Source organism: Pseudomonas sp. P1_F7, assembly GCF_056405655.1.
Map to the genome: position 1 here is coordinate 57,320 of NZ_JBFUBR010000026.1, position 50,413 is coordinate 107,732.

Annotated in this window: 48 protein-coding genes and 2 pseudogenes (1 of these 50 only partly in view); 33 read left to right on the top strand and 17 right to left on the bottom strand. The window is 60.2% G+C overall.

Annotated elements, in window-relative coordinates; all coding sequences use genetic code 11:
- The 5 genes from AC1D1M_RS28845 to gap form a co-directional block, all read right to left on the bottom strand.
- On the bottom strand, positions 1-2,115 hold the 5' portion of the coding sequence (locus AC1D1M_RS28845; protein ID WP_477778312.1) for a TonB-dependent receptor. 450 nt of this gene lie to the left of the window's left edge; only the first 2,115 of its 2,565 coding nucleotides appear in the window; it begins with the start codon at positions 2,113-2,115; the stop codon falls past the left edge of the window.
- 122 nt (positions 2,116-2,237) lie between these two features.
- Positions 2,238-3,203 (bottom strand): FecR family protein, encoded by a 966-nt coding sequence (locus tag AC1D1M_RS28850; RefSeq protein ID WP_477778313.1) that lies wholly within the window; start codon positions 3,201-3,203, stop codon positions 2,238-2,240.
- An 86-nt stretch (positions 3,204-3,289) separates the two neighbouring features.
- Positions 3,290-3,817 (bottom strand): RNA polymerase sigma factor, encoded by a 528-nt coding sequence (locus AC1D1M_RS28855; RefSeq protein WP_477778314.1) that lies wholly within the window; start codon positions 3,815-3,817, stop codon positions 3,290-3,292.
- Between the two features lie 77 nt (positions 3,818-3,894).
- Entirely contained in the window at positions 3,895-4,359 is a 465-nt protein-coding gene (locus AC1D1M_RS28860; RefSeq protein ID WP_477778315.1) for a methylglyoxal synthase, read from the bottom strand.
- Positions 4,360-4,376: 17 nt separating this feature from the next.
- Positions 4,377-5,378, bottom strand: coding sequence for a type I glyceraldehyde-3-phosphate dehydrogenase (gene gap, locus AC1D1M_RS28865; RefSeq protein WP_150726688.1), 1,002 nt, complete (start codon positions 5,376-5,378; stop codon positions 4,377-4,379).
- A gap of 220 nt (positions 5,379-5,598) precedes the next feature.
- Between gap and edd the strand changes: the two genes are divergently transcribed.
- The 11 genes and pseudogenes from edd to AC1D1M_RS28920 all read left to right on the top strand — a co-directional run bounded on the left by edd (position 5,599) and on the right by AC1D1M_RS28920 (position 19,082).
- On the top strand, positions 5,599-7,425 hold the full coding sequence (gene edd / locus AC1D1M_RS28870; protein ID WP_477778316.1) for a phosphogluconate dehydratase: 1,827 nt from the start codon (positions 5,599-5,601) through the stop codon (positions 7,423-7,425).
- Positions 7,422-8,381, top strand: coding sequence for a glucokinase (locus AC1D1M_RS28875; protein ID WP_477778317.1), 960 nt, complete (start codon positions 7,422-7,424; stop codon positions 8,379-8,381). Before edd ends, AC1D1M_RS28875 begins: the two co-directional genes overlap by 4 nt.
- Positions 8,382-8,536: 155 nt before the next feature.
- Positions 8,537-9,205, top strand: a pseudogene (locus AC1D1M_RS28880) (response regulator); the annotation flags it as partial.
- Positions 9,206-9,236: 31 nt separating this feature from the next.
- Positions 9,237-10,664, top strand: coding sequence for an ATP-binding protein (locus tag AC1D1M_RS28885; RefSeq protein ID WP_477778382.1), 1,428 nt, complete (start codon positions 9,237-9,239; stop codon positions 10,662-10,664).
- 118 nt (positions 10,665-10,782) lie between these two features.
- Positions 10,783-12,042: a D-mannose isomerase gene (locus AC1D1M_RS28890; RefSeq protein ID WP_477778318.1), complete on the top strand. Its 1,260-nt coding sequence runs from the start codon at positions 10,783-10,785 to the stop codon at positions 12,040-12,042.
- A 117-nt stretch (positions 12,043-12,159) separates the two neighbouring features.
- On the top strand, positions 12,160-13,458 hold the full coding sequence (locus tag AC1D1M_RS28895) for an ABC transporter substrate-binding protein (RefSeq protein ID WP_477778319.1): 1,299 nt from the start codon (positions 12,160-12,162) through the stop codon (positions 13,456-13,458).
- A gap of 193 nt (positions 13,459-13,651) precedes the next feature.
- Positions 13,652-14,560 (top strand): carbohydrate ABC transporter permease, encoded by a 909-nt coding sequence (locus AC1D1M_RS28900; RefSeq protein ID WP_007974433.1) that lies wholly within the window; start codon positions 13,652-13,654, stop codon positions 14,558-14,560.
- Positions 14,553-15,398, top strand: a complete 846-nt coding sequence (locus AC1D1M_RS28905; protein WP_095942743.1) for a carbohydrate ABC transporter permease — start codon at positions 14,553-14,555, stop codon at positions 15,396-15,398. The genes AC1D1M_RS28900 and AC1D1M_RS28905 overlap by 8 nt, the downstream gene beginning before the upstream one ends.
- Before the next feature lie 3 nt (positions 15,399-15,401).
- On the top strand, positions 15,402-16,562 hold the full coding sequence (locus AC1D1M_RS28910) for an ABC transporter ATP-binding protein (RefSeq protein WP_477778320.1): 1,161 nt from the start codon (positions 15,402-15,404) through the stop codon (positions 16,560-16,562).
- Positions 16,563-16,755: 193 nt separating this feature from the next.
- Positions 16,756-18,102 carry a carbohydrate porin gene (locus AC1D1M_RS28915; RefSeq protein WP_477778321.1) on the top strand — a complete coding sequence of 449 codons (1,347 nt, stop codon included), beginning with the start codon at positions 16,756-16,758 and terminating at the stop codon, positions 18,100-18,102.
- Between the two features lie 113 nt (positions 18,103-18,215).
- Positions 18,216-19,082 carry a D-hexose-6-phosphate mutarotase gene (locus AC1D1M_RS28920; protein WP_477778322.1) on the top strand — a complete coding sequence of 289 codons (867 nt, stop codon included), beginning with the start codon at positions 18,216-18,218 and terminating at the stop codon, positions 19,080-19,082.
- A gap of 102 nt (positions 19,083-19,184) precedes the next feature.
- Here the strand turns inward: AC1D1M_RS28920 and AC1D1M_RS28925 are convergent, their stop codons facing one another.
- Complete coding sequence (locus AC1D1M_RS28925) at positions 19,185-20,045, bottom strand: MurR/RpiR family transcriptional regulator (RefSeq protein WP_170948639.1); 861 nt, start codon at positions 20,043-20,045, stop codon at positions 19,185-19,187.
- Positions 20,046-20,271: 226 nt separating this feature from the next.
- Between AC1D1M_RS28925 and zwf the strand changes: the two genes are divergently transcribed.
- From zwf to AC1D1M_RS28945, 4 genes are all read left to right on the top strand, one after another.
- Positions 20,272-21,741, top strand: a complete 1,470-nt coding sequence (zwf, locus tag AC1D1M_RS28930; protein WP_477778323.1) for a glucose-6-phosphate dehydrogenase — start codon at positions 20,272-20,274, stop codon at positions 21,739-21,741.
- The gene (pgl, locus tag AC1D1M_RS28935; protein ID WP_477778324.1) at positions 21,728-22,441 is read left to right on the top strand and encodes a 6-phosphogluconolactonase; all 714 of its coding nucleotides are present in this window, start codon (positions 21,728-21,730) and stop codon (positions 22,439-22,441) included. The genes zwf and pgl overlap by 14 nt, the downstream gene beginning before the upstream one ends.
- 17 nt (positions 22,442-22,458) lie before the next feature.
- Positions 22,459-23,124: a bifunctional 4-hydroxy-2-oxoglutarate aldolase/2-dehydro-3-deoxy-phosphogluconate aldolase gene (locus tag AC1D1M_RS28940; protein WP_477778325.1), complete on the top strand. Its 666-nt coding sequence runs from the start codon at positions 22,459-22,461 to the stop codon at positions 23,122-23,124.
- A gap of 226 nt (positions 23,125-23,350) precedes the next feature.
- Positions 23,351-24,076, top strand: a complete 726-nt coding sequence (locus AC1D1M_RS28945; RefSeq protein WP_477778326.1) for an intradiol ring-cleavage dioxygenase — start codon at positions 23,351-23,353, stop codon at positions 24,074-24,076.
- Positions 24,077-24,078: 2 nt separating this feature from the next.
- On the opposite strand, the gene AC1D1M_RS28950 is transcribed toward AC1D1M_RS28945, so the two are convergent.
- The 4 genes from AC1D1M_RS28950 to AC1D1M_RS28965 all read right to left on the bottom strand — a co-directional run bounded on the left by AC1D1M_RS28950 (position 24,079) and on the right by AC1D1M_RS28965 (position 27,164).
- Positions 24,079-25,260, bottom strand: a complete 1,182-nt coding sequence (locus AC1D1M_RS28950) for an aminotransferase class V-fold PLP-dependent enzyme (protein ID WP_477778327.1) — start codon at positions 25,258-25,260, stop codon at positions 24,079-24,081.
- An 18-nt stretch (positions 25,261-25,278) separates the two neighbouring features.
- Positions 25,279-25,515: a DUF3820 family protein gene (locus AC1D1M_RS28955; protein WP_003227425.1), complete on the bottom strand. Its 237-nt coding sequence runs from the start codon at positions 25,513-25,515 to the stop codon at positions 25,279-25,281.
- A gap of 191 nt (positions 25,516-25,706) precedes the next feature.
- Positions 25,707-26,177, bottom strand: a complete 471-nt coding sequence (locus AC1D1M_RS28960; protein ID WP_007995982.1) for a MaoC family dehydratase — start codon at positions 26,175-26,177, stop codon at positions 25,707-25,709.
- Positions 26,178-26,219: 42 nt separating this feature from the next.
- Positions 26,220-27,164 carry a lysophospholipase gene (locus AC1D1M_RS28965; protein ID WP_477778328.1) on the bottom strand — a complete coding sequence of 315 codons (945 nt, stop codon included), beginning with the start codon at positions 27,162-27,164 and terminating at the stop codon, positions 26,220-26,222.
- Between the two features lie 245 nt (positions 27,165-27,409).
- Between AC1D1M_RS28965 and fadD2 the strand changes: the two genes are divergently transcribed.
- Entirely contained in the window at positions 27,410-29,098 is a 1,689-nt protein-coding gene (gene fadD2 / locus AC1D1M_RS28970; RefSeq protein WP_477778329.1) for a long-chain-fatty-acid--CoA ligase FadD2, read from the top strand.
- Positions 29,099-29,454: 356 nt separating this feature from the next.
- Complete coding sequence (gene fadD1, locus AC1D1M_RS28975) at positions 29,455-31,155, top strand: long-chain-fatty-acid--CoA ligase FadD1 (protein ID WP_477778330.1); 1,701 nt, start codon at positions 29,455-29,457, stop codon at positions 31,153-31,155.
- Between the two features lie 137 nt (positions 31,156-31,292).
- Here the strand turns inward: fadD1 and AC1D1M_RS28980 are convergent, their stop codons facing one another.
- Positions 31,293-31,670: a hypothetical protein gene (locus AC1D1M_RS28980; protein ID WP_477778331.1), complete on the bottom strand. Its 378-nt coding sequence runs from the start codon at positions 31,668-31,670 to the stop codon at positions 31,293-31,295.
- A 356-nt stretch (positions 31,671-32,026) separates the two neighbouring features.
- Between AC1D1M_RS28980 and AC1D1M_RS28985 the strand changes: the two genes are divergently transcribed.
- Positions 32,027-32,983: a YihY/virulence factor BrkB family protein gene (locus tag AC1D1M_RS28985; protein WP_477778332.1), complete on the top strand. Its 957-nt coding sequence runs from the start codon at positions 32,027-32,029 to the stop codon at positions 32,981-32,983.
- Positions 32,984-32,985: 2 nt separating this feature from the next.
- The gene (gene def, locus AC1D1M_RS28990; protein WP_103397564.1) at positions 32,986-33,525 is read left to right on the top strand and encodes a peptide deformylase; all 540 of its coding nucleotides are present in this window, start codon (positions 32,986-32,988) and stop codon (positions 33,523-33,525) included.
- A gap of 131 nt (positions 33,526-33,656) precedes the next feature.
- Here the strand turns inward: def and AC1D1M_RS28995 are convergent, their stop codons facing one another.
- Positions 33,657-34,073, bottom strand: a complete 417-nt coding sequence (locus AC1D1M_RS28995) for a GNAT family N-acetyltransferase (protein WP_477778333.1) — start codon at positions 34,071-34,073, stop codon at positions 33,657-33,659.
- 329 nt (positions 34,074-34,402) lie between these two features.
- Between AC1D1M_RS28995 and AC1D1M_RS29000 the strand changes: the two genes are divergently transcribed.
- The 4 genes from AC1D1M_RS29000 (at position 34,403) to AC1D1M_RS29015 (ending at position 37,971) form a co-directional block, all read left to right on the top strand.
- The gene (locus tag AC1D1M_RS29000) at positions 34,403-35,344 is read left to right on the top strand and encodes a fatty acid desaturase (RefSeq protein WP_477778334.1); all 942 of its coding nucleotides are present in this window, start codon (positions 34,403-34,405) and stop codon (positions 35,342-35,344) included.
- A 143-nt stretch (positions 35,345-35,487) separates the two neighbouring features.
- Positions 35,488-36,279, top strand: coding sequence for a phosphate/phosphite/phosphonate ABC transporter substrate-binding protein (locus AC1D1M_RS29005; protein ID WP_477778335.1), 792 nt, complete (start codon positions 35,488-35,490; stop codon positions 36,277-36,279).
- A 133-nt stretch (positions 36,280-36,412) separates the two neighbouring features.
- Positions 36,413-36,961, top strand: a complete 549-nt coding sequence (locus tag AC1D1M_RS29010; protein WP_477778336.1) for a sigma-70 family RNA polymerase sigma factor — start codon at positions 36,413-36,415, stop codon at positions 36,959-36,961.
- The gene (locus AC1D1M_RS29015; RefSeq protein WP_477778337.1) at positions 36,958-37,971 is read left to right on the top strand and encodes an ABC transporter substrate-binding protein; all 1,014 of its coding nucleotides are present in this window, start codon (positions 36,958-36,960) and stop codon (positions 37,969-37,971) included. The genes AC1D1M_RS29010 and AC1D1M_RS29015 overlap by 4 nt, the downstream gene beginning before the upstream one ends.
- A gap of 267 nt (positions 37,972-38,238) precedes the next feature.
- Here the strand turns inward: AC1D1M_RS29015 and AC1D1M_RS29020 are convergent, their stop codons facing one another.
- Positions 38,239-38,877, bottom strand: coding sequence for a glutathione S-transferase family protein (locus AC1D1M_RS29020; protein WP_477778338.1), 639 nt, complete (start codon positions 38,875-38,877; stop codon positions 38,239-38,241).
- Positions 38,878-39,276: 399 nt separating this feature from the next.
- Here AC1D1M_RS29020 and AC1D1M_RS29025 point away from each other — a divergent pair, with 399 nt between their 5' ends.
- Complete coding sequence (locus AC1D1M_RS29025; RefSeq protein WP_007974480.1) at positions 39,277-39,525, top strand: DUF6124 family protein; 249 nt, start codon at positions 39,277-39,279, stop codon at positions 39,523-39,525.
- Positions 39,526-39,717: 192 nt separating this feature from the next.
- Here the strand turns inward: AC1D1M_RS29025 and gntR are convergent, their stop codons facing one another.
- Positions 39,718-40,749 (bottom strand): HTH-type transcriptional regulator GntR, encoded by a 1,032-nt coding sequence (gntR, locus tag AC1D1M_RS29030; protein ID WP_477778339.1) that lies wholly within the window; start codon positions 40,747-40,749, stop codon positions 39,718-39,720.
- 215 nt (positions 40,750-40,964) lie between these two features.
- On the opposite strand from gntR, the gene AC1D1M_RS29035 reads away from it, so the two are divergent.
- Together AC1D1M_RS29035 and AC1D1M_RS29040 are read left to right on the top strand one after the other, a co-directional pair.
- A complete protein-coding gene (locus AC1D1M_RS29035) occupies positions 40,965-41,498 on the top strand; it encodes a gluconokinase (RefSeq protein WP_477778340.1) in 534 nt (177 codons plus the stop codon).
- An 81-nt stretch (positions 41,499-41,579) separates the two neighbouring features.
- Positions 41,580-42,932, top strand: a complete 1,353-nt coding sequence (locus AC1D1M_RS29040) for a GntP family permease (RefSeq protein WP_095944529.1) — start codon at positions 41,580-41,582, stop codon at positions 42,930-42,932.
- A gap of 179 nt (positions 42,933-43,111) precedes the next feature.
- Here AC1D1M_RS29040 and alaC read toward each other — a convergent pair whose 3' ends face one another.
- The gene (alaC, locus tag AC1D1M_RS29045) at positions 43,112-44,329 is read right to left on the bottom strand and encodes an alanine transaminase (RefSeq protein ID WP_477778341.1); all 1,218 of its coding nucleotides are present in this window, start codon (positions 44,327-44,329) and stop codon (positions 43,112-43,114) included.
- Between the two features lie 139 nt (positions 44,330-44,468).
- Here alaC and AC1D1M_RS29050 point away from each other — a divergent pair, with 139 nt between their 5' ends.
- The 3 genes from AC1D1M_RS29050 (at position 44,469) to AC1D1M_RS29060 (ending at position 46,270) form a co-directional block, all read left to right on the top strand.
- On the top strand, positions 44,469-45,131 hold the full coding sequence (locus tag AC1D1M_RS29050; protein ID WP_477778342.1) for a LysE family translocator: 663 nt from the start codon (positions 44,469-44,471) through the stop codon (positions 45,129-45,131).
- A 66-nt stretch (positions 45,132-45,197) separates the two neighbouring features.
- Positions 45,198-45,683: a GyrI-like domain-containing protein gene (locus AC1D1M_RS29055; RefSeq protein WP_477778343.1), complete on the top strand. Its 486-nt coding sequence runs from the start codon at positions 45,198-45,200 to the stop codon at positions 45,681-45,683.
- A 98-nt stretch (positions 45,684-45,781) separates the two neighbouring features.
- A complete protein-coding gene (locus AC1D1M_RS29060; protein WP_477778344.1) occupies positions 45,782-46,270 on the top strand; it encodes a GNAT family N-acetyltransferase in 489 nt (162 codons plus the stop codon).
- A 48-nt stretch (positions 46,271-46,318) separates the two neighbouring features.
- Here the strand turns inward: AC1D1M_RS29060 and AC1D1M_RS29065 are convergent, their stop codons facing one another.
- Positions 46,319-46,804: a GNAT family N-acetyltransferase gene (locus tag AC1D1M_RS29065; protein WP_477778345.1), complete on the bottom strand. Its 486-nt coding sequence runs from the start codon at positions 46,802-46,804 to the stop codon at positions 46,319-46,321.
- 142 nt (positions 46,805-46,946) lie between these two features.
- Here AC1D1M_RS29065 and AC1D1M_RS29070 point away from each other — a divergent pair, with 142 nt between their 5' ends.
- The 3 genes from AC1D1M_RS29070 to AC1D1M_RS29080 all read left to right on the top strand — a co-directional run bounded on the left by AC1D1M_RS29070 (position 46,947) and on the right by AC1D1M_RS29080 (position 49,020).
- Positions 46,947-47,372, top strand: a complete 426-nt coding sequence (locus AC1D1M_RS29070; protein ID WP_477778346.1) for a YybH family protein — start codon at positions 46,947-46,949, stop codon at positions 47,370-47,372.
- A gap of 66 nt (positions 47,373-47,438) precedes the next feature.
- On the top strand, positions 47,439-47,783 hold the full coding sequence (locus AC1D1M_RS29075; protein WP_477778347.1) for a YciI family protein: 345 nt from the start codon (positions 47,439-47,441) through the stop codon (positions 47,781-47,783).
- A gap of 1 nt (position 47,784) precedes the next feature.
- Positions 47,785-49,020, top strand: a complete 1,236-nt coding sequence (locus AC1D1M_RS29080; protein ID WP_477778348.1) for an RNA polymerase sigma factor — start codon at positions 47,785-47,787, stop codon at positions 49,018-49,020.
- A gap of 57 nt (positions 49,021-49,077) precedes the next feature.
- Here the strand turns inward: AC1D1M_RS29080 and AC1D1M_RS29085 are convergent.
- Positions 49,078-49,863, bottom strand: a pseudogene (locus tag AC1D1M_RS29085) (LysR family transcriptional regulator); the annotation flags it as partial.
- Positions 49,864-49,953: 90 nt separating this feature from the next.
- Here AC1D1M_RS29085 and AC1D1M_RS29090 point away from each other — a divergent pair.
- Positions 49,954-50,388, top strand: a complete 435-nt coding sequence (locus AC1D1M_RS29090; protein ID WP_477778349.1) for a multidrug/biocide efflux PACE transporter — start codon at positions 49,954-49,956, stop codon at positions 50,386-50,388.
- Positions 50,389-50,413 lie beyond the last annotated feature (25 nt).

Sequence of the window (50,413 nt, forward strand, 5' to 3'; positions counted from 1 at the left end):
GCCGAAGGCGTCGAGGTTCAGGCGGCCCTTGACCTCGGCACCCTTGATGGTGGCGTGCTTGATGTTGTTGCTCTTGAAAATGGTCTCGCTATAGCCGGGCGTGATGGCGTTCTCGTTGATGAAGTCGCGGTACTTGTTGTAGAACACCGCCACGTCAAACGAGCCCTGCTCGAAGTTGCCGCGCAAACCCGTCTCGTAGCTTTTGCTTTTTTCCGGTTCCAGGTCCGGATTAGGCGCTACCCGATAGCCACCGGCGATGTTTTCGAAACGACCATACAACGCCTTGGCGGTCGGGGTGCGGAAGCCTTCGGCGTATTGGCCGAACCAGGTGTAGTGGTCGTTGAAGCTGTAGGTGGTGCCGAACTTCGGCGACAGGCGATGCCAGGTCTTGGTCTCGTCGCTCACCACGCCGTTGCCGCTCTGGTCGGCGGTGGCCAGGAACTCTTCGGTGATGTGCGGCTTGAGCTGGGTGTAGTCGTAGCGTGCACCGGGCAGGAAGGTCCAGTTGCCCCAACTGATCTGATCCTGGGCGAACAGGCTGTAGCTATTGATGGTCGGGTCCGGGAAGTCACTGGCGGGTTTCAGCGTGTCGAGGGCGCTCGGGGCGCCAATGACACGGCAGGCACCGGCCACGGTCAGGCAGGTGCCGGTACCGGTACGCAGGCCGGTAACTTTGTCCTGCTTGATGGTGGTGCCATAGGTGACGAAGTGATCGGTATCGGCGATGGCAAACGACTTGTCAGCCTGGGCGTCGAATACCCATTGGCGATCCTTGAAGTTGGTATCGCGGTTACGCAACACGGTCCGCGACGGCGCGTAGATTTCCGCGGTGCTCTGGTCGGTCTTGGCAATCTGGTAGTTCAGCGTCCACTTGATGTTGTCAGCCAGTGCGCTGTCCAGACCGAAGCTGTGTTCCAGGCCAAAGCGTTCGCGGGTGATCGTGTCGTTACCGGTACGGGACTTATAGAAGCCGAAACCGCGTCCGGCATTGAACGGGCCGCCCACTGCGCTCAATTGATTGGTGTCGCGGTCGTCTTTGTAATGCTCGTAGGTCAGGCCCAGGCGCGCGTCGTCAGCGTAATTCCAGCCCAGTTTGGCCAGCACGCTGGTGGTGCGCACGTCCTGGGGGTTGGCTTCAGTGCGGTTCAGGCCAGTGCCGCCGGTTTCGCCAAAGGACTCTGTTTCATGACCGTTGCGTTGACTGAGATGCAGCAGGCCATCGAACTCGCCGTTACGGCCGGCGACGGTGCCGGAAGTCAGCCAGCTGTCGTCGGCGGAGCTGTAGCCGGTTTTCAGACGTGCGCCGACATCCTTGCCCGGTTTGATGATGTCGTCCGGGTCCAGCGTGTAGTAGCTGACCGCACCGCCAATGGCGCTGCTGCCATACAGCACCGACGCCGGGCCCCGGAGGATTTCCACACGCTTGACGATTTCCGGGTCGACATAGTTGCGGTTGGTCTGGGCATACGGGCCGTTGAAGAAACCGTCGGGCACCTGCACGCCATCGACCTGGGTCAGCACACGGTCGCCATCGATGCCGCGAATGTTGTAGCCCGTGATGCCGGCGCGTTGACCTGCGCCGCCTACCGAAACACCGGGTTCGTAGCGCACCAGTTCCTTGATGGTGTTGACGTTGTTGCGGTCCAGATCCTCGCGCGTGTAGACGGAGACCGTGCTCGGCACGCTGTTCACAGCCTGCTCGTTACGGGTGGCGCTGATGGTGACCTGATCCAGATTGAGGGCACTGCTACCGCTGCGTTTTTCCAGAACGATGCTGTTGTTGCCCAGCTTGCGATAGCCCAGGTTGGTCCCCACCAACAGGCGATCCAGGGCTTTCTCAGGCGACAGCGAGCCGCGTACTCCCGGCGAGGCCACACCTTGTGCCAGCTCCGACGACACGCCGACCTGCCAGCCCGTCACGGCGGTAAAGGCATTGAGTGCCGACACCAGTGACTGCTGGGGAATGGCGAACGAGTAGTCGCCCATTTTGCGGGTCGACTCCTCGGTGGCGGTGGCGGCCATGAGCGGTGCGGTACCGGCCATCAGGATGGCAGCAGTCAGCAGCGACAGCACGCGGGAGGGTGAAGGGGCTTGGCGGGTAAGGCGAGAGGACATCGATAGCGCTCCGTGTCGCACGAATCTTTATAGGTGCTGATTGGCATGGTGAGATGCGAATCAATTGCATTGGCTATAACGAGACGTACGGGGTTTGGCTATCGAGTAAAAATAATTCTCATTCAGTTCAAGATGACCAGCGCCGGGAATTCCTGGAGCCGGGCCGAGGTGATATGAGCCAGGGCGCGAACCACGTCCAGCGGCTGATCGAGGCGGTAGTTGCCGGTCACGGTGACATCGGCCAACTGTTCGTTGTTGTTGATGATCCAGCCCGGGTAGTAGCGGCGAAGTTCTGCCAGCACCTGGTTCAACGGGCAGTTTTCAAACACCAGGCGTCCCTGGACCCACGCCAGGTCAGTGGCGGCATCCAGCTTGGCCGGGCGATCGAAGCCGTTGGGGCCGATGCGAATGCTTTCCCCGGCGGACAAGCGCACCCGCGCGTCATCCCGGGTGGCACGCAAGTCGACATCGCCGCGCTGTACCCGAACCTGCGCCACGCCGTCGAGGTAACGCACGGCAAACGCGGTATCGCGAACGCTGGCCGTGACCGGGCCGGCGTCGATTTCCAGAGGTTGGCCGCGATTGGCCTGCACTTCGAAAAACGCTTCGCCCTGATACAGGCGGGCAACACGTTGCTGGTCGTTGATGGTGCTTGAGAACGCCGAATTGGTATTGAGCAGGACCCTGGAACCGTCCTCCAGTTGCAGGCGCTGACGCTCGCCGACCACGGTCTGGTGATCGGCCTGCAGGCGCATCGGCAAACTGCTGAAACTGAACAGTCCGAGCAGCAGCACAGCGGCGGTGGCCAGTGGTTTCCAGTGCGGACGCAGACGGGCGAGGACAGTGACTTTCGCCGGACGGGCGGCCAGGCTTTGCGCGCATTGCGCCACTTGCGGGCCGTCCCAGATCGCCTGGGCCTTGGCGAACGCCTGGGCATTCAACGGATCGGCATCAAGCCATGCATGGAATTGGCGGGTCTGCTCCTGGTCGGGACTGCCGAGCACGATCAGCCAGTCCAGGGCCTGGTCCATCGCGCTAGCGGGGTCCTGCGCCGATGAAGGCTCAGGGGAGCGGTGGTTGTCCGTCACGGTGTTTCCTCGGCAGGGGCTTCTGAAGAGCAGTTTCAAGCGACAAGCGACAAGCTGCAAGCTCGGTTCGGAGTTTGCCTTACCGCTTATGGCTTGCCGCTGCTGTCATTTCTTTCGGCAACCCCGATGCAGATCGACATGATCAATTTGAGTTCTTTCTGCACGGTGCTGAGGGACACGTTCAGCTCGTCGGCGATTTCCTGGTAGCTATGCCCGTGCAGGCGGCTGAGGATGAAAATCCGCTGTTGGCGGGCGCTGAGTTCACTGAGGCTCACGTTCAGGCGCTCCAGCAATTGTTCGGCGTGGGCGGCGTCTTCGGCGCTGCTGGTGGGGGCGGCGACGCTGTGCATCACCTCCTGCGACACGTCGTCGACCATGGTGCGCGAATGGATGCGCCGCGCGCGCAGATGGTCCAGCGCCAGGTTGCGCGCCGTCTGGAAGACAAAGGGCTCAAGATGATCGATGGCCCGTTCGCTTAATGCACGGGTCACCCGCAGGTAGGTTTCCTGCAAGAGGTCTTCAGCAGTGCTGTGATTGTTGACCATCCGTTCCAGCGTGCGCAGCAGGGAGGTGCGCTGGGCAAGGAATACGTGGTTGAAGCGCGACTGACTCACGGGAGAACCTGATCCATTTCGAGCAAATGATAATGCTTATCATCCGCTCGAATGGTCAAGTACTGATTTGTGAAGCTTTATGCGCGACCCTGCAAATAGGTCGCGTAATCGGGAATCCGATGGGTATGCGCCTGATCCATCAGCGGGCTGCTGAGCAGGTAGTCGGCGCTGCATTCGTTGCACGCCACCGGGATGTTCCACACCGCCGCGACCCGCAGCAACGCCTTGATATCCGGGTCGTGGGGCTGGGGTTCGAACGGGTCCCAGAAAAACACCAGCATGTCGACCCGCTGCTCGGCGATTTGCGCACCGAGCTGTTGGTCGCCGCCCAGTGGCCCGCTGATCATGCTTTGCACCGGCAGGTCGAGGCGTTGTTGCAACAACAACCCCGTGGTGCCGGTGGCGACCAGATCATGCTGGGCCAGTCTGTCTTTTTGCCGTTCGGCCCAGTCCAGCAAGAACACCTTGCAGTGGTCATGGGCGACCAGGGCGATACGCTTGCGCGCCGCCATGGTCTTTTGCGTAAAGCTGATGCCGATCATCGAGGGTTGCTCCGGGCTTATTCAGCGTTGCACAGCGCCAGGCAGTTATCGAGCATGCGGTTGGAGAAGCCCCATTCGTTGTCATACCACGCCAGCACCTTGAGCAGCTTGCCGGTGGATTTGGTGTGGTTGGCGTCGAAGATCGACGACAGCGGGTTGTGGTTGAAGTCGCTGGAGACCAGCGGCAGGGTGTTGTAGCCAAGGATCTTCGAGTGCTGGCTGGCTTCTTTCATCAGCGCATTGACTTCCTCTGCGCTGGCTTCTTTTTTCAGATGCACCGTCAGGTCCACCAGCGACACATTGATCACCGGTACGCGCACCGACATGCCGGTCAATTTGCCCGCCAGTTCCGGCAGCACCAGGCCCACCGCTTCAGCAGCACCGGTCTTGCTCGGGATCATGTTCTGGGTGGCCGAACGGGCGCGGTACGGATCGACGTGATAGACGTCGGTCAGGTGCTGATCGTTGGTGTAGGCGTGGATGGTGGTCATCAGACCGCTTTCGATGCCCAGCTCGCGATGCAGTACCTGGGCCACCGGGGCCAGGCAGTTGGTGGTGCACGACGCATTGGAAATAATCTGGTGCGACTGGCGCAGAATGTCGTGGTTCACCCCGTAAACCACGGTGGCGTCGGCGCCTTTGGCCGGGGCTGAGATGATCACTTTGCGCGCACCCGCCGTAATATGCGCGGCGGCTTTGGCCCGGTCGGTGAACAGACCGGTGCATTCGAACACCACATCAATCTTTTCCGCGGCCCAGGGCAGGTCGGCCGGGTTGCGGATGGCGCTGACCGAAATGCGGTCGCCGTTGACCGTCAGGCTCTCCTGGTCGTGCTGAACATCGGCATCGAACGTGCCGTGAACGGTGTCGTACTTGAGCAGATGAGCATTGATCGCGCTGTCGCCCAGGTCGTTGATGGCGACGATCTGCAGATCCTGACGGTAGCCCTGGGTATAGAGTGCGCGCAGGACATTACGGCCGATGCGGCCAAAACCATTGATTGCGATTCGAAGAGTCATAGTGCGGCGCTACCGTCGTTTTGTTGTTGGAATTACAAGATTATTCGTAAAAAAATAGAAAACAAGCCTTTTTGATGGCAATATTTTGTTCGATCTACAACGAGTGACCTGAATCAACTGGTCCAACCGATCAAAAAAACCGTCCGTCATCCCATCGACACCGGCCTTTGATCAGCATAGACAATCAGGTCGCCACATCCGTTAGCCTGGAGTTCTACACATGCATCCCCGCGTCCTTGAGGTCACTGAACGGCTTATCGCCCGCAGCCGCGCCACGCGTGAGGCTTACCTTGCATTGATCCGCGGCGCGGCCAGCGACGGTCCGATGCGCGGCAAGCTGCAATGCGCCAACTTCGCCCATGGCGTGGCCGGTTGCGGCAGCGACGACAAGCACAGCCTGCGGATGATGAACTCCGCGAACATCGCGATAGTTTCGTCTTATAACGACATGCTCTCCGCGCACCAGCCCTACGAAGTCTTCCCCGAACTGATCAAGAAGGCCCTGCGCGAGATCGGCTCCGTCGGCCAGTTCGCCGGTGGCACGCCAGCCATGTGCGATGGCGTGACCCAGGGCGAGCCGGGCATGGAACTGAGCTTGCCGAGCCGCGAAGTGATCGCGTTGTCCACCGCCGTGGCGCTGTCCCACAATATGTTCGACGGCGCGCTGCTGCTCGGCATCTGCGACAAGATCGTGCCGGGCCTGATGATGGGCGCCCTGCGCTTCGGCCATCTGCCGATGATCTTCGTGCCGGGTGGGCCGATGGTCTCGGGCATTTCCAACAAGCAGAAAGCCGATGTGCGCCAGAAGTACGCCGAAGGCAAGGCGACCCGCGAAGAGCTGCTGGAATCGGAAATGAAGTCCTACCACAGCCCTGGCACCTGCACTTTCTACGGCACTGCCAACACCAACCAGTTGCTGATGGAAGTCATGGGGCTGCACCTGCCGGGCTCGTCCTTCGTCAACCCGAACACGCCGTTGCGCGATGCCTTGACCCGTGAGGCGGCGCACCAGGTCACGCGCCTGACCAAGCAGAACGGCGACTTCATGCCGATCGGCGAAATCGTCGACGAGCGTTCGCTGGTCAACTCGATTGTCGCGCTGCACGCCACCGGCGGCTCGACCAACCACACCCTGCACATGCCGGCCATCGCCATGGCGGCGGGCATTCAGCTGACCTGGCAGGACATGGCCGACCTCTCCGAAGTCGTGCCGACCCTGAGCCACGTCTACCCGAACGGCAAAGCCGACATCAACCACTTCCAGGCCGCGGGCGGCATGTCATTCCTGATTCGCGAACTGCTGGAAGCCGGGTTGCTCCACGAAAACGTCAACACCGTGATGGGCCACGGCCTGAGCCGCTACACCCAGGAGCCGTTCCTCGACAATGGCCAGCTGGTATGGCGTGAAGGCGTGACCGACAGCCTCGATGAAAGCATCCTGCGCCCGGTCGCCCGCGCGTTCTCGGCAGAGGGTGGCCTGCGGGTGATGGAAGGCAATCTCGGTCGTGGCGTGATGAAAGTCTCCGCCGTGGCCGTGGAAAACCAGATCGTCGAAGCACCAGCCATGGTGTTCCAGGATCAGCAGGACCTGGCCGATGCGTTCAAGGCCGGTTTGCTGGAGAAGGATTTTGTCGCGGTGATGCGCTTCCAGGGCCCGCGCTCGAACGGCATGCCAGAGCTGCACAAGATGACGCCGTTCCTCGGCGTGTTGCAGGACCGCGGCTTCAAGGTGGCGCTGGTGACTGACGGACGCATGTCCGGCGCGTCGGGGAAAATTCCGGCGGCCATTCATGTCAGCCCCGAAGCTTACGTAGGCGGCGCTTTGGCGCGGGTGCAAGAGGGCGATATCATCCGCGTCGATGGCGTCAAAGGCACCCTGGAGCTTAAGGTGGACGCCGAAGAATTTGCAGCGCGCACACCGGCCAAAGGTCTGTTGGGTAACAACATCGGCACCGGTCGCGAACTGTTCGGTTTCATGCGCATGGCCTTCAGCTCGGCGGAGCAGGGCGCCAGCGCCTTCACTTCTGCCCTGGAGACGCTTAATTGAAACTGGCTTTGGTCGGTGACATCGGAGGGACCAACGCACGTTTCGCGTTGTGGAAGAACCAGCAACTGGAATCGGTCCAGGTGCTGGCAACGGCAGATTTCCCCAGCCCCGAAGAGGCTATCAGCCTCTACCTGAATGGCCTGGGGCTGGCGCCGGGTGCTATCGGCTCGGTGTGCCTGTCGGTGGCCGGCCCCGTGAGCGGCGACGAATTCAAGTTCACCAACAATCACTGGCGCCTGAGCCGCAAGGGCTTTTGCCAGACCTTGCAGGTGGAGCAACTGTTGCTGGTCAACGACTTCTCGGCCATGGCCCTGGGTATGACCCGTTTGCAGCCCGGCGAATTCCGCGTGGTCTGCGAAGGCACGCCGGAGCCATTGCGCCCGGCGGTGGTGATTGGCCCGGGCACAGGCCTGGGCGTCGGCACCTTGCTCGATCTGGGCGAGGGCCGGTTCGCCGCGTTGCCGGGGGAGGGCGGCCATGTCGACCTGCCATTGAGCAGTCCGCGTGAAACCCAACTCTGGCAGCACATTTCCAACGAGATCGGCCACGTCAGCGCTGAAACCGCATTGAGCGGCGGCGGCTTGCCGCGCGTCTACCGGGCGATCTGTGCGGTGGATGGGCACACGCCTGTGCTCGACACACCGGAAGCCATCACCGCTGCCGGGCTGGCGGGCGACCCGATTGCCGTGGAAGTGCTTGAGCAGTTCTGCTGCTGGCTCGGTCGCGTGGCCGGCAACAACGTGCTGACCACCGGCGGGCGTGGTGGCGTGTACATCGTTGGCGGGGTGATTCCGCGGTTTGCCGATTTCTTCCTTGAAAGCGGTTTCGCCCGGTGCTTCGCCGACAAGGGATGCATGAGCGATTACTTCAAGGGGATTCCGGTGTGGCTGGTGACGGCGCCGTATTCAGGATTGATGGGGGCCGGGGTAGCCTTGGAGCAATCCACCCTAGCTTGAAATGAGTACCAATGTGGGAGCGAGCTTGCTCGCGATGGGGCCATCACATTCAACATCATCGTTGACTGACACACCGCCATCGCGAGCAAGCTCGCTCCCACATTGGTACGAATTTCAAGCTAGGGTGGATTTCTCCACGGCAACCCCGGCCCCCGGACACCTACCTGACCCGCGCCGGTTTCCAGGTGCGTGCCACCGCCGATGGCGCCGGTTTTCGCCAGGCGCTGAACGACGCGCCGGCCGATCTGGTGATCCTTGATGTGATGCTGCCCGACGAAGACGGCTTCAGCCTGTGCCGCTGGATTCGCCAGCATCCACGCCAGGCACAGGTGCCGATCATCATGCTCACCGCCAGTTCCGACGAAGCCGACCGCGTCATCGGCCTGGAACTGGGGGCCGACGATTACCTCGGCAAGCCGTTCAGCCCACGGGAATTGCAGGCACGGATCAAGGCGTTGCTGCGCCGCGCGCAATTCGGCCAGGAACGTAATGGCGGCGAGGTGCTGGCCTTCGATGACTGGCGTCTGGACATGGTCAGCCATCGGCTGTTCCACATCGATGGCGAAGAGGTGATTCTCTCGGGTGCCGACTTCGCGCTGCTGAAACTGTTCCTCGATCACCCGCAGGAAATTCTCGACCGCGACACCATCGGCAACGCCACCCGTGGCCGCGATTTGATGCCCCTCGATCGCATCGTCGACATGGCGGTCAGCCGATTGCGCCAGCGCCTGCGCGACACTGAAAAACCACCACGGCTGATCCGCACCGTGCGTGGCAGCGGCTACCAACTGGCGGCCAATGTGGTTGCCAGCAATGGCCATTAAGCTATTGCGCAAGCTCGCCGCCAAGGTGCCGATGCCGCGTTCGCTGCTCGGGCGGATGTTGCTGTTGACCTTGCTGGCCGTGTTGTTCGCCCAGACGCTGTCGAGCGTGATCTGGGTGTCGCAACTGCGCGCCACGCAGCTCGAAGGCCTGGTCACCAGCGCCCGCAGCCTGGCCCATTCGATGACGGCCAGTGTCAGTTATTTCCGTTCGTTGCCGGTGGCGTTTCGGCCCTTGGTGCTTGATCAGTTGCGCAGCATGGGCGGCACCCGGTTCGTGGTGACGCTCAACGACAAACCCCTGGGCATGGAAGTACTGCCCATCACCCCGCGCAAAGAGGCGGTGCTCAAAGCGGTGGACGAGGTGCTGCGCCAGTCCCTCGGTCAGGACGCCGACATCTCGGTGACCTTCGTCAGCCCGGAAGACCTGCGCATCTTCAACGGCGGCCTGAAGCTCGATGAGTTGCCGCGCTCCTGGGCGCACTACGCGCTGACCCTGGAACCGGTGAACCCGCCGGTGCTGGTCACGCAGATCCAGATGGCGCCGGGCGAATGGCTGTACATCGCCTCGCTGTTGCCCGAGCCCTACACCAGTCTTGAAGAGCAGGGCCTGCCGGCGCAGCAGGTGTGGTTCATCGTCCTGACCAGCGGCTTTCTGCTGTTGTTCATCGGCCTGCTGGTGCACTGGCAGAGTCGTCCGCTCAAGCGCCTGGCACGGGCGGCGCGAGATCTGTCGCTGGGTGCCGATGTGGAGCCAGTGGCGGAGGGCGGTGGCAGTGAAGTGGTCGAGGTCGGGCGCGCCTTCAACACGATGCGCGAGCGTATCAGCCGTTACCTGACTGAGCGCAGCCAGTTGTTCAGTGCCATTTCCCACGACCTGCGCACGCCGATCACCCGGCTGCGGCTACGGGTTGAATTGCTCGAAGACGAAAAGCTGCAAGCCAAGTTCGGCCGCGATCTGGATGAGCTTGAGCTGCTGGTCAAGGGCGCGCTGCAATGCGTGAAAGACACCGACATCCACGAGAACATCGAGCCGGTGGATCTCAATCACGTGCTCGACTGTCTGGTCGAGCCGTACCTGGCCCCCAACGGCAACGGCCGCGTGACCCAGCAGGGGCGGGCGCTGGCAGCGTATCCAGGCAAGCCGCTGGCGCTCAAGCGCTGCATCGGCAACCTGATCGACAATGCGTTGAAGTACGGGCAGAACGCGCACCTGCACATCGATGACGACGAAAGCGCGTTCATCCTGCATGTCGATGATGAAGGGCCGGGCGTGCCGGAGCAGCGGCTGGAGCAGGTGTTCGAACCGCACTTCCGCCTGGCCGGGCAGCAGCAGGGTTATGGATTGGGGCTGGGGATTGCCCGCAACATTGCCCATAGCCATGGTGGTGAGGTCAGCTTGCAGAATTTGCGTGAGGGCGGGTTGCGGGTGACGTTGCAGTTGCCCCGCTCGATAGATTGAAAGGATCTTGCTATGCAATTGTCACAGCCTGGTGACATAACCCACCCCCTTCGTTACAAGCCCGCCTTCGTCCGTTGTTTATGCTGCCCCACAGTCATAACAACAAAAAAGGTACGCCATGGACACCTTCCAACCGGCCTTCAGCAGTTGGCTGAACGCACCTGCCCATCAGCAATGGCTTGCCGCCGAAGGCTTGCGCCTGCTGGCGTTTGCCAAGGCGTCGAAACTGCCTGAAGGCTTCGGCAACCTCGATGAAAAGGGTCGCCTCGCGGCTGATGCGCAAGCCCAGACCATGAACACCGCGCGCATGACCCACAGCTTCGCCATGGCCCATATTCAGGGCCTGCCGGGTTTTGCCGAGCTGGTGGATCACGGTGTTGCGGCGCTGCGCGGGCCGTTGCGTGATGCGGTGCACGGTGGCTGGTTCGCGGTTGCCGAACATCGCGATGGCAATACCGGCAAGAACGCCTATCTGCATGCCTTCGTAGCACTGGCAGCCAGTTCTGCGGTGGTCGCGCAACGCCCCGGTGCGCAAGCCTTGCTCGATGATGCCATCGACATCATCGACACCTGTTTCTGGAGCGAAGAAGAAGGCGCCATGCGCGAGTCCTTCAATCGCGACTGGAGCGAAGAGGAGGCGTACCGGGGTGCCAACAGCAACATGCACGCCACTGAAGTCTTCCTCGCCCTGGCCGATGTCACCGATGACAACCGCTGGCTGAGCCGTGCCCAACGGATTGTCGAGCGAGTGATCCATGGCCACGCCGCCGCCAACGATTACCTGGTGATCGAGCATTTCGATCGAGCCTGGCAGCCACTGCGGGACTACAACCGCGACAATCCGGCCGACGGCTTCCGCCCCTACGGCACCACCCCGGGCCATGGTTTCGAGTGGGCGCGGCTGTTGCTGCACCTCGAAGCTTCGCGGGTGAGAGCGGGGATGCTCACGCCGGGCTGGCTGGTCACCGACGCGCAAAAACTCTTCGAGCACAATTGCCTCCATAGCTGGGACGTCGATGGCGCGCCGGGGATTGTCTATACCCTGGACTGGGACAACAAAGCGGTGGTCCGCCATCGCCTGCACTGGACCCATTGCGAGGCCAGCGCCGCCGCCAGTGCGTTACTCAAACGCACCGGTGAAGAGCAATACGAACGCTGGTACCGACTATTCTGGGAATTCTGTGACAGTCATTTCATCGACCGCGAAGGCGGTAGCTGGCATCACGAACTCGACCCGCAGAACCGCCCGAGTGCCGATATCTGGCCCGGCAAGCCTGACCTTTACCACGCCTGGCAAGCCGTACTGATTCCGCGCCTTGCGCTGGCGCCGAGCATGGCCACGGCGCTGGCGCAGTTGTCCCAGAGCGGTTCTATGTAACCATGCGGTGACATTCGCGCATCCCTTCGTTACCTGCGAGGGGATATCCCCTGTTTAGAATCCCATGCAGCGCAAGCAACAGACTTGCATGCATAACAACAAGAAAGGTGCTCCTAGATGAATGCGATTTCTCGCCTCGCTACTGTCATTTCTCTCGCTTCCCTGTCTGCGCTCCCCCTCAGTGTCCTGGCCGCCGAATCCAAAGGTTCCGTTGAAGTCGTTCACTGGTGGACTTCCGGTGGTGAAAAAGCAGCGGTCGATGTCCTGAAGGCTCAAGTCGAAAAAGACGGCTTTACCTGGAAGGACGGCGCAGTCGCCGGTGGCGGCGGTTCCACGGCCATGACCGTACTCAAAAGTCGCGCCGTAGCCGGCAACCCGCCGGGCGTTGCACAAATCAAGGGGCCGGACATCCAGGAGTGGGGCAGCACTGGCCTGCTCAGCACCGACGCGTTGAAAGACGTTTCCAAAGCGGAAAACTGGGATGGCCTGCTGTCGAAGAAAGTCTCCGACACCGTGAAGTACGAAGGTGACTACGTCGCCGTGCCGGTGAACATCCACCGTGTGAACTGGCTGTGGATCAACCCGCAAGTGTTCAAGAAAGCCGGGATCGAAAAAGCCCCGACCACCCTCGAAGAATTCTATGCCGCCGGCGACAAGCTCAAAGCCGCAGGCTTCATCGCGCTCGCCCACGGCGGTCAGCCTTGGCAGGACAGCACCGTGTTCGAAGACGTGGTGCTCTCGGTCATGGGCGCTGACGGTTACAAGAAAGCCCTGGTCGACCTGGACCAGAAAACCCTGTCCGGCCCGGAGATGACCAAGTCGTTTGCCGAGCTGAAAAAGATCACCGGCTACATGGACCCGAACCGCGCGGGTCGTGACTGGAACATCGCCGCCGCCGACGTCATCAACGGCAAGGCCGGCATGCAGATGATGGGCGACTGGGCGAAAAGCGAGTGGACTGCGGCGAAGAAAGTCGCGGGCAAGGACTACCAGTGCGTAGCGTTCCCGGGCACTGAAAAAGCCTTCACCTACAACATCGACTCCCTGGCGGTGTTCAAGCTCAAAGCCGATCGCAAGGGCGACATCGCTGCCCAGCAAGACCTGGCCAAAGTGGCGTTGGGTACCGACTTCCAGAAAGTCTTCAGCATGAACAAGGGTTCGATCCCGGTGCGTAACGACATGCTGAACGAAATGGACAAGCTCGGCTTCGACGAGTGCGCCCAGAAGTCGGCGAAGGATTTTGTCGCGGACGACAAGACCGGCGGCCTGCAACCGAGCATGGCGCACAACATGGCCACCTCCCTGGCCGTGCAGGGCGCGATCTTCGACGTGGTCACCAACTTCATGAACGACAAGGATGCTGACCCGGCCAAGGCCAGCGCCCAACTGGCTTCGGCTGTCAAAGCTGCCCAGTAATTCGTAATCGGCCGCAGGCAGGTCCTGCGGCAAACCCCAGAGAGAGCTCCGTCCCATTGTGGGAGCGAGCTTGCTCGCGATAGCGGTGTAACAGGCGACATCTGTGTTGAATGTCAGTCAGCTATCGCGAGCAAGCTCGCTCCCACAGGGTGGAACTCTGTCCGGATTTCACTTCTTCACCTGGATTATCCCGATGAGCTCTGTGGCGGTTTTCAGCAAAGCCTCACCGTTCGATGCGCTGCAACGCTGGCTACCCAAGTTGGTACTCGCGCCGAGCATGCTGATCGTGTTGGTTGGCTTCTACGGTTACATCATCTGGACGTTCATTCTGTCCTTCACCAACTCCAGCTTCATGCCGAGCTACAAGTGGGTCGGCCTGCAGCAATACATGCGCCTGATGGACAACGACCGCTGGTGGGTCGCGAGCAAGAACCTGGCAGTGTTCGGTGGCATGTTCATCGGCATCAGCCTGGTGCTGGGTGTGTTCCTCGCCGTGCTGCTGGACCAGCGCATTCGTAAGGAAGGCTTCATCCGCACCGTTTACCTGTACCCGATGGCGCTGTCGATGATCGTCACCGGTACCGCGTGGAAATGGCTGCTCAACCCAGGCCTGGGCCTGGACAAGATGCTGCGTGACTGGGGCTGGGAAGGCTTCCGTCTCGACTGGCTGGTGGATCAGGATCGCGTGGTTTACTGCCTGGTGATCGCCGCCGTGTGGCAAGCCTCCGGGTTTGTCATGGCGATGTTCCTGGCCGGTCTGCGCGGTGTCGATCAATCGATCATCCGTGCCGCGCAAGTCGATGGTGCGAGCCTGCCAACCATCTACCTGAAGATCGTCCTGCCGAGCCTGCGCCCGGTGTTCTTCAGTGCCTTCATGATCCTGGCGCACATCGCGATCAAGAGCTTCGACCTGGTCGCGGCGATGACCGCGGGCGGTCCGGGTTACTCCTCCGACCTGCCGGCGATGTTCATGTATTCCTTCACCTTCAGCCGTGGCCAGATGGGCATCGGTTCGGCCAGCGCCATGCTGATGCTCGGCGCCGTGCTGACCATCCTCGTGCCGTACCTGTACTCCGAGCTGCGAGGCAAACGCCATGACTAATCAACTCGGAAAACCGGGCATCAGTTTCAGTCGCATCGCGATCTACGCCACCCTGCTACTGGCAGCGGCGGTGTACCTGATCCCGTTGGTGGTGATGCTGCTGACCAGTTTCAAATCCCCGGAAGACATCCGTACCGGCAACCTGTTGAGCTGGCCGACCGTGATCGACGGCATCGGCTGGATCAAGGCCTGGGACGTAGTCGGTGGCTACTTCTGGAACTCGGTGAAAATCACTGTGCCGGCAGTGCTGATCTCGACCTTCATCGGGGCCATGAACGGCTACGTGCTGTCGATGTGGCGCTTCCGTGGTTCGCAACTGTTCTTCGGCCTGTTGCTGTTCGGCTGCTTCCTGCCGTTCCAGACCGTGCTGTTGCCGGCCTCGTTCACCCTCGGCAAGTTCGGCCTGGCCAACACCACCACTGGCCTGGTGCTGGTGCACGTGGTCTACGGCCTGGCATTCACCACGCTGTTCTTCCGCAACTACTACGTGAGCATTCCGGATGCGCTGGTCAAGGCCGCAAGGCTCGATGGTGCGGGCTTCTTCACGATCTTCCTGAAGATCCTGCTACCGATGTCGATCCCGATCGTGATGGTCTGCCTGATCTGGCAGTTCACCCAGATCTGGAATGATTTCCTGTTCGGCGTGGTCTTCGCCAGTGGCGATGCCCAGCCAATTACCGTGGCCCTGAACAACCTGGTCAACACCAGCACCGGGGCCAAGGAATACAACGTTGATATGGCCGCCGCGATGATCGCCGGGCTGCCGACACTGCTGGTCTACATATTCGCTGGCAAGTATTTCCTGCGTGGGCTGACGTCCGGCGCGGTCAAGGGGTAGAACATGGCAACTCTCGAATTACGCAACGTCAACAAGACCTACGGGCCCGGCCTGCCGGACACCCTGAAAAACATCGAACTGAAAATCGATGACGGTGAGTTCCTGATCCTGGTCGGCCCGTCGGGCTGTGGTAAATCCACGCTGATGAACTGCATCGCCGGCCTGGAAACCATCAGCGGCGGCGCGATCCTGGTGGACGATGCCGACATCAGCGGCATGAGCCCCAAGGATCGCGACATCGCCATGGTGTTCCAGTCCTACGCGCTGTACCCGACCATGAGCGTGCGCGACAACATCGCCTTCGGCCTGAAGATCCGCAAAATGCCGACCGCCGAAATCGACGAAGAAGTCGCTCGGGTTTCCAAGCTGTTGCAGATCGAACACCTGCTCAGCCGCAAACCCGGACAGCTTTCCGGTGGCCAGCAACAGCGTGTGGCGATGGGCCGTGCACTGGCGCGGCGGCCGAAGATTTATCTGTTCGACGAGCCGCTGTCCAACCTCGACGCCAAGCTGCGGGTCGAGATGCGTACCGAAATGAAACTGATGCACCAGCGCCTGAAAACCACCACGGTCTACGTGACCCACGACCAGATCGAAGCCATGACCCTGGGCGACAAAGTGGCGGTGATGAAGGACGGGATCATCCAGCAGTTCGGTACGCCGAAGGACATCTACAACAACCCGGCCAACCTGTTCGTGGCGAGCTTCATCGGTTCGCCGCCGATGAACTTCATCCCGCTGCGCTTGCAGCGCAAGGACGGTCGACTGCAGGCGCTGCTCGACAGCGGCCAGGCCCGTTGCGAGTTGCCGCTGGGTATGCAGGACGCCGGTCTCGAAGACCGCGAAGTGATCCTCGGCATGCGCCCAGAGCAGATCATCCTGGCCAACGGCGAAGCGAACGGTTTGCCGACCATTCGTGCCGAAGTCCAGGTCACCGAACCGACCGGGCCCGACACCCTGGTCTTCGTCAATCTCAACGACACCAAGGTCTGCTGCCGCCTGGCGCCGGACGTGGCGCCAGCGGTGGGCGAGACGCTGACCCTGCAATTCGATCCGGCGAAAGTGCTGTTGTTCGATGCGAAAACGGGTGAGCGACTGGGGGTCGCTGGCGTAGCGAAAACCGAATCACACGCTGCCAACGTCGCACAGTTCAAAGGTAGATAGAGATCAATGTGGGAGCGAGCTTGCTCGCGATAGCGGACGGACATTCAACATCAATGTCGACTGAACGACCGCCATCGCGAGCAAGCTCGCTCCCACAGGGGGGATTCGCAATGCGCGGCCTGTCGCGCATTGCACCGGATGTAACCGCGTTAAAAAGAAGAAAAGTTAATAACAATAAAACGAGGATGTAGGGATGAAGATGAAGAACAAGGCCCGGTTGATCTGCCAAGTGTCAGCAGCGGCAGCACTGGTTCTGGCCGGCAATGCGATGGCCGATGAAGCGTTCAGCTCCGACTCCAAATGGATGACGGGCGATTGGGGTGGTGAGCGAACCAAGCTGATCGAGCAAGGCATCGACATCAAGATGGATTACGTCGGTGAAGTCGGCGGCAACCTGCATGGCGGTTTCAACGATGACAAGACTGCGCGCTACGCCGACCAGTTCGGCCTGGGCGCGGCGCTGGACCTGGAAAAACTGTTCGGCTGGGATAACACCCAGGCCAAGATCCAGCTCACCAACCGTAACGGTGAGAACATCTCCAACGACCGTATCGGCGACCCGCGTGCCGGCACCCTGAGTTCCTCTCAGGAAGTCTTCGGTCGTGGCCATATGGTGCGTCTGACCCAGTTGTGGATTCAGCACCAGTTCTTCGACAACAAACTGGACGTCAAAGCCGGTTACTTCGGTGAAGGTGAAGACTTCAACACCTTCCCGTGCGAATTCCAGAACCTGGCGTTCTGCGGCTCCCAGGTGGGTAACTGGGCCACCAACGTCTGGTTCAACTGGCCGGTCAGCCAGGCGGCGATCCGCGTGAAGTACAACATCAATGACGAGCTCTACGCTCAGATTGGCGCGTACAACCAGAACCCGTCGCAACTGGAGCACGGCAACGGCTTCAAGCTCAGCGGCAGCGGTACTGCGGGCACCGTGTTGCCGGTCGAACTGGTCTGGTCACCGAAGGTCAACAGCCTGCCGGGCGAATACCGTGTCGGTTACTACAAGAGTACTGCGCCTGCCGACGACGTTCTCAAGGACGACAACGGCCAGGACGCAGCGACCACTGGCAAGCCTTTTCGCGTCCACGATAGCAAGCACGGCTACTGGTTCGTCGCTCAGCAGCAACTGACCAGTCACAACGGTGACGCTTCTCGCGGTCTGAACATTGCGGCCAACGCCACCTTCCACGACAAGGACACTAACGTCGTCGATAACTACCAGTCGCTGATGTTCGTGTACAAAGGCCCGTTCGACGCGCGTCCGAAGGATGACGTGGGCATCGGTTTCGCCCGTATCCATGTCAACGATGACGTGAAGAAAAACGCCGAGCTGACCAACGCGGCCAACGGTGTTTCGGAATACGACAATCCGCTGTTCTCGCCCATTCGTGAAACCGAATACAACTACGAGATCAACTACGGCTTCCACGTGACCAACTGGCTGACCGTACGTCCCAACCTGCAATACGTCACGCACCCCGGTGGCGTGGATGAAGTCGACAACGCGCTGGTGGCTGGCCTGAAAATTCAGTCGGTGTTCTAACGCGTCTGCGATAAGCTTCTCTCCATGTGCGCATATTTGCGGACAGCCATGGCTGTCCGCTTTTTTTTGCGGGTCGCGCACCCCGGTGACAGTTGATTTCAGGACCGTGGCACATGCTTGAGCATCCGCTACAACGCTTCTTCAAATCCTTGCGCGAGCGTCCGGTGTTCGCGTGGGAGCGCTATCAGACGCGCGACGTGCTGGTGATCGATCATCCGCTGTGTCAGGCGGTGTTCAGTCGTCAGGGCGCGCAGTTGCTGCACTTCCAGCCCAAGGGCCAGAAACCCTGGCTGTGGTGCGCGGCGAAGTGGCCGCAAGTCGGTGCCATTCGCGGTGGCGTGCCGGTGTGTTGGCCGTGGTATGGCCGGCATCCGAGCGAAAACGCCTGGCCGTCCCATGGTTGGGCGCGGTTGCTCGACTGGAAGCTTCTCGACAGCAACAGTGACGACGATGGCGTGCGATTGCACTGGCAACTGAAGTTGTGCGACTGGCAGGTGGACCTGCACGCGCACCTGGGTGATCGCATGGAACTGCGCCTGAGCACCGAGCATCAGGACGACATGCCGTGCCAGCTGAGCCAGGCTTTGCATGCTTACTGGCGTATTGGCGATGTCAGTGAGATAGCGCTGTCTGGGCTCGAAGGAGCGCAGGGTTACGACCAGTTGAGCCGGCAGGTTTGTCAGCAGGAAGGCGAGTTACGCGTGGACGGCGGATGCCAGCGGGTGTTCCAGCACGACGGCGAATTGCAGCTCAACGACCATGCCTGGGACCGGGCCTTGTGTATCGACACGGGTGAAACGGCCGACACGGTGGTGTGGCATCCCGGTTCACGTCCGTTGCTCGGCGTGACCTGGAACGAGATATCCGAATTTGTCTGTGTAGAAGCGGCGAGCGGCGGTACCGACAGCCTGTGCCTGAAGCCTGGGGAACGGGCGCATTTGAGTTTGCAGGCGCGGGTGGGGGTGGGGGTGGGGGTGTAAAGAAGATCAAAAGATCGCAGCCTTCGGCAGCTCCTACACAAGCGTGTACACCTGTAGGAGCTGTCGAGTGAAACGAGGCTGCGATCTTTTGCGCGAAGCGTCCTAATTAAACTCATCACCCACCGGATACCGGCTGGCATTCAAGCTCTCCTTGATCTTGCGCAAGTGCGGCTGGAAATCCACGCCCCGGCGCAAGGTCATGCCGGTGGCAAGCACGTCCAGCACGGTCAGCTGGATGATCCGCGACGTCATCGGCATGTAGATGTCGGTGTCTTCCGGCAGCGGAATGTTCAGGCTCAGGGTGCTGGCCTTGGCCAGTGGCGAGTTCTCGGCGGTCAGGCCAAGCACCGAAGCGCCGTTTTCCCGGGCGATGCGCGCCACTTCCACCAGTTCGCGGGTGCGGCCGGTGTAGGAAATGATCACGAACAACTCGCCGGTATGGGCCACCGAGGCAATCATGCGCTGCATCAGCACATCCGCGTGGGCTGTGACGGCGAGGTTGAAACGGAAGAACTTGTGCTGTGCATCCAGTGCCACCGGGGCCGAGGCGCCGAGGCCGAAGAAGTGAATCTGCCGGGCCTGGATCAACAGGTCGACGGCGCGGCTGATCAGGTTCGGGTCGAGTGCCTGGCAAGCACTGTCCAGGGAGGCGATGGCGCTGCCGAAGATCTTCTGCGTGTAGGCTTCCGGATTGTCGTCGGCTTCCACCGCACGGCTGACGTACGCAGCGCCACTGGCCAGGCTCTGGGCCAGTTGCAGTTTGAGTTCGGGGTAGCCGCTGACGCCGAACGAACGGCAGAAACGGTTGACCGTCGGTTCGCTGACCGAAGCGGCCTGGGCGAGGGCGGCGATGCTGAAGCGGGTGGCCTGCTGTGGGTTGAGCAGGATCACCTCGGCGACTTTGCGTTCGGCCTTGTTCAGCTCTTCAAGGCGATTCTGGATTTGCTCCAGTAAATTTCGCACGCGGTCCATATAAGTATCCTTTACACCTGCGCCAACAAGCGCGCGGCTAATGCAAAAAGGGCCTTTGGTGAGGCCCGTAACGGTGGCCTATCCTACTGATGGCTCTGACCGACCACCACTCGGAATCTGTATTTTGCGAAAATGTTGTGGTTATTACTACATTTTCCCTTGAGTGATGCCTTAAAAAAAGGTATTTGTAGCTTAACTTGATAAAAGAACAAACATCATGCTCTCGATTACGGTTGAACCGTGCACCTTTGCCTTGTTCGGCGCCCTTGGCGATCTGGCCTTGCGCAAGCTGTTTCCTGCCATTTATCAACTCGACGGCGCCGGCCTGTTGCACGAGGACACGCGGATCATCGCGCTGGCTCGTGAGCCGGGCAGCGAGCAGGAACACCTGGCGTTCATCACCTCCGAGCTGCGCCGCTATGTCGGTGCCAAAGAGCTGGACGAAGCCGTGGTCGAGCGCTTTCTGGCGCGCCTGAGCTACCTGCACGTCGATTTCCTCAACGCCGAAGATTATGTGGCCCTGGCCGAATCCGCTGGCAGTTCGCAGCGGGTCATCGCCTACTTTGCGACCCCGGCCGCCGTGTATGGCGCGATTTGCGAGAACCTGGCCAAGGTCGGCCTGGCGGAAAACACCCGTGTGGTGCTGGAAAAGCCCATCGGTTCGGACCTGGAATCCTCGCGCAAGGTCAACGACGCCGTGGCGCAATTCTTCCCGGAGAACCGCACCTACCGGATCGACCATTATCTGGGCAAGGAAACCGTCCAGAACCTGATCGCCCTGCGTTTCGCCAACAGCCTGTTCGAAACCCAGTGGAACCAGAATTACATTTCCCACGTGGAAATCACCGTGGCCGAGAAGGTCGGCATCGAGGGCCGCTGGGGTTACTTCGACAAGGCCGGCCAGCTGCGGGACATGATCCAGAACCACCTGCTGCAACTGCTCTGCCTGATCGCCATGGACCCGCCGGCCGACCTGTCCGCCGACAGCATCCGTGACGAGAAGGTCAAAGTGCTCAAGGCCCTGGCGCCGATCAGCCCGGAAGGCCTGACCACTCAAGTGGTGCGCGGCCAGTACATCGCCGGCTACAGCGAAGGCAAAGCGGTACCGGGGTACCTGGAAGAACCCAATTCCAACACCCAGAGCGACACCGAAACCTTCGTCGCCCTGCGTGCCGACATCCGCAACTGGCGCTGGGCCGGCGTGCCGTTTTACCTGCGTACCGGCAAGCGCATGCCGCAGAAGCTGTCGCAGATCGTCATCCACTTCAAGGAACCGTCGCACTACATCTTCGCTCCCGAGCAGCGCCTGCAAATCAGCAACAAGCTGATTATCCGCCTGCAGCCAGACGAAGGCATTTCCTTGCGTGTAATGACCAAAGACCAAGGCCTGGACAAGGGCATGCAACTGCGCAGCGGTCCGTTGCAGCTGAATTTTTCCGACACCTGGAGCAGCGCACGGATTCCCGATGCCTACGAGCGGTTGTTGCTGGAAGTGATGCGCGGCAATCAGAACCTGTTTGTCCGTAAAGATGAAATCGAAGCCGCGTGGAAGTGGTGTGACCAGTTGATCGCCGGGTGGAAAAAATCCGGTGATGCGCCCAAGCCGTACGCGGCCGGGTCCTGGGGGCCGATGAGCTCCATTGCTCTGATCACGCGGGACGGGAGGTCGTGGTATGGCGATATCTAATTTGAAACTGCCGCAGGGTGTCAGCGCCCATGCGTTCAAGAGCCCGGTGCTGCTGGCTGAAAGCCTGGCACTGAACGTGGCGAAACAACTGAGCGACGCGATCGAAGCCCAGGGCACTGCGACCCTGGTGGTTTCCGGTGGCCGCAGCCCGGTGGCGTTTTTCCAGCATCTGGCCAGGCAGACGCTGGACTGGTCGAACGTGGTCGTCAGCCTGGCCGACGAGCGTTGGGTGCCGGTGGAGCATGCCGACAGCAACGCGGGTCTGATCAAGCGTTATCTGTTGCAAGGCCCGGCGGCCAAGGCGCAGTTCCTGAGCCTGTACAGCGCCAGCGCCAACCTGGAACAGGCGGCCGAGCAGGCCGACCGTTTGCTGTCCGAGTTGCCGGTGATCGACGTGCTGATCCTCGGCATGGGCGATGACGGCCACACCGCGTCGCTGTTCCCCAACAGCCCGAACCTTGCCGAGGCATTGCAGGCCGATGGCGTCCGTCGTTGCTGGCCGATGCTGGCGCCGACCGTGCCGCATCAGCGCCTGACCATGAGTCGCGCGCTGCTGGCCTCGGCCAAGCATAAAGTTCTGTCGATTTCCGGTCAGTCCAAGCTGACCACCCTGAGTTTCGCGCTGGCCGGTGACGATGTCGCCGAAATGCCGGTGCGCGCATTTCTGCAACCCACGTTAGAGATTTACTGGTGCCCATGAGCCAAGGAACAGCCGCTATGACAAGCCCATCCCCGACCGTTTCCATGGCGGATAAAGTTGCCCTGATCGACAGCATTTGCGCGAAAGCGCGGATTCTGCCGGTGATCACCATCGCCCGCGAGCAGGACGTTCTGCCGCTGGCCGACGCCCTCGCGGCCGGTGGCCTGACGGCTCTGGAAGTGACCCTGCGTTCGCAATTCGGCCTCAAGGCCATCCAGATTCTGCGCGAGCAGCGTCCGGAGCTGGTGACCGGTGCCGGCACCGTGCTTGATCGCCACATGCTGGCGGCGGCGGAAGCGGCAGGCTCGCAATTCATCGTCACGCCGGGTATCACCCGTGACCTGCTGGAAGCCAGTGTCGCCAGCCCGATTCCACTGTTGCCGGGCATCAGCAATGCCTCGGGCATCATGGAAGGCTACGGTCTGGGTTACCGCCGCTTCAAGCTGTTCCCGGCGGAAGTCAGCGGCGGCGTCGCGGCCATCAAGGCTTTGGGCGGTCCGTTCGGCGAAGTGAAATTCTGCCCGACCGGCGGCGTCGGCCCGGCCAATATCAAGAGCTACATGGCGTTGAAAAACGTCATGTGTGTGGGCGGTAGCTGGATGCTTGATCCGGAGTGGATCAAGAACGGCGACTGGGCCCGCATTCAGGAATGCACCGCCGAGGCTTTGGCGCTGCTGGACTGATCGCTTCACCCTACACCTCGTTGTGTGTTCTACGGCTTTACGGTGCACTTGGTCGGTGCACCGTTTTTTTTTGCCTGAAGAAAGTTGCCTGGATCGACTCGTATCCCCTGTGGGAGCGAGCAAGCTCGCTCCCACAGGGGACAGATGCATCATGCGATACATAGTTACCGCATATCGAAAACTGCCTGTCGTTAACCTGCGTCCATCTTATGGAAGAGAGAACGTCATGGACGCTACCACCTCAGTTGCACCCGCAGCACCGGTTTGCCTGTTGTCACCTGAACAGATTGCCGGCCCTTATTTCCGCAACCCGAAATTGATCCGCAGAAACATCAGCGAAGGCGCCGAAGGCGTTCCGTTGGTGTTGCGGCTGACCATTGTCGATGCCATGACCGGTGAGCCGGTCCCCGATGCGCTGGTGGACATCTGGCACTGCAATGCGCGAGGTGCGTATTCGGGTTGGAGCAAGATCAATCCTGATGTCGAGGTCGATACCGGTGACATCGGCGCGGTCCCGCGAACCGATGACGATACCTATCTGCGCGGTGGGCAGTTCACCGACAAGTCCGGCATCGTGCGCTTCACCACGATCTATCCGGGTTTTTACGCCGGCCGCGCCTTGCACATTCACGTCGCCGTGCGCATCACGGCCGGCAACAACTATTTGCAAGAGCGGCATGTCGCCTGGGTCGGGCAGCTTTACCTGCCTGAGGTGGCCTCGCGCTCGGTACTCGGCAGCCGACCGTATAGCGGCCGAGCCGTGCCGGTACTGACCAACGTTCAGGACTTTTTTTATACAACCATGGGCGGTGAAGAATCGACCTTGAGTGTGCACACCTTGGGGCGGGATTCGGCTGAAGACGGATACTTCGGGCAGATGACCATCGGCATCGACACGTTCGCCGTGTCGACACAGATCAAGCCCGAGGACTTTGACAAGTACACCGTCTGACGTCAGCCCAGTTCAGTCAGTGCCCTGGCCAGCACATCCATGTCGGCCGCCGTGGTGGTAAACCCAGGTGTAATGCGGATGCACGGACCGCATGCCGCGCCACTGCGGGTCACGGTGAACAGGTTGTGTTCATTGAGCAGGCGCTGGACCATGAGTTGCTGGTCGGTATGCCGGGTAAAGCGCATCGAGGTGATGCCGCAATACAGGCGCGGGTCATCGGGGGTCAGGACTTCGACGCCCGGCAACTGTCGCACCGCACCGACCCAGCGGTTGCGCAGATAATTGAGCCGCGCACCCTTGGCCGCGGCACCCCCCATCGCCCAATGTTCTTCGAGCACCAGCGGCAGGGTGAGCAGCGCCGGGATGTTGGGGGTGCTGTACGAGGTACGGGCGCGAATGTCAGAGTGCGGAAAATGCATCTCGCCCATGTCCGGGTCGATGTCGGCCAGGTGTTCGGGTGCGATGTAGATAAAGCCGAGCGTCAGCGGTGCGCCGATCCACTTGTGCAGGTTGTAGCCGGCGAAGGCGATACCGAGCCCGGCCAGGTCAAATTCAAGTTGGCCTAGGGCATGGGCCCCGTCGAGGATGACATCAATGCCATGTTCCTTCGCAGCGGCTGCAATCGCCTGCACCGGCATCACCAGGCCCGTGCGATGGGTGACGTGGGTCAGGGCCATCAGCTTGAGCCGCGGATGCCGCGCGAAGGCTTCTCGATAGGTATTGAGCAGGCTGTCGAAAGTTGCCGGGTGTGCGTGTTCGATCTCGATCACTTCGACACCGCGATTGCGTGCCAGCCAACGCATGGCACCTTTGACCGTGTCGTATTCCAGATCGCAAACCAGTACCTGATCGCCGGGCTGCAGCCGGTTGTAGTTGCGGATCAGCGATTGCAAACCTTCCGATGCGTTGCGAGTCAGGGCGATGCTGTCGGCGGGTACGCCTATCAACCTGGCCAGTTGCGCGCGGATCTTCAGGCTGTCGCCCTGCTCGAAACGCTGACGCACGTACACGGAGTTGCTGCGGTTGATGAGCTCGATGTTGCGCTGGTATTCCTCGACCACCGTGCGCGACATGCGTCCGAAGTAACCGTTCTCCAGATTGAGCGGGCCGGGTTCGACATCGTAGCGGTCGGCAAAGGTTTGCCAGAAGGCTTCATCACGGGCGCGGCGGGTGTTGTCGGGCATGGGGTACTCGGTAGGTGTTCAGTGGCGGGGGGCCGGTTTGCCGTGTTTGGCGCGCAGCGGTTCGAGCAAGTCCGACAAACCGTTGTGGTCGATTTCCTGCATCAGGGCCAGCAGGCCACCCAACTCGCCATGGGGGAAACCCTCCCGGGCGAACCAGTTCAGGTAAGGGCCGGGCAGGTCGGCAATGATTCGACCCTTGTACTTGCCGAAGGGCATTTCGCGGGTGATCAGCAGTTCGAGCTTTTCAGGATTCATCGATCGGTCGTCTTGATTCAGTCAGTCTGGAAAATACAGGCCTTCTGCATGCAGGCCAAATGACCGACATGAATAATGCCAGCTAGCCTGGCGTTTTTTATGCGAACAGGAATTGCAAGAGACTGCAGTAGTTGAGGTGCTACGGGGACTGTGGCGAGGGGGTTGTCGGAATGCCGCCTCGCCACAGAGGGTTAGCCGATGCTGATCGCTGGCAGCGTGGTCAATGTCACGCTCTGTTGCTTGCGTGGCGCGAGGATTTCCGCCTCGCCATCGACCACCAGTTCATCGCGCTGGTTGAACACGCGGGTGGCAATGCGCACGCGAAACTTAGGCAGTTTTTCCAGGATTTCCAGGCGCACGGTCAGGGTGTCGCCGATCTTCACCGGTTTCTGAAAGCTCATTTGCTGGCCGATGTAGATGGTCCCCGGTCCAGGCAATTCGCAGGCGACCGCCGCGCTGATCAACGCGCCGCTGAACATGCCATGGGCGATGCGCTCCTTGAACATGGTGCTGGCGGCGTATTCGGCATCCAGGTGCACCGGGTTGTGATCGCCGGACATCGCGGCGAACAACTGGATGTCGCGCTCTTCGACTGTCTTGCTGAAACTGGCGGTCTGGCCGACTTCGAGGGCTTCGTAAGGGGTGTTGGTAACCTGGGTCATCTGTCTCAATTCCTGTGACGAATTAAAAAATTCACAAAAAAACTATTCGGACCGGTGTGGCCGAGGAGTGCTCAAGGCCTGTGCGATCCAGTTCAGCACATCGGCGATGATTTCATCGCGGTTGCTCTCGTTGAACAGTTCGTGCCGCGCCTGCGGGTAAACGGTCAGTTGCAGGTGCTGGCTGCCGGCCGCCCGCAGCGCGTCGGCCAGATCCTTGAGACGTTTGCCTTCGCTCACCGGATCACATTCACCGCCAATCACCAGCAGCGGCAGGCCCGGATCGATCTGGGCGAGATTGGACGCTTTGCTGATTTGCTGCAAGCCGCCGAGCAAATCGATCCACAGTTGATTGGTGCAACGGAAACCGCAGAGCGGGTCGTTGACGTACAGATCGACCTGCGCCGGATCACGGCTGAGCCAGTCGAACGGCGTGCGTGCCGGTTTGAATTTGTTGTTGAACGAGCCGAACGACAGCCATTCGATCAATGCGCTGCGGCCTTTGCGGCCCTGGCGCAGGCGTTCGATACGGGCGATTTGCCGTGCCGCGCGATAAAGCGCCACAGGCTGGAAGTTCGAGCCGCTGAGGATTGCCCCGTGCAGGCTGGCACTGTGGTGCAGCAAATAGGCCTGGGCAACGTAACTGCCCATGCTGTGGCCCAGCAGCACGATCGGAACGCCAGGGTGTTGCTGGCCGATGTGCTGGTTGAGGCAGGCCAGGTCGCTGACGACCTTGCACCAGCCATCGTCATCGGCGAAATGCCCGAGCGTCCCGTTTTCGGCAGTTTTGCCATGTCCACGCAGGTCCGGCGCGCACACGCCATAGCCCTGATCACAGAGTTTTTCCGCCAGGGGTCCATAGCGACCGCTGTGTTCGGCCATGCCGTGGGCCAGCAGAATCATTGCCTTGAGGCTGCCGTCGGGAAGCCACTGGTTGACGAAGAGGCGGCTGTGGTCGCTCGTGGTCAGCCAGAAAGTGTCATGGATCATGGCGGTTCCTTTGCATGAGGCTGCCTGGTTGGAAACAGCTCGTTGCAGTTTATAGCGCATCCTTGGCTGGGCGTCTGATCAGCCTACGCCACGGCAGAAAGATTCATACGATCAATGACGACTGTGGGCATATTTGCCTGCTACGTCATAACTGCTAGTGTCCGTGAAGCTCCGCTTTTTGCATTTTTTTTGAAAAATGACAGAAAAGTGGCCCCGGATAGATTCAGGTAAAGAGGACAAGAACAATGCAACCTGATTTCTGGAATGACAAACGCCCGGCCGGTGTACCCCTGGATATCGATCTGGGGGCCTACAAGTCGGTGATCGAGGTGTTCGAGCGTTCCTGCAAGAAGTTTGCTGACCGCCCCGCGTTCAGCAACATGGGCGTGACCCTGACCTACGCCGAACTGGAACGCCACAGCGCCGCCTTCGCCGGTTACCTGCAAGCCCACACCGACCTGGTGCCAGGGGACCGCATTGCGGTGCAGATGCCCAACGTCCTGCATTACCCGATTGCCGTGTTCGGTGCCTTGCGCGCCGGGTTGATCGTGGTCAACACCAACCCGTTGTACACCGCGCGGGAGATGCGCCACCAGTTCAAGGATTCCGGTGCCCGGGCGCTGGTGTACCTGAACATGTTCGGTCAGAAAGTCCAGGAAGTGCTGCCCGACACCGATATCCAGTACCTGATCGAAGCGAAGATGGGCGACCTGATGCCCGCCGCCAAGGGGTGGCTGGTCAACACGATGGTGAGCAAGGTCAAGAAGATGGTCCCGGACTTTTCCTTGCCCCAGGCCGTTTCGTTCAAGAGCGCGTTGCACATGGGCCGTGGTCTGGGTATCAAGCCGCTGAGCGTCGGCCTCGACGACATCGCCGTGCTGCAATACACCGGCGGCACCACGGGCCTGGCCAAGGGCGCGATGCTGACCCACGGCAACCTGGTGGCGAACATGCAACAGGCACGGGCCTGCCTCAGCCAGTCGGCCAGCGACGGTCAGCCGCTGCTGCGCGAAGGCCAGGAGGTGATGATCGCGCCGCTGCCGCTGTACCACATCTATGCCTTCACGGCGAACTGCATGTGCATGATGGTGACGGGCAACCACAACGTGCTGATCACCAACCCGCGTGACATCGGCGGCTTCATCAAGGAGCTGAAGAACTGGCGGTTCTCGGCGTTGCTGGGGCTCAACACGCTGTTCGTTGCGCTGATGGATCACCCGGACTTCAAGACCCTGGACTTCACCAGCCTCAAGCTCACCAATTCCGGCGGTACTGCGCTGGTCAAGGCTACCGCCGAGCGTTGGGAACAACTGACCGGTTGCCGCATCACCGAAGGTTATGGCCTGACCGAAACTTCGCCGGTGGCCTGCACCAACCCCTACGGCGATCAATCGCGGATCGGCACGGTCGGCATGCCGGTGCCGGGCACCACGCTGAAAGTCATCAGCGATGACGGCGTTGAACAACCGCTGGGTGAGCGCGGAGAGTTGTGCATCAAAGGCCCGCAGATCATGAAGGGCTACTGGCAGAAACCTGATGCCACGGCCGAAGTGCTGGATGCCGAGGGCTGGTTCAAGTCCGGTGACATCGCGGTGATCGACCCGGACGGTTTCGTGCGCATCGTTGACCGCAAGAAGGACATGATTATTGTCTCGGGCTTCAACGTGTACCCGAACGAGATCGAAGACGTGGTGATGGCTCACCCGAAAGTCGCCAACTGCGCGGTCATCGGTGTGCCCGACGAGCGGTCGGGAGAGGCGGTGAAGTTGTTCGTGGTGGCCCGTGAAGCGGGGGTCAGCCTTGAAGAGTTGAAGGCTTACTGCAAGGAGAACTTCACGGCGTACAAAGTACCGAAGCACATCGTGCTGCGTGAGTCGTTGCCGATGACGCCAGTGGGCAAGATTTTGCGGCGGGAGTTGCGGGATATTGCATAGCAGGCCGTAGAGACCGGTGCGACTCCAAAAGATCGCAGCCTTCGGCAGCTCCTACAGGGATCGCATTTCTTTGTAGGAGCTGCCGAAGGCTGCGATTTTTTGCTTTGAGCCCCGGTTTTCGTGGGTTACAGGGCTTTATAGGTTTTTTGCTCTAAAATGACTGCTTGCAAGTCTTTAGTCACTATTGTGACCGTAGAGGCCGCTTTTGGCTCTAGTCGACCCTTGGCAAAGCTGCTACTCTCGGCGCGCTTTGTGACTTCTCGGCCTTCTATCAGCCAGATTCACCAATGACCAAACACCAATAATAATCGCATCAAATGCGGTGCTGAATTCGCGTTGCTGAGGAGTGGGCTTCCATGATCGAAGACTTTTGGAAGGATAAGTACCCAGCTGGGATTGCTGCTGATATCAATCCAGACGAGTATCCGAATATTCAGGCAGTGTTGAAGCAATCCTGCCAACGCTTCGCCAACAAGCCGGCATTCAGCAACCTGGGCAAGACACTCACCTACGGTGAACTGTACGAATTGTCCGGTGCGTTTGCCGCTTATCTGCAACAGCATACCGATTTGCAGCCTGGCGATCGAATCGCCGTACAACTGCCCAACGTGTTGCAGTACCCGGTAGCCGTCTTCGGTGCAATCCGCGCCGGGCTGATCGTGGTCAACACCAACCCGCTCTACACCGCGCGGGAGATGGAACACCAATTCAACGACTCCGGTGCCAAGGCCTTGGTCTGCCTGGCCAACATGGCGCACCTGGCCCAGACCGTGGTACCGAAAACCGGCGTCAAGCACGTGATCGTCACCGAAGTCGCCGACCTGCTGCCGCCACTCAAGCGTTTGCTGATCAACAGCGTCATCAAGTACGTGAAGAAGATGGTGCCGGCCTATCACTTGCCAAAAGCCGTCAAGTTCAACGACGTGCTGAGCAAAGGCCTGGGCCAGCCAGTGGCGGAAGCCAACCCGGCCAGCGGTGATGTCGCGGTGTTGCAATACACCGGCGGCACCACTGGCGTGGCCAAGGGCGCGATGTTGACTCATCGCAACCTGGTGGCGAACATGCTGCAGTGCAAGGCGCTGATGGGTTCCAACCTCAATGAAGGTTGCGAGATCCTGATCACGCCGCTGCCGCTGTACCACATCTATGCGTTCACCTTTCATTGCATGGCGATGATGCTGATCGGCAACCACAACATCCTGATCAGCAACCCGCGCGACCTGCCGGCGATGGTCAAGGAACTGTCGAAGTGGAAGTTCAGCGGCTTCGTCGGTTTGAACACACTGTTCGTGGCCCTGTGCAATAACGAAGGCTTCCGCAAGCTGGACTTCTCCGCGCTGAAAGTCACCCTGTCGGGCGGCATGGCCCTGCAACTGGCCGCGGCCGAGCGCTGGAAAGCAGTGACCGGTTGTTCCATTTGCGAAGGCTACGGCATGACCGAAACCAGCCCGGTGGCGACGGTGAACCCGATCCAGCACATCCAGGTCGGCACCATCGGCATTCCGGTGCCGTCGACCCTGTGCAAAGTCATCAACGATGCCGGTGTCGAGCAGCCGCTGGGCGAAATCGGCGAACTGTGCGTGAAGGGACCGCAAGTCATGAAGGGTTACTGGCAGCGCCAGGAAGCCACGGATGAAATCCTCGACAGCGAAGGCTGGTTGAAGACCGGTGACATCGCGCTGATCCAGCCTGATGGCTACATGCGCATTGTCGATCGCAAGAAAGACATGATCCTGGTGTCCGGTTTCAACGTGTACCCGAACGAACTCGAAGATGTGCTGGCCACCCTGCCGGGCGTGCTGCAATGCGCGGCCATCGGTGTACCGGACGAGAAGTCGGGCGAGGCGATCAAGATTTTCATCGTCGCCAAGCCGGGCGTGACCCTGACCAAGGAACAGGTGATGGAGCACATGCGCGCCAACGTCACCGGCTACAAGGTCCCGCGCTCCGTGGAGTTCCGCGATGCACTGCCGACCACCAACGTCGGCAAGATCCTGCGTCGTGAATTGCGCGATGAAGAACTGAAGAAGATCAACGCGAAGAAAGCCACCGTGTAATCAACAAAAAGCCCCGCAGATGCGGGGCTTTTTGTAAGTATCTGTAGGAGCGAGCTTGCTCGCGATGATCGTTAACGATAACGCGTGTTTATTGATTAAACGCAGCGCTCTTGAGTCCATCGCGAGCAGGCTCGCTCCTACAAGCGAAACGGCGCGAAGTTGACGTTGGTGCCCGCCGGGCGCATGTCCTGCAGGAAGGAGTCCTTGTCGGCGCTCAGTTCCAGGCTCAATGCCGCCTTACGCTTGCCTTCATTGCGCACCACCAGGCCTTCGAGCTTCTCGCGCAGGAACACGGTCGGCACTTTCAGGTGCAGCAGCTCGTCGGTGTCCGGGGTGTGCATCAGCAGGTGAATCCACTCGTACTGACCCACGGCCAGGCGCGCTACCGGGATGTCGAACCACCAGATATTGCGGTTGCGGTTCAATTCGGTGAAGTGGCAGTTGTTGACGCCAAGCACAGCACCGCCGAGTTCCTGGTTTCTGCGGGCAATGGCCTGCTTTTTATCGAGTTTCATAACATTCCTACGGGATTGGATCTTCAGCGCCATGGCCTGAACGTGTTGCGCATTCTCAGGGGTTGGCCCGCAAACATAAAGCGCAACCTGCACTGAACGATGAAATGTCGTGGTGAAAATAAATGAAACTCCCTGCAAAAGCCCCCGGTCAACCTTGTGTAACGACTATTCCTCCATTGAAATGCCGTTAATTAAAAGAAGAAGCGGCCATCTTCAGATGGCCGTTTTTGTGTCAGCCTGAACTTGCGCATTGAAATTGTTTCAAAGTCGCCAACTGGGCTACCTTGATGAAAGAAAACGGCCCCTGAGTCGCCACGACTTCAACCCAAATCCGTATGCGGCGAATGGAGACGCGAATGATTTTTCCGGACATGAGAGGCTTGCCCCTGCACCGTGTGATGATGCGCACGGTCACCGAGTTCATAGCCGACGAGATGTCGACCTATGCCTCGGCGCTGGCCTATCAAATGCTCTTTTCGCTGTTTCCGTTCATTCTGTTTCTGATCGCCCTGATCGGCTTCCTGCATCTGCCCGACTTTTTCTCCTGGCTGCGCCTGCAATCGGAACTCGTATTACCGCCCCAGGCGCTGGAGCAGGTCAATCCGGTGATCGACCAGCTTCAGCAGTCCAAGGGGGGGCTGCTGTCAGTGGGTATCGTGATTGCGCTGTATACCGCCTCCGCCGGCGTGCGGCTGATGATGAGTGCGATGAACGCTGCCTACGACGTGGTTGAAGGGCGCCCGCTGTGGAAACGCTTTCCGTTGTCGATCATCTACACCGTCGGCATTGCCGGCATGCTGCTGATCGCCGCGGCACTGATGGTGCTCGGGCCGCAGGTGATGAGCTGGATCGCTGCGCAGGTCGGCCTTGAGTACTTCATCGTCACCCTCTGGACCATCGCGCGCTGGCCGGTGATCGTGATTCTGATGATGGTCGCGGTGGCGTTGATCTACTACGTCATGCCCGACGTCAAACAGGAATTCCGCTTCATCACCCCAGGCTCAGTGCTGGCGGTGGTGGTATGGATCATCGCGTCCCTGGGCTTCGGTTTGTACGTCAAGGAGTTCGCCAACTACAACGCCATGTATGGCAGTATCGGCGCGATCATCGTGCTGTTGCTGTACTTCTACATTTCCGCCGCGGTGCTGCTGCTGGGCGCGGAGATGAACGCGGTGATCGAGCACATGTCGCGAGAGGGCAAGGACCCTGGCGAAAAAGTGGCTGGCGAGCATGGTCCCGTCCATGAGGAAAAACACCACGTGTCGGGACTGGGCCGCGATCACTCACACAAACCGACCATTGATGAAACCTGATCATGATTCGTGAAATTCTGAAAATGGGTGATGAACGCCTGCTGCGCATTGCTCCGCCAGTGCCGGCCGAGATGTTCGACAGCCCCGAGCTGTGGCAACTGATCGATGACATGTTCCAGACCATGGAAAGTGTGGGGGGCGTTGGCCTGGCTGCTCCGCAGATCGGCGTCGACCTGCAACTGGTGATCTTCGGTTTCGAGCACAGCGAGCGTTATCCGGATGCCGAAGCCGTGCCGCAGACGATCCTGATCAACCCGCTGATCACACCGCTGAGCCCGACCCTGGAAGAGGGCTTCGAAGGCTGTTTGTCCGTGCCGGGCCTGCGCGGCGCGGTGCAACGTTACCAGCAGATTCGCTACGAAGGCGTCGACCCCAAGGGTGAACCCATCGTGCGCATTGCTTCGGGGTTTCATGCGCGGGTGGTGCAGCATGAGTGCGACCACCTGATCGGCCGCCTGTACCCGTCGCGCATTACCGACTTCAGCAAGTTTGGCTTCACCGAAGTGATGTTCCCGGACCTGGACCCCAACGCGGACGATTAAATCGCCGCAAAGCCCTGTGGGAGCGAGCTTGCTCGCGATGAGGCCAGGTCAGTCAACATTGTTGGCGACTGATACGCCGCCATCGCGAGCAAGCTCGCTCCCACATTGGATCTCCATCAGGTTTTAGTGTGTCACTGGCCTGGCGCCAACCCCATCGCAATCATCGGCTTGCTGCGCGCATATCGGCTCAACCGTTCAACCATCGCGTAAGGCATCGGCGGATCGAAAGTAAACCCGCGTCGCTCATAAAACCCCCGCAAATCCGGATGACAGAACAACCACACCGGCTGTTCGCAATCCTTCACAGCGGCCGCAATCAACCCGGCGGCAAGCCCTTGTTCGCGGCAGGCCGGATCGACCAGCAATCCGGTCAGCCAATGCCCGCCGGACACCGGACGCAAACACAGCACGGCAACAATCTGCTCACGCCGGGCCACCCACAGCTGCGCGTCGCGCACGGCTTTCATCGACGACTGGTGAGCGCGGTAGAACTTGTTCATCAATGGCCATAACGGCTCGTCGAGCAGGGTGAATTGGGTATCGGGCATGGTCTTGGACTGTCGGTGTGCAAAGCGGGCGATTATAAAAGAACACGCGCGCCGGGATAGGTGTATACCTGATCTCACATCCCCATGAGTGGAGTACGCATCATGTCCAAAGGTCTGGATTCAAAGAAATCGGCGAAAAAGAAACCGGTAAAAACCGCCATTGAAAAGCGTGCGGACAAGAAGGCCAAGAAGGTCGGCGTGTTCGGTCACTGATCCCGCGTTGCTTGATCGCTCCCATGCAATATGGGAGCGATCTTCCTGAAAATAATCTGCAAGATTTCCCAAGGCCAATGCACAGAAGGGGACTGGTCCCCGATCTGAGCAACGCCATGCCCCATTACTTTGATAGCACCCATCAAGAAGAAATCGAAACCCTGCGTCGCCGCTTCACCGCGCGCACCGAATGGCCAACCTGGTTGCTGTTGATCGGTGTGTATGGCGGCTGGTTCGGCATCGTGTTGAACAGCCATCGGTTGGGTTTGTGGTGGAGCACGCTGTTGCTGATTCCATTACTGGTGCTGTGGTTATCCGTGCAGCACGAGCTGCTGCACGGCCATCCCACGCGCTGGCCAACCCTGAACAAAATCCTTGGCTACGCGCCGTTTGCCGTCTGGTATCCGTACACCTTGTATCGAGATAGCCACTTGTTGCATCACCGCGACGAGGACCTGACGATCCCCGGTCGCGATCCGGAAAGCCGTTACCTGAGCTCCGGGCAGTGGCAGGGCAGTTCACTGCTGGTGCGCAGCCTGCACTGGCTGAACAAAACCGTGCTCGGCCGCTTTGCCCTGGGTGCACCGCTGGCCTTGCTGGCGTTGGCCCGTGAAGAGCTGCAACGCCTGAGAGCAGGCGAGCGCCGGGCCTGGCTGATGTGGTTGAGTCACGGCGCGATGACCGGGTTGATGCTGCTGTTCATTACAAGCTTCAGTGTGCTTCCGGTTTGGCATTACCTGTTTTTGATCAGTGTGCCGGCGCTGTCGATCGCCATGATTCGCTCCTACTATGAACATCGACCTCATGCGGCGCCGGAGCAACGAACCGTGCTCAATGAAGCGGCGTGGCCGTGGCGCTGGCTGTTCCTGAACCTCAATTTTCATCTGGTGCATCACGAGTTGCCGGGGTTGCCCTGGTACGACTTGCCCCGCGCTTACAGGGCTCGCCGCGAGCAATGGCTGGCGCGCAGCGGCGGGTTTCTGGTGCAGGGGTATGGGCAGTTGTGGCGTGAGCATGGAGTAAAAGCCATCGACAGCCCGAGGCATCCGTTTTACTGATTTTTTGAATCGCCACTGACCTACTGTGGGAGCGAGCTTGCTCGCGATAGCGGAGTGACAGATTGCATGGATGTTGACTGACACGACGCCATCGCGAGCAAGCTCGCTCCCACAGGGGATTTTCGTTGCATGGGACAATATCGATGACCCAACACATCGCCGAACTGCTGATGTACACCGCCCCCGAATCCATCCACCAGGCCAACGAACGCTGGCTGGCGCGAATCCTCGAGCACCTGGGCGACACCCGCGAGGATGCCGAAGGCCTGTCCCTGATGCAGATGTGGTTGTCACCGCACTTGCTGCTGACACAAACCTGCGGCTATCCGCTGATGACGGCATTGCGCGGCAAGGTCCGGGTACTGGGCCGCCCTCGTTATGAGTTGCCGGACAGCAGTGGCGGCAATCATTGCAGCCTGCTGTTGGGCCGCGTCGATGATCGGCGACAGACCCTGGCGGATTTTCGCCACAGTCGAGGGGTGATCAATGGCCTGGACTCCAACAGCGGCATGAATTTGCTGCGCCACCGGTTGGCGCCGTTGCAGCGTGACGGGCAGTTTTTTGCTCAGGTCGGAATCAGCGGTAGCCATCGCGAAAGCCTGCGCTGGCTACGCGAAGACCTTGCCGATCTGGCAGCCATCGACAGCGTGACCTTTGCCTATCTGGCGCGTCACGCCGAGGCCGAAGTGGCAGGTCTGCGCGTGATCACTCGCAGTGCCTACAGCCCGACATTGCCCTACATCACGGCAGCCTCCGTCAGCGATCAGCAGGCTGAAGCGTTATTACAGGCGATGAATCAGGCGTTGCGCGAATTGCCTGACGTCGCCGAAACCCTCGATCTGCCAGAGGTTTTGCCCGCCAACGAAAGCGCCTATCAGGTTGTGCTCGATTATCAGCGTGAAGCCGAGGTGTTGGGGTATGGGCATTTGCGATAGGGCGCAAACAATCTTTAATCTCTTATAGGAATATAAAAATAAGTTTTAAGTATTATTAATGAATAAGGCTCCTTGCTAGGATTCGCCTCACCGGACCACCGGACATTCAGCGACCCCTAACCCAGGAGCCCCTATGTCCGGCGCCGATATTCTTCATCGCAATCACGTGGACGGACTGTTCCGCGCTCACTACCACTGGCTTTGCACACGCCTGCGTCAGTCTCTGAACGATGCCGCCAGTGTCGAAGACATTGCCTGCGAAACCTTCGCGCAACTGCTCGAAGCCCCTGGCCTGACGGCAATCCGTGAACCCCGAGCCTTGCTCACCACCATCGCCCAGCGCTTGCTCTATCAGCGTTGGCGTCGAGGTGATCTGGAGCGCCGGTATCTACAGCAACTGCAACAGGCCGAGCCGATCCACGCCGAATCGCCGGAGGCACTGGCTCAGGTGTCCCAGACCCTGACTCGTGTGGATCGCAGCCTTCAGCGGCTGCCAGGCAAAATCCGCTCGACCTTCCTGCTGTCGCGGATCGACGGCCTGACCTATCCGCAAATTGCCGCTGCGCTGGGCATCTCGCTGCGTTCAGTCAGCGACTATATGACCCGTTCCCAGGCCCTGTGCGACCGGCACAGCGCCAATCAATCCCTGAACCGTCCCCTCCAGAACAAGAGGTCCGCATGAGATCGATCAAAACCCTGCTCGGCAGTTCGTTGCTGGCCCTGAGCCTGTTGTCCCAGCCGGCATCGGCCACGGAAAAAGCGGCGCCTATCCACTTTGGCGATATCACCTGGGAAAGTGGCAGCCTCATCACCGAAATCCTGCGCCTGATCGTTGAAAAAGGTTACGGCTATCCGACCGACACGCTGCCGGGCAGCACCGTCAGCCTGGAAGCGGCGCTGGCCAAAAACGATATCCAGGTCATCGGTGAAGAGTGGGCCGGACGCAGTCCCGCCTGGGTCAAGGCGGCGTCGGAGGGCAAGGTGTTCGGCCTCGGCGATACGGTCAAGGGCGCCACTGAAGGTTGGTGGGTGCCGGAGTATGTGATCAAGGGCGATCCCGAGCGCGGCATCAAGCCCCTGGCTCCGGAGCTGAAATCCGTTGCTGATCTGGCGAAGTACAAGGACGTGTTCCGCGACCCTGAAGACCCGAGCCGCGGACGCTTCCTCAACAGCCCGACCGGCTGGACCTCGGAAATCGTCAACAGCCAGAAACTCAAGGCCTATGACCTGACCGCCAGCTACGTCAACTTCCGCACGGGGTCCGGTGCCGCACTGGATGCCGAGGTGGCGTCGTCGATCCGCCGTGGCAAACCGGTGCTGTTCTACTACTGGTCGCCGACACCGCTGCTGGGGCGTTTCAAACTGGTGAAACTCGACGAACCACCATTCGACGCCGAAGCCTGGAAAACCCTGGCCGACGCCAACAATCCGAACCCCAAGGGCACGCGCTCGATGCCGGCCAGCCTGGCCATCGGCGTATCGGCACCGTTCAAGGCGCAATACCCGGACCTGGTGACGTTCTTTGAAAAGGTCGATTTGCCGATCGATCTGCTGAACCAGACCTTGGGCCAGATGAGTGAAAAGCGCCAGAAAGCCCGCGAAGTCGCCGAAGCGTTTTTGCGTGAGCAGCCGCAGGTGTGGAAGGGCTGGGTGCCGGGGGAGGTGGCTACCAAGGTGAGTGCCAGCTTGTAGTTTTGTAGTGTCCGGAAGGTAGCCATCGCGAGCAGGCTCGCTCCCACATTGGGTCTATTGTGCCTACAAATCCCGTGGCCAACAGAGCCCCCTGTGGGAGCGAGCTTGCTCGCGATAGCGGACTGTCAGTTAGCGTAAATGTTGACTGTGCAACCGTCATCGCGTGCAAGCTCGTTCCTACAAAAAAGCACAATGAAAAAGGGTCCCGGTAGAGGGACCCTTTTTCATTGTGTGGCGGTTAGTGCGAGGCGGCCAACCTGCGGCCATTCAAGGCAAACCGTTGCAGCAGTGCTTCAGGAAACCGGCGTGTTGCGCCAGGCGTTTGAAATATTCATCGACGGCGGGGTAGTCAGGACGGTCAATCGGGGTCATCAGCCAGCGATTGACCGACAAACCGATGACAACGTCGGCCAAAGTAAACTGTGGCCCGGCGACATACGCCTTGGTGGTCGCCAGTTGATGTTCGAGGATACCCATCTTCTGGTTCCAGCCGCGGATGCCGACTTCAAGGCTATGCGGGTCCTGGAATTCCGGGTCCTTGCGCACCAGTGCCATGAACGGGTATCTCCAGGACGGATTGAGCTCGGTGGCTTGCCAATCCATCCACTGTTCCACCCGGGCGCGGGCGGCCGGTTCGGTAGGCAGCAGCTCGGTATGATGGTGATGGTGTTTGCCGACCAGGTAGCGGCAGATGGTATTGGACTCCCAAAACACCCCGGCTTCATCGATGATCACCGGCACCTGCGCGTTGGGATTGAAGCGCAGGAACTCGGGGCTGTGGGTGGACGCGAAGCCACTGCCCCAGTCCTCGCGTTCGTAGGCAATACCCAATTCTTCGCAGGTCCACAGGACTTTTCGGACGTTGATGGACGAGGCTTTGCCGAGAATCTTCAGTGTGTGTTCCATTTGAGCTACTCCATCGCGAAAGGCGTAGGTGTAATTGTAGGAGTGGTCTGTAGGAAAGGCGTTTCGGCAGGTTTCCGCTGCCTACGATTTATTGCGTCATTGCCTACAACTACGCCAGAATCCGCCGGCTTGTGCGCCTGGTATCCGGACTCTATCGTTCCGCGTCGCTGCAAATTCAGCGATCGGGTCTAGCAGCCTGGATACTTTAGACGCATAGCGTCCACCATTCGTGAGCAGGTGTTTTTTATGCCTGTCAGCTCATGTTATGGCGGCTGTGTGTGGGAAGACTTTCGGGTCTACCGGGTTCTAGAGTCCTGGTCTGCTAGCCCGCGCACGGCTGCCACCCTATTTTCGTCTAGCAGCGAATCGTGGCAGCTCCATCACTCTAGGAGCATCACCATGTTCAAACCCACGCCGAACCCCCCACGCAATCCCAGCCCAATGTTCTCCATCTCACCCGGCATCAATAACGAAACTCTGTTGGCTCACGCCTGCGAATCACTGGCCTCGGCGAGCGTCATGACCAATGACTTTGCTACGTTTCTGGAAGGCAGTCAGCGCAATACGGCATTGGCGATTGCACAGATCATCATGCTGGCCGAGCTGGCGGTGAACCGGGTGCTGGATAACCTCGATCCGCAGGACTAAACACAGAGCGAGGGCGAGAGGCTTTCCCTGTGGCGAGGGGGCTTGCCCCCGTTGGGTTGCGAAGCGACCACAAAACAGACACTGCGGTCATACAGTTAAATCCCGTGAACCGGATTACGACTGCTCCGCAGCCGAACGGGGGCAAGCCCCCTCGCCACAATGTCACTTGCCTGACTAAATTGATGTGGGTGCTTATGTACTCTCCCGCACCTTCAACTCAAACCCCATGTCCTGCACCGGTCTGGCCACGGTATTGCCGGCCATCAGCGTCAGCATCTGCTCCGCCGCGCGGCGGCCGATGGCTTCGCGTGGGGTGTTGATGCTGCTCAGGCGCGGGACCATGTGTTCGGACATGGGCAGGTCGTTGAAGCCGAGGATCGCCACTTGCTCGGGGATCTTGATCCCGTGTCGCATCGCTTCGAGCAGCGCGCCCTGGGCCAGGTCGTCGTTGCCGAAGAAGATCGCATCGACATTCGGGTGGCTGGCGATCATCTGCAAGAACAATTCGCCGCCCAGGCCGACCGAAGACGGGCGGGGCGTCAGCACTTCCAGCGCCGGGTCATACAGGCCGGCCTTTTGCAGCGCTTTGCGGAAACCTTCGCCACGCAGCAAGGTGCGCTGGTCGAGTTGCGCGCCGATGTAGGCCAGACGCTTGCGGCCGCGAGACAGCAAGTGTTCGGCCGCCGTTTCGCCGGCGGCCAGTTGCGAGAAGCCGACGCAATTGAGCCCGGCGGCGCTGTCCAGTTCCATCATGTAAACACAGGGAATGTTGCTGGCTTCGATCATCCGCCGCGAACTTTCGGTGCGGTCGAAACCCGTCAGCAACAAGCCGCGCGGTTGATAGGCCATGTAATTGCGCAGCAGGTTTTCTTCTTCATCGCGCGAATAGTGGAAGTTGCCGATCAGCACTTCGAAGCCCTTGGGGCGCAAAATCTGATGAATGGCTTCCAGGGTGTCGATGAACAAAAGGTTCGACAGCGACGGCACCAATACCACCACCGAATGGCTCTGGGCCGAGGCCAGGGCACGGGCGGCAGGGTTGACCACATAATTGAGTTCCAGCGCCGCTTTCTGCACCTTTTCCACAAGTTCAGTGGCCACGGTGCTGACGCCCCGCAAGGCGCGGGAGGCGGTGATCGGGCTGACGCCGGCCAGTCGGGCAACTTCGTTCAGGGTAGGGCGGCCAGTGGTGCGGGTATTTTTATCGTTCTTGGTTGTGTTCATCGACGGCTTGCCAAACAAAATTCAAGGCACTAAGGTAGCGCTGTCTCGATGCAGCTGCAAATGCGTGAGCGAGGGTTCGCCTGATCCTTGCTTTTTGGTGTTGGGACCTAACCTGCTGCAACCCATAAAATGACAAGAAAGGCGTCGGCAACTTCTGCTTTTGGTCTAGTGTCATAACTGGCAAAGGTAGCGCTGTCTGCGCGCTGAGGTGTTACATGAATCATCCCATCACCGCCCTGGTCATCATGGGCGTTGCCGGTTGCGGCAAGACGTGCGTCAGCGAGGCCCTGTGCCATTTGAGCGGCGCCACGGCCATTGAAGGCGACTCTTTTCACCCTGCCGCCAATATCGAAAAGATGAGCGCGGGGATCCCCCTGAACGATGAAGACCGCGCCGGCTGGCTCGACAGCCTGTGCGATGAACTGCGCCGTGTCGACGCCAAGGGCCAGCGCCCGGTGCTGACCTGTTCGGCTCTCAAGCACATCTATCGCGAACGTCTGCGCAGTGCCTTGCCGGGCCTGGGCTTCGTGTTCCTTGAGTTGACCCCCGAAGTCGCTGCCGAGCGCGTTTCCCATCGACCTGGTCACTTCATGCCGGCCACGTTGATCGAAAGCCAGTTCGCCACCCTCGAATCGCCCGTCGGCGAGTCGTTGACCCTGGCGCTGGATGCTTCGACCTATAACGTTGAGCAACTGGCGGCACAGGCTCATGTCTGGTGGCAGGCGCACGGCCTGAAGCAGGCGGTATGACTGTGTTTGCAAAGACAGCGCTGTCCTCACGACTTCTGATCAACCCGCTTTAATAACAACAACAACCAGGAGACACCCCCAATGTTTGGCATGTCCCACGAGACGTTCCTGCTGCTCGATGCAGTGGTCACGGTGATCGGGCTTATCGTCCTGATCACCAAGTTCAAGTTCCACCCGTTCATTGCCCTGATCATTGCCGCCGCTTTCCTCGGGCTCACCTCCGGCATGCCGATCGGCACCATCATCAAGGCGTTCCAGGACGGCTTCGGTGGCGTGCTTGGCTTTGTCGGCATCATCCTGGCGCTGGGCACCATGCTCGGCAAAATGATGGCCGAATCGGGCGGTGCAGATCAGATTGCGCAGACGTTGATCCGCGCCTTCGGCAAGGACAAGGTGCAGTGGGCGATGATGTTCGCTGCGTTTCTGGTCGGTATTCCGCTGTTCTTCGAGATCGGCTTCGTGCTGCTGATCCCGCTGGTGTTCATCGTCGCCCGGCGCACCGGCGTGTCGATCATCAAGATCGGTATCCCGCTGCTGGCCGGTCTGTCCGCCGTGCACGGTCTGGTGCCGCCGCACCCGGGTCCGTTGCTGGCCATCGGCGTGTTCGGTGCCGACATCGGTAAAACCATCCTTTACGGCCTGATCGTTGCACTGCCGACGGCCATTATTGCCGGCCCGATCTTCGGTACGTTCATTGCCAAGCACATTCCTGGTCATCCGAATCAGGAACTGGTGGATCAACTGGTGCGCGATGAGAATGCAGGCGATCTGCCTAGCTTCGGCATTACCCTGATCACTGTGCTGTCGCCCGTGTTCCTGATGTTGCTCAAGACCTTTGCCGATGTGGTGCTGCCGGACGGCAACTTCTTCCGCACTTTCATGGACCTGATCGGTCACCCGATCTCGGCCCTCCTGCTGGCGTTGCTGCTGTCGCTGTACACCTTCGGCTACAAGCAGGGCATCGGTTCGCAACAGATGCTCAAATGGCTGGATGCGAGCCTCGCGCCGACCGCCGCGATCATCCTGATCATCGGTGCCGGTGGCGGCTTCAAGCAGATGCTGGTAACCAGCGGTGTAGGTGATGTGATCGGTCACATGGCGGTGGCTGCACAGATCTCGCCGATCCTGCTGGCCTGGCTGGTGGCGGCGGTGATTCGTATCGCCACCGGTTCGGCGACCGTGGCGACCATTACCGGCGCCGGTATCGTAGTGCCGGTGGTGGGGATGATTCCGGGTGTGAACCGTGAGCTGCTGGTGCTGGCCACCGGTGCAGGTTCCCTGATCCTGTCCCACGTCAACGACGCCGGTTTCTGGCTGGTCAAGCAGTACTTCAACATGACCGTGGCTGAAACCTTCAAGACCTGGACTGCGATGGAAACCATCCTCTCCGTGGTTGGCCTGGGCTTTATTCTGTTGTTGTCGCTGTTCGTCTAAGCGATTCGACAGACACAAAAAACCGCAGCGATGCGGTTTTTTTGTGGGTGATCGATTTCAAGGACGGATACAAGACCCTGTGGGAGCGAGCTTGCTCGCGATGGCGTCGTATTAGTCAATAATGATGGCGACTGAAACACCGCTATCGCGAGCAAGCTCGCTCCCACAGGGGATATGGGTCAGGCGTTGGTTTTCGGTGCCAACCCATCCGCCCGGAACATCCCGCGAATCCCGCGTACGGCCTGACGAATCCGGTCCTGGTTTTCGATCAGGGCGAAGCGCACGTGATCATCGCCGTACTCGCCAAACCCGACGCCCGGCGAGACACACACCTTGGCCTCGGACAGCAGCTTCTTGGCGAACTCCAGTGAACCCAGGTGCGCATAAGCCTCGGGAATTTTGGCCCAGACGTACATCGACGCTTTCGGGTTTTCCACCATCCAGCCCAGTTCATGCAGGCCCTTGACCAGCACGTTACGTCGCTGCCGATACTGCTCGGCGATGTCGCGCACGCATTGCTGGTCGCCTTCAAGCGCAGCGATGGCCGCTACCTGCAGCGGGGTGAAGGTGCCGTAGTCGTGGTAGCTCTTGATTCGCGCCAGGGCGTTGACCAGTTCCGGGTTGCCGACCATGAAGCCAATGCGCCAGCCGGCCATGTTGTAGCTCTTGGACAGGGTGAAAAACTCCACCGCAATGTCCTTGGCCCCCGGCACTTGCATGATCGACGGGGCTTTCCAGCCGTCGTAGACGATGTCGGCGTAGGCCAGGTCGTGCACCACCAGCACGTCGTACTGCTTGGCGAGGGCGATGACGCGCTCGAAGAAATCCAGCTCCACACACTGCGCGGTAGGGTTGGACGGGAAGCCGAGGATCATCATCTTCGGCTTGGGGATCGAGCCACGAATGGCCCGCTCCAGTTCCGCGAAGAAATCCACGCCCGGCACCAGCGGCACCGAGCGCACCTGGGCGCCGGCAATCACCGCGCCGTAGATGTGGATCGGGTAGCTCGGGTTCGGCACCAGTACGGTGTCGCCCTGATCCAGGGTCGCCAGCATCAAGTGCGCCAGGCCTTCCTTTGAACCGATGGTGACGATGGCTTCGCTTTCCGGGTCGATGTCGACCTCGTAGCGGTCCTTGTACCAGTTGGAAATCGCCCGACGCAGGCGCGGAATGCCCTTGGAGGTGGAGTAACCGTGGGTGTCTTCACGCTGAGCGACCTGCACAAGTTTTTCGACGATGTGCGGCGGCGTAGCGCCGTCGGGGTTGCCCATGCTCAAGTCGATGATGTCTTCGCCACGACGACGGGCGGCCATCTTCAGCTCGGCGGTGATGTTGAAAACGTAAGGGGGGAGTCGATCTATGCGCGCAAAGCGGCGCGGCGAACCTTGTTCGGCCATTGTTGCCTCGGATAACGTAAGCGCCCGGAACCGTCCGAGCGACGCTGGTCACTGCGGTGACCTGTGGCGGAATGTACGGGCAGCTGTGGCAGACTGTCCAGCCTCAATGTAAACAAATTTGTCCGAAGGATAGGGTTCGATGGAATTTACCAGCGGCTTCTTGCTGAGCCTCTCGCTGTGCCTGGATATCGGCGTGGCCAACATCGCGATGATCACCCTGGCCATGCAGCGCGGCTATTTCCAGGGCTTTGCCCTGGGGCTGGGGACCTGTGTCGGCGACCTGATCTACGCGGTACTGGCACTGGCGGGCATGACCGTGTTGCTGCAATACGAAACCGTGCGTTGGGTATTGTGGATCGGTGGCTCGGCGCTGCTGGTGTACTTCGCGGCGAAGATGATCTATTCGGCGATTCACCACGAGGCGCTGCTGGCCGAGACGGCAGAGGTCGGGAACAACTCCCACCGCAAGGAGTTCTTGCGCGGGATCTTTCTCGCCATGTCTTCGCCCAGCGCCATTCTCTGGTTCGCGGCAGTTGGCGGCACCCTGATCGCCCGTTCCGGTGGCGGTGGCCCGCTCAGTTCGGCGCTGTTTCTCAGCGGTTTCCTGTGTGCCGGGCTGCTCTGGTCGGCAGGCTTGTGCTTCGCCGCGAGCCATGGCGGCAAGTTGCTGGGCGACAAATTGCTGCGTTATTCCTATATGGCATCGGCGGCGATCTTCTGTTATTTCGCGGTCTACGTGATCCTATCTGGCTATAACGAGTTCGTCGCTGCCGCGGCCGTCGAGCAGCTGCACGCACTGTAATTGGGCGAATCGGGTTTGGCTTCTATACTCCCAGCCGAACCCATTTTATGCGTCAGGAGTCGAGTCATGGATGAGTTAGCACGCGTCGAACCGACGCAACCGCGCTTCGAACACGGGCACTTCCTGCTGATTGCAGGGCTGGGCGGACAATTCACCCAGCAAACCACCCAGGGTATTCCCGAACTCTGGGAAAAACTCGAGCCCCACATTGGGAACATTCCGGGCCAAAAAGGCGAAGTCACCTACGGCGTCTGCTGCAATTTCGACGGCAAGGGTGGCTTCGATTACATCGCTGGTGTCGAGATCAGCAAACTCGACGACTTGCCGGAACAATACCGTTGGGTAGAGGTTCAGCCTCAGCTGTACGCGGTGTTTGAGCACAAAGGGCCGCTGGATACTTTGCCGCAACTGTTTCAGTACATCTTCGGCACCTGGCAGCCGCAATCGGGGCATGAGGTGCTGGATGCGCCGGAGCTGGAACGCTACAGCGAAGACTTCAACCCCAAGCTCAACACCGGCAAGCTGGAGATCTGGATTCCGATCAAAGCGTGAGATATGTGTCGAGAGGCGGATCAGCCGATTCGTCTCTCGATGTCCCACGGCGGCTGATTTATCATCCCCAGCCTTCCCCATGCCGATTCCGAGCTGCCATGAACACCGTCATCCGCAACGTCACCCCCGCCGATCTGGACCGCTGCTTTGCCATCGAAACCGTTGCCTACGAAGGTGACGAAGCCGCGACCCGCGAGAAAATCGCCACTCGCATCACCACCTGGCCCGAGGGTTTTATCGTTGCTGAAGTGGACGGGATCGTCGCCGGTTTCATCAACTCCGGTGCGGCGTTCCAGGTGGAAATGTCGGACGAGGCGTTCAAGGAACTGATCGGCCACGACCCGGCCGGGCCGCACGTGGTGATCATGTCGGTGGTGGTGCATCCGGATTATCAGGGGCAAGGCCTGGCCAAACGGCTGATGGGCGAGTTCATCGAGCGCATGCGTGCGATGGGCAAGGTCAGCATCAACCTGATGTGCAAGGAGCGGCATATTCCGTTGTATGCCGGGTTCGGTTTCGCCTACGTCAAGCCTTCGGCGTCCGACCATGGCGGCATGGCGTGGCATGAGATGGTGCTCGAACTCTGATCCGACGCAGATCCCAGAGTAGTTTTGTGGTGTTGGTGGGGGCCGAGTTCAGAACACCAACCCCATCCGCCGCTCATAACCGATCCGCCCCTTGTACGCCTCGCCGCTGTCGACAAAGCCAAACCTGGCGTACAGGGCGATGGCGGCCTCGTTGTCGGCATCCACCGACAGCTCCAGCCCCCTGATTTCCGGCCAGGCCAGGCGTGCCGCCTCGGGCAGCGCTTGCAGGCAGGCCTTGCCGTAGCCCTTGCCCTGGACGCGTTGATCGACTTGCAGGGCATGCAGCGTGGCGCTGTGTTCATCGGCCCAGGCCGGCAACACCGGCGGGCGCTTGAGCAGCAGGAACGCGACGGGCACATCCTCGGCCAGCAGGGCAAATCCCTTGACGCCGGGTCCGGGCTTGGACAACAACGTGTGCAATGCGCCGTGGATGTCACCCGAGAACCTGATTTGCTCCGAATGTACTTCGATGGCCTCGACCTGTTGGCGCTGCAGCGTGTTCAGGCTTTCATAGGGCACGAGTCGGGCTGTCACTGGAGTGTCCTGTTTCCAACTGAAAATGAGCCTCGGATTCTAGCGAGTCTGGCGCCATGGATTATTTTTATTTCACTTGTCGATTCGCCGGATCGCCGGACGACTAAGGGTGTCTTCACTATAAAAACCACGGAGAACCACCATGAACTCGCAAACCCAGATCCAGAACCTCATCGAGAACTATCGTCAGGCGGTCATGGCCAAGGACATTGAAAAAGTCATGGCCCTTTATGCCGATGACATCGTCTCCTTCGACGCGGTCAAGGCCCTGCAATTCAAGGGCAAGCCGGCCTACCGCGCGCATTGGCAGGCCTGCATGGAAATGTGCCCCGGCCCGCACATCTTCGAATTCCACGAAATCACCATCGAGCCGTCCCAGGAAATTGCGTTCGCTCACTGGCTGGCAAATTGCGGTGGCACCAACGACAAGGGCGAAACCCAGTCCTGCTGGATGCGCGTCACCGCCTGCTATCGGCAAGATGCCGGGCTGTGGCAGATCGTCCACGAACATTGGTCGGCACCGTTCGACATGACCAGCGGCGCGACGCTGTTTGATCTCAAACCCTGATCGTCGGGAAGCCGAGCCAGAATGCCAATCAGCGACCATAGTTGATCGTTCGATAAGGAGAGCGTGATGAAGTATTTATGCCTGGTCTACAGCGACGAGCACCTGTTGCACTCGCTGCCGGAAAGCCCGCACGACTCGGAATGCATGGCCTATGCCGAGTCGATCCAGGGCAGTGGCCGGATGGTCGCCGCCGAAGCATTGGAGTCGGTGCAGACCGCCACCACCGTGCGCATGCGCAACGGCAAGATGTCGATCACCGATGGTCCATTCGCTGAAACCAAGGAGCAATTGGCCGGCTTCTACCTGATCGATGCCAGGGACCTCAACGAGGCCATTCAGGTCGCCGGCAACATTCCGGCGGCCCGGGTCGGCAGTGTCGAAGTGCGCCCCGTTCGGCAGTTGAATCCTTAAGATGCCGGGGCTGCCGGTTCAGGCGCAGGTCGAGCGGGTCTATCGCGAAGACTCGCGGCGGATTCTTGCGACCCTGATTCGCTTGCTGGGGGATTTCGACCTCGCCGAAGAAGCCTTGCACGAGGCGTTTTTCATCGCGGTCGAACGCTGGCAGCGTGACGGCGTGCCGGACAATCCGCGGGCCTGGCTGGTGTCCACCGGGCGCTTCAAGGCCATCGATGCCTTGCGTCGACGCGCACGCTTTGCCGCGTCGCAGCCCTTGCTGATCGCGCAACTGCAGGAGCTGGAACAGGCAGACTGGAGTGATGAAGACGTGGAAGACGATCGCCTGCGGCTGATCTTCACTTGCTGCCACCCGGCCCTGGCGGCGGACGCGCAAGTGCCGCTGACGCTGCGGGAAGTCTGTGACCTGACCACGGAAGAAATCGCCCGGGCCTTCCTCTCGGCCCCGGCCACCATCGCTCAGCGCATCGTGCGCGCCAAGGCGAAGATCCGTGATGCGAAAATCCCCTATCAAGTGCCGATGCTGGCTGAGTTGCCTGAGCGTCTGGACAGTGTGTTGCGGGTGATTTACCTGGTGTTCAACGAGGGGTACTCGGCGTCCATCGGGGCCGAACTGATCCGCGAGGATTTGACCCGCGAAGCGATCCGTCTCGGCCGGTTGCTGGTGGAACTGCTGCCGGAGCCAGAGGTGATGGGCTTGCTGGCGTTGATGCTGCTGCACGAGTCGCGACGCCCGGCCAGGACTTCCGCGAGCGGCGAGCTGATTGTGCTGGACGAGCAGGACCGTTCGCTGTGGGACGCCGGGTTGATCACTGAAGGCTGCGCACTGATCGAACAGGCGCTGACCATGGGGCGATTCGGACCCTATTGCCTGCAAGCGGCGATCGCGGCGGTGCACGCCGAAGCCCCGACGGCGGGGGAAACCGATTGGCCGCAGATTGTCGGTCTGTATGACGTCCTGCTGCGGGCGGTGCCGTCGCCGGTGATCGAGTTGAATCGGGCGGCGGCGATTTCGCAACGGGATGGACCGTTGGCGGGGCTGACGCTGGTTGACGCCATTCTGGAACGGGGAGAACTGCTCGACTACCACCTGGCGTATTCGGCGCGGGCAGAGTTTTGTCGGCAACTGGGCCGCAAGCAAGAGGCGCGGGCGGCGTGGGAACGGGCGCTGGCGTTGACCCGGCAAGAGCCGGAGCGGCGGTTTATCGAAGAGCGGCTCAGGGCACTGGATTGATGCGGCCGGTCTGGCCTCATCGCGAGCAAGCTCGCTCCCACAGGGATTGATGGTGTACTCGATACACACCGTTTTCGGCCAGCCGCGCACCACCAGCTCCTGCAAGGTGCCAGGCCCGAACCGCTCGACCAGCCAACGGGGCAACGGCGCCCAGCCGAATCCGCCCTGAGCCATTTCCAGCAGCATCAAATAACTCGGTGCTGACCAGACGCGGCCCTTCGCCCGACTCTCGTAGGGATTGATGATGGTGGCCAGACGCAGTTCGCGGTGCTGCTGCAGTACGTCCCGGTCGACGTAGTCCAACGTTGCCAACGGGTGTGCCGGGGACACGAACAAGGCGATTTCCGTGCGCTCGTCCACCGTCGAACTGACCAGGTCTGGCGGGTAGTTGTCCTGCATTTCGGCGAAGGCAATCTGTGCCCGGCCGCTTTGCACCAGGGACACCAAGTCATCGCACTCGGCGATCAGGCATTCGAGCTCCAGGTCCGGATATCGCTGCTCGAAGGCACTGAGGGCGGCTTCGAAGCGGTCCGACTGATAGGTATCGGACAGCGCCACCGTCAGCTTCGCTTCCACCCCTTGGGACAGTTGGCTGGCGGTCATTTCCAGGCGACTGGTGGCGGCAAGGATGTCTTCGGCCCGTTGCAGCATGACGTGCCCGGCCGGGGTCAGTCCGGGCTTGCGGCTGCTGCGGTCGAACAGCGTCAGATTGAGATCGATTTCCAGGCTGGCCACCGCCGCGCTGATGGTCGATTGACTGCGGCCCAGCTTGCGCGCCGCCGCAGAAAACGAGCCTTGGGTTGCCGCTTCGACAAACGCCAGCAGCACTTCGTGAGAAGCCATGAACTATCGCCTTGATCGATGGTTATTGATTATGAAGTATCGGTGTGATGACTGATCATGGCAACCACAGTCATTCAAGGGAGTTCGGCCATGAGCGCCAACAAGTCCATTACTGAACGTATTTTTCAAGCCATCGGTTTCGAACTGCTGGCCATCCTGATCTGTACCCCGTTGCTGGCCTGGATCATGAAGAAACCGATGCTGGAAATGGGCATGGTCACCGTCCTCATCGCCGGCCTGGCCCTGGCCTGGAACGTGGTCTTCAACGGTCTGTTCGATCGGCTGCTCAAGCGCCTCGCCATCACGCACAACGCCTGGGTCCGCGTGGTGCATGCGCTGTCGTTCGAAGGCGGACTGGTCGCCCTCGGCGTGCCGCTGATCGCCTGGTGGCTGAATGTCAGCCTGTGGCAGGCGTTCCTGCTGGATATCGGTGTGTTGCTGTTCTTCCTGCCGTACACCTACGTTTACCACTGGGTGTATGACGTGGTTCGGGAGCGGGTGTTGGTGACTCGCGAGGCTTGCTGAGTACCGTTTTTGCGGCGAGGGAGCA

Coding starts and splice junctions, on each gene's coding strand:
- AC1D1M_RS28860 (WP_477778315.1), bottom strand. CDS start 4,359: ATGATCGGCATCAGCTTTACGCAAAAGACCATGGCGGCGCGCAAGCGT.
- gap (WP_150726688.1), bottom strand. CDS start 5,378: ATGACTCTTCGAATCGCAATCAATGGTTTTGGCCGCATCGGCCGTAAT.
- edd (WP_477778316.1), top strand. CDS start 5,599: ATGCATCCCCGCGTCCTTGAGGTCACTGAACGGCTTATCGCCCGCAGC.
- AC1D1M_RS28885 (WP_477778382.1), top strand. CDS start 9,237: ATGCCGCGTTCGCTGCTCGGGCGGATGTTGCTGTTGACCTTGCTGGCC.
- AC1D1M_RS28890 (WP_477778318.1), top strand. CDS start 10,783: ATGGACACCTTCCAACCGGCCTTCAGCAGTTGGCTGAACGCACCTGCC.
- AC1D1M_RS28895 (WP_477778319.1), top strand. CDS start 12,160: ATGAATGCGATTTCTCGCCTCGCTACTGTCATTTCTCTCGCTTCCCTG.
- AC1D1M_RS28900 (WP_007974433.1), top strand. CDS start 13,652: ATGAGCTCTGTGGCGGTTTTCAGCAAAGCCTCACCGTTCGATGCGCTG.
- AC1D1M_RS28905 (WP_095942743.1), top strand. CDS start 14,553: ATGACTAATCAACTCGGAAAACCGGGCATCAGTTTCAGTCGCATCGCG.
- AC1D1M_RS28910 (WP_477778320.1), top strand. CDS start 15,402: ATGGCAACTCTCGAATTACGCAACGTCAACAAGACCTACGGGCCCGGC.
- AC1D1M_RS28915 (WP_477778321.1), top strand. CDS start 16,756: ATGAAGATGAAGAACAAGGCCCGGTTGATCTGCCAAGTGTCAGCAGCG.
- AC1D1M_RS28920 (WP_477778322.1), top strand. CDS start 18,216: ATGCTTGAGCATCCGCTACAACGCTTCTTCAAATCCTTGCGCGAGCGT.
- zwf (WP_477778323.1), top strand. CDS start 20,272: ATGCTCTCGATTACGGTTGAACCGTGCACCTTTGCCTTGTTCGGCGCC.
- pgl (WP_477778324.1), top strand. CDS start 21,728: ATGGCGATATCTAATTTGAAACTGCCGCAGGGTGTCAGCGCCCATGCG.
- AC1D1M_RS28940 (WP_477778325.1), top strand. CDS start 22,459: ATGACAAGCCCATCCCCGACCGTTTCCATGGCGGATAAAGTTGCCCTG.
- AC1D1M_RS28945 (WP_477778326.1), top strand. CDS start 23,351: ATGGACGCTACCACCTCAGTTGCACCCGCAGCACCGGTTTGCCTGTTG.
- AC1D1M_RS28950 (WP_477778327.1), bottom strand. CDS start 25,260: ATGCCCGACAACACCCGCCGCGCCCGTGATGAAGCCTTCTGGCAAACC.
- AC1D1M_RS28955 (WP_003227425.1), bottom strand. CDS start 25,515: ATGAATCCTGAAAAGCTCGAACTGCTGATCACCCGCGAAATGCCCTTC.
- AC1D1M_RS28960 (WP_007995982.1), bottom strand. CDS start 26,177: ATGACCCAGGTTACCAACACCCCTTACGAAGCCCTCGAAGTCGGCCAG.
- AC1D1M_RS28965 (WP_477778328.1), bottom strand. CDS start 27,164: ATGATCCATGACACTTTCTGGCTGACCACGAGCGACCACAGCCGCCTC.
- fadD2 (WP_477778329.1), top strand. CDS start 27,410: ATGCAACCTGATTTCTGGAATGACAAACGCCCGGCCGGTGTACCCCTG.
- fadD1 (WP_477778330.1), top strand. CDS start 29,455: ATGATCGAAGACTTTTGGAAGGATAAGTACCCAGCTGGGATTGCTGCT.
- AC1D1M_RS28980 (WP_477778331.1), bottom strand. CDS start 31,670: ATGAAACTCGATAAAAAGCAGGCCATTGCCCGCAGAAACCAGGAACTC.
- AC1D1M_RS28985 (WP_477778332.1), top strand. CDS start 32,027: ATGATTTTTCCGGACATGAGAGGCTTGCCCCTGCACCGTGTGATGATG.
- def (WP_103397564.1), top strand. CDS start 32,986: ATGATTCGTGAAATTCTGAAAATGGGTGATGAACGCCTGCTGCGCATT.
- AC1D1M_RS28995 (WP_477778333.1), bottom strand. CDS start 34,073: ATGCCCGATACCCAATTCACCCTGCTCGACGAGCCGTTATGGCCATTG.
- AC1D1M_RS29000 (WP_477778334.1), top strand. CDS start 34,403: ATGCCCCATTACTTTGATAGCACCCATCAAGAAGAAATCGAAACCCTG.
- AC1D1M_RS29005 (WP_477778335.1), top strand. CDS start 35,488: ATGACCCAACACATCGCCGAACTGCTGATGTACACCGCCCCCGAATCC.
- AC1D1M_RS29010 (WP_477778336.1), top strand. CDS start 36,413: ATGTCCGGCGCCGATATTCTTCATCGCAATCACGTGGACGGACTGTTC.
- AC1D1M_RS29015 (WP_477778337.1), top strand. CDS start 36,958: ATGAGATCGATCAAAACCCTGCTCGGCAGTTCGTTGCTGGCCCTGAGC.
- AC1D1M_RS29020 (WP_477778338.1), bottom strand. CDS start 38,877: ATGGAACACACACTGAAGATTCTCGGCAAAGCCTCGTCCATCAACGTC.
- AC1D1M_RS29025 (WP_007974480.1), top strand. CDS start 39,277: ATGTTCAAACCCACGCCGAACCCCCCACGCAATCCCAGCCCAATGTTC.
- gntR (WP_477778339.1), bottom strand. CDS start 40,749: ATGAACACAACCAAGAACGATAAAAATACCCGCACCACTGGCCGCCCT.
- AC1D1M_RS29035 (WP_477778340.1), top strand. CDS start 40,965: ATGAATCATCCCATCACCGCCCTGGTCATCATGGGCGTTGCCGGTTGC.
- AC1D1M_RS29040 (WP_095944529.1), top strand. CDS start 41,580: ATGTTTGGCATGTCCCACGAGACGTTCCTGCTGCTCGATGCAGTGGTC.
- alaC (WP_477778341.1), bottom strand. CDS start 44,329: ATGGCCGAACAAGGTTCGCCGCGCCGCTTTGCGCGCATAGATCGACTC.
- AC1D1M_RS29050 (WP_477778342.1), top strand. CDS start 44,469: ATGGAATTTACCAGCGGCTTCTTGCTGAGCCTCTCGCTGTGCCTGGAT.
- AC1D1M_RS29055 (WP_477778343.1), top strand. CDS start 45,198: ATGGATGAGTTAGCACGCGTCGAACCGACGCAACCGCGCTTCGAACAC.
- AC1D1M_RS29060 (WP_477778344.1), top strand. CDS start 45,782: ATGAACACCGTCATCCGCAACGTCACCCCCGCCGATCTGGACCGCTGC.
- AC1D1M_RS29070 (WP_477778346.1), top strand. CDS start 46,947: ATGAACTCGCAAACCCAGATCCAGAACCTCATCGAGAACTATCGTCAG.
- AC1D1M_RS29075 (WP_477778347.1), top strand. CDS start 47,439: ATGAAGTATTTATGCCTGGTCTACAGCGACGAGCACCTGTTGCACTCG.
- AC1D1M_RS29080 (WP_477778348.1), top strand. CDS start 47,785: ATGCCGGGGCTGCCGGTTCAGGCGCAGGTCGAGCGGGTCTATCGCGAA.
- AC1D1M_RS29090 (WP_477778349.1), top strand. CDS start 49,954: ATGAGCGCCAACAAGTCCATTACTGAACGTATTTTTCAAGCCATCGGT.